This is a genomic window from Arthrobacter sp. FW306-06-A, assembly GCF_021870055.1.
Taxonomy (GTDB): domain Bacteria; phylum Actinomycetota; class Actinomycetes; order Actinomycetales; family Micrococcaceae; genus Arthrobacter.
In genome coordinates this window covers 1,536,467-1,594,137 of sequence record NZ_CP084552.1, presented here as the reverse complement: position 1 = coordinate 1,594,137, position 57,671 = coordinate 1,536,467, and the positions used below count along the sequence as shown (strand labels likewise).

General features: G+C 67.3%; 35 protein-coding genes (2 of these 35 running past the window's edge). 15 read left to right on the top strand and 20 right to left on the bottom strand.

The window, feature by feature from the left end; translation table 11 throughout:
* From LFT49_RS07275 to LFT49_RS07200, 16 genes are all read right to left on the bottom strand, one after another.
* Nucleotides 1–2,932: the 5' portion of an FtsK/SpoIIIE domain-containing protein gene (locus tag LFT49_RS07275; RefSeq protein WP_237430164.1), read on the bottom strand. It extends 1,514 nt beyond the left edge of the window; only the first 2,932 of its 4,446 coding nucleotides appear in the window; the start codon lies at nt 2,930–2,932; its stop codon lies off the left edge, out of view.
* A complete protein-coding gene (locus tag LFT49_RS07270; protein ID WP_236821667.1) occupies nt 2,929–3,633 on the bottom strand; it encodes a hypothetical protein in 705 nt (234 codons plus the stop codon). The genes LFT49_RS07275 and LFT49_RS07270 overlap by 4 nt, the downstream gene beginning before the upstream one ends.
* Nucleotides 3,634–3,736: 103 nt before the next feature.
* Nucleotides 3,737–5,515, bottom strand: coding sequence for a serine/threonine protein kinase (locus LFT49_RS07265; protein WP_237430163.1), 1,779 nt, complete (start codon nt 5,513–5,515; stop codon nt 3,737–3,739).
* Nucleotides 5,512–7,545 (bottom strand): FHA domain-containing protein, encoded by a 2,034-nt coding sequence (locus tag LFT49_RS07260; protein ID WP_237430162.1) that lies wholly within the window; start codon nt 7,543–7,545, stop codon nt 5,512–5,514. The genes LFT49_RS07265 and LFT49_RS07260 overlap by 4 nt, the downstream gene beginning before the upstream one ends.
* The gene (locus tag LFT49_RS07255) at nt 7,532–8,503 is read right to left on the bottom strand and encodes a PP2C family protein-serine/threonine phosphatase (protein ID WP_237430161.1); all 972 of its coding nucleotides are present in this window, start codon (nt 8,501–8,503) and stop codon (nt 7,532–7,534) included. The genes LFT49_RS07260 and LFT49_RS07255 overlap by 14 nt, the downstream gene beginning before the upstream one ends.
* Nucleotides 8,500–10,272, bottom strand: a complete 1,773-nt coding sequence (locus tag LFT49_RS07250; protein WP_237430160.1) for an RDD family protein — start codon at nt 10,270–10,272, stop codon at nt 8,500–8,502. The genes LFT49_RS07255 and LFT49_RS07250 overlap by 4 nt, the downstream gene beginning before the upstream one ends.
* The gene (locus tag LFT49_RS07245) at nt 10,272–12,833 is read right to left on the bottom strand and encodes a transglutaminase-like domain-containing protein (protein ID WP_236801786.1); all 2,562 of its coding nucleotides are present in this window, start codon (nt 12,831–12,833) and stop codon (nt 10,272–10,274) included. The genes LFT49_RS07250 and LFT49_RS07245 overlap by 1 nt, the downstream gene beginning before the upstream one ends.
* Complete coding sequence (locus LFT49_RS07240; protein WP_236821663.1) at nt 12,830–14,173, bottom strand: DUF58 domain-containing protein; 1,344 nt, start codon at nt 14,171–14,173, stop codon at nt 12,830–12,832. Before LFT49_RS07240 ends, LFT49_RS07245 begins: the two co-directional genes overlap by 4 nt.
* Before the next feature lie 70 nt (nt 14,174–14,243).
* Nucleotides 14,244–15,215 (bottom strand): AAA family ATPase, encoded by a 972-nt coding sequence (locus tag LFT49_RS07235; RefSeq protein WP_236801784.1) that lies wholly within the window; start codon nt 15,213–15,215, stop codon nt 14,244–14,246.
* 83 nt (nt 15,216–15,298) lie between these two features.
* Entirely contained in the window at nt 15,299–21,412 is a 6,114-nt protein-coding gene (locus LFT49_RS07230; protein WP_237430159.1) for an Ig-like domain-containing protein, read from the bottom strand.
* 157 nt (nt 21,413–21,569) lie between these two features.
* Nucleotides 21,570–22,808 carry an IS256 family transposase gene (locus LFT49_RS07225; RefSeq protein ID WP_373993376.1) on the bottom strand — a complete coding sequence of 413 codons (1,239 nt, stop codon included), beginning with the start codon at nt 22,806–22,808 and terminating at the stop codon, nt 21,570–21,572.
* A gap of 120 nt (nt 22,809–22,928) precedes the next feature.
* Nucleotides 22,929–29,099: an Ig-like domain-containing protein gene (locus LFT49_RS07220; protein WP_237430157.1), complete on the bottom strand. Its 6,171-nt coding sequence runs from the start codon at nt 29,097–29,099 to the stop codon at nt 22,929–22,931.
* 151 nt (nt 29,100–29,250) lie between these two features.
* Nucleotides 29,251–30,495, bottom strand: coding sequence for an adenylate/guanylate cyclase domain-containing protein (locus tag LFT49_RS07215; protein WP_373462197.1), 1,245 nt, complete (start codon nt 30,493–30,495; stop codon nt 29,251–29,253).
* Nucleotides 30,485–31,084 (bottom strand): PH domain-containing protein, encoded by a 600-nt coding sequence (locus LFT49_RS07210; RefSeq protein WP_236801781.1) that lies wholly within the window; start codon nt 31,082–31,084, stop codon nt 30,485–30,487. Before LFT49_RS07210 ends, LFT49_RS07215 begins: the two co-directional genes overlap by 11 nt.
* Entirely contained in the window at nt 31,077–31,985 is a 909-nt protein-coding gene (locus LFT49_RS07205) for a biotin--[acetyl-CoA-carboxylase] ligase (protein ID WP_236801780.1), read from the bottom strand. Before LFT49_RS07205 ends, LFT49_RS07210 begins: the two co-directional genes overlap by 8 nt.
* Nucleotides 31,986–32,026: 41 nt before the next feature.
* The gene (locus tag LFT49_RS07200; protein WP_236801779.1) at nt 32,027–32,914 is read right to left on the bottom strand and encodes an SDR family oxidoreductase; all 888 of its coding nucleotides are present in this window, start codon (nt 32,912–32,914) and stop codon (nt 32,027–32,029) included.
* A gap of 215 nt (nt 32,915–33,129) precedes the next feature.
* Between LFT49_RS07200 and LFT49_RS07195 the strand changes: the two genes are divergently transcribed.
* The 4 genes from LFT49_RS07195 (at nt 33,130) to LFT49_RS07180 (ending at nt 38,464) form a co-directional block, all read left to right on the top strand.
* Nucleotides 33,130–34,713, top strand: a complete 1,584-nt coding sequence (locus LFT49_RS07195; protein ID WP_236801778.1) for an acyl-CoA carboxylase subunit beta — start codon at nt 33,130–33,132, stop codon at nt 34,711–34,713.
* Nucleotides 34,710–34,964, top strand: coding sequence for an acyl-CoA carboxylase subunit epsilon (locus LFT49_RS07190; protein WP_236801777.1), 255 nt, complete (start codon nt 34,710–34,712; stop codon nt 34,962–34,964). Before LFT49_RS07195 ends, LFT49_RS07190 begins: the two co-directional genes overlap by 4 nt.
* A 63-nt stretch (nt 34,965–35,027) precedes the next feature.
* Nucleotides 35,028–36,713: a DUF885 domain-containing protein gene (locus tag LFT49_RS07185; protein WP_236801776.1), complete on the top strand. Its 1,686-nt coding sequence runs from the start codon at nt 35,028–35,030 to the stop codon at nt 36,711–36,713.
* A gap of 314 nt (nt 36,714–37,027) precedes the next feature.
* Nucleotides 37,028–38,464, top strand: a complete 1,437-nt coding sequence (locus LFT49_RS07180) for a dicarboxylate/amino acid:cation symporter (protein ID WP_237430156.1) — start codon at nt 37,028–37,030, stop codon at nt 38,462–38,464.
* An 82-nt stretch (nt 38,465–38,546) separates the two neighbouring features.
* Here LFT49_RS07180 and LFT49_RS07175 read toward each other — a convergent pair whose 3' ends face one another.
* On the bottom strand, nt 38,547–39,110 hold the full coding sequence (locus LFT49_RS07175; RefSeq protein ID WP_236801774.1) for a hypothetical protein: 564 nt from the start codon (nt 39,108–39,110) through the stop codon (nt 38,547–38,549).
* Nucleotides 39,111–39,272: 162 nt separating this feature from the next.
* On the opposite strand from LFT49_RS07175, the gene LFT49_RS07170 reads away from it, so the two are divergent.
* The 6 genes from LFT49_RS07170 to LFT49_RS07145 all read left to right on the top strand — a co-directional run bounded on the left by LFT49_RS07170 (nt 39,273) and on the right by LFT49_RS07145 (nt 46,429).
* On the top strand, nt 39,273–39,983 hold the full coding sequence (locus LFT49_RS07170; protein WP_373993373.1) for a TetR/AcrR family transcriptional regulator: 711 nt from the start codon (nt 39,273–39,275) through the stop codon (nt 39,981–39,983).
* Between the two features lie 18 nt (nt 39,984–40,001).
* Complete coding sequence (locus LFT49_RS07165) at nt 40,002–42,524, top strand: MMPL family transporter (RefSeq protein WP_236801773.1); 2,523 nt, start codon at nt 40,002–40,004, stop codon at nt 42,522–42,524.
* A 9-nt stretch (nt 42,525–42,533) separates the two neighbouring features.
* Nucleotides 42,534–43,178: a Maf family protein gene (locus tag LFT49_RS07160; RefSeq protein WP_236801772.1), complete on the top strand. Its 645-nt coding sequence runs from the start codon at nt 42,534–42,536 to the stop codon at nt 43,176–43,178.
* Between the two features lie 130 nt (nt 43,179–43,308).
* A complete protein-coding gene (locus tag LFT49_RS07155) occupies nt 43,309–45,120 on the top strand; it encodes an acetyl/propionyl/methylcrotonyl-CoA carboxylase subunit alpha (protein WP_442863678.1) in 1,812 nt (603 codons plus the stop codon).
* Between the two features lie 17 nt (nt 45,121–45,137).
* Nucleotides 45,138–45,575, top strand: coding sequence for a YybH family protein (locus LFT49_RS07150; RefSeq protein ID WP_236801771.1), 438 nt, complete (start codon nt 45,138–45,140; stop codon nt 45,573–45,575).
* A gap of 122 nt (nt 45,576–45,697) precedes the next feature.
* On the top strand, nt 45,698–46,429 hold the full coding sequence (locus tag LFT49_RS07145) for a glutamine amidotransferase (protein ID WP_236801770.1): 732 nt from the start codon (nt 45,698–45,700) through the stop codon (nt 46,427–46,429).
* Between the two features lie 152 nt (nt 46,430–46,581).
* Here LFT49_RS07145 and LFT49_RS07140 read toward each other — a convergent pair whose 3' ends face one another.
* The gene (locus LFT49_RS07140; RefSeq protein ID WP_236801769.1) at nt 46,582–47,991 is read right to left on the bottom strand and encodes an MFS transporter; all 1,410 of its coding nucleotides are present in this window, start codon (nt 47,989–47,991) and stop codon (nt 46,582–46,584) included.
* 278 nt (nt 47,992–48,269) lie between these two features.
* Between LFT49_RS07140 and LFT49_RS07135 the strand changes: the two genes are divergently transcribed.
* The 4 genes from LFT49_RS07135 (at nt 48,270) to LFT49_RS07120 (ending at nt 55,118) form a co-directional block, all read left to right on the top strand.
* A complete protein-coding gene (locus LFT49_RS07135; RefSeq protein ID WP_237430155.1) occupies nt 48,270–49,682 on the top strand; it encodes an MFS transporter in 1,413 nt (470 codons plus the stop codon).
* A gap of 1 nt (nt 49,683) precedes the next feature.
* A complete protein-coding gene (locus tag LFT49_RS07130; protein WP_237430154.1) occupies nt 49,684–51,903 on the top strand; it encodes a molybdopterin oxidoreductase family protein in 2,220 nt (739 codons plus the stop codon).
* On the top strand, nt 51,900–53,459 hold the full coding sequence (locus LFT49_RS07125) for an FAD-dependent oxidoreductase (protein WP_237430153.1): 1,560 nt from the start codon (nt 51,900–51,902) through the stop codon (nt 53,457–53,459). Before LFT49_RS07130 ends, LFT49_RS07125 begins: the two co-directional genes overlap by 4 nt.
* 201 nt (nt 53,460–53,660) lie before the next feature.
* Nucleotides 53,661–55,118 carry a benzaldehyde dehydrogenase gene (locus tag LFT49_RS07120; RefSeq protein ID WP_236801765.1) on the top strand — a complete coding sequence of 486 codons (1,458 nt, stop codon included), beginning with the start codon at nt 53,661–53,663 and terminating at the stop codon, nt 55,116–55,118.
* A 107-nt stretch (nt 55,119–55,225) separates the two neighbouring features.
* Here the strand turns inward: LFT49_RS07120 and LFT49_RS07115 are convergent, their stop codons facing one another.
* Both LFT49_RS07115 and LFT49_RS07110 read right to left on the bottom strand, forming a co-directional pair.
* The gene (locus LFT49_RS07115) at nt 55,226–55,459 is read right to left on the bottom strand and encodes a hypothetical protein (protein ID WP_236801764.1); all 234 of its coding nucleotides are present in this window, start codon (nt 55,457–55,459) and stop codon (nt 55,226–55,228) included.
* Between the two features lie 129 nt (nt 55,460–55,588).
* Nucleotides 55,589–57,004, bottom strand: a complete 1,416-nt coding sequence (locus LFT49_RS07110; protein WP_236801763.1) for an NAD(P)H-quinone dehydrogenase — start codon at nt 57,002–57,004, stop codon at nt 55,589–55,591.
* A gap of 103 nt (nt 57,005–57,107) precedes the next feature.
* Here LFT49_RS07110 and LFT49_RS07105 point away from each other — a divergent pair, with 103 nt between their 5' ends.
* Nucleotides 57,108–57,671 carry the 5' portion of a purine-nucleoside phosphorylase gene (locus LFT49_RS07105; RefSeq protein WP_236801762.1) on the top strand. Its footprint extends 255 nt past the window's final position, so only the first 564 of its 819 coding nucleotides appear in the window; it begins with the start codon at nt 57,108–57,110; the stop codon falls past the right edge of the window.

The window sequence follows — 57,671 nt, the reverse complement described above, 5'->3', positions numbered from 1 at the left end:
TGGCCAGCTCATCCAGCCACGGCTTGCGCGGCGGCTGGATGGCCAGGGTGTCCGCGGCGTGCACGATGGTGGAGGTCATCCTGGCGATGTCGTTGGGTCCGGCCGGTTCCTGGGCCACCGGCTTGTCGGGGGCCGGCGCTTCCCAGCTGGGGCCGGAACCGAAGGCCATCTCCACGATGTCGATTTGCGGCCGTTGCGGCTTGTCCGTAGTCCAGCCGCCCGCGTAGCCGGTCTGGAACCCTTGGATGCGGCCGGGGCCGGTCTTGGCGGCGCCGCGGCCTGGTATGGCGGGGTCGAAGTAGGCGGCATCCGGGACGCCCAGGATGTCGGTGGCATCATCCTCGTCCGCCATGCGAAGTGCCACGCGGAGGTTGGTGTTGGCGCGCAGGTTGTCCTTGATGACGCCGGCTGGCCGCTGCGTGGCCAGGATCAGGTGCAGGCCCAGGGAGCGGCCACGGGCAGCCACGTCCACCACGCCGTCCACGAACTCGGGAACGTCGTTGGCCAGGGCCGCGAACTCGTCCACGATGATGATCAGGTACGGCGGCGCCTCGGGATCGGCCTCCCGCTGCAGGGCCAGCAGGTCCTTGGCTTTCTTCCGGTTCAACAGCTGTTCCCGGTAGTGCAGCTCGGCGCGCAGCGACGTGAGGGCGCGGCGTACCAGGTGCGGGGACAGGTCTGTCACCAGGCCCACGGTGTGCGGAAGGTTGATGCAGTCCGCGAATGCGGCCCCGCCCTTGTAGTCCACGAACAAGAAGCTGACCCGGTCCGGGCTGTACGCCGCGGCCATGCCCATGACCCAGGACTGCAGGAATTCGGATTTGCCGGCGCCGGTGGTGCCACCCACCAGCGCGTGCGGTCCTTCGTTTTTCAGGTCCAGGTACAGCGGTTCGATGCCTTTGGACCCCACCAGGGCCCGCAGCGTGCCGTTGTCCTTGCGGTTGGCCACGGCGGTAGCGTGCACGGAGTTGTTTTCGGTCCAGCGTTCGGCCACGGACTGCGGGTTGTCCAGGAAGTCCTTGCCGATCAGCGTGGCGTAGGAAACAGCCCTGGGCAGGTCGGAGTCGTCATTCACGGGCTTGCCCACGTCCACCACGGGCGCCAGCATCCTGGCCAGCTGGGCGGCGAGTTCCGCGTCCACGCTTTCGCAGCTGACCGGGTAGGTGTGGCGGCCCAGGCGGACCTGGCCGGTGGTGGTGCCGTGGTCGCCGTCCACCACCATGAAGTCGCGGCAGGCTGCAGGAAGGGCCTGGATGTCGGTGGCCACCCACAGGACGTGGACGCCGGAATCCGGGCCACGCTCGGCCAGCCGGGTGAGGCGGCCGCGGTCCACCGGGGCGTCGTCTTCCACGATGACCAGCACGGAGGGCAGGACCGGCTCTTCCAGCTCGTGCTTGACGGGGTCGATGCCGGGCCGCAGGTCCGGCGCGGTCCGCTTGGCTGCTGCTTCACGCGCGTCGACCAGGTCCTCGAGCCTGGCCACCAGGGAGGACCCGCCGGCCGAACCGGCCGCCAGGTGGTCCCCGCCCAGCGGGCTGTGGCCGGAGCCGACGTGCGGCAGCCATTGCAGCCAGTTCCAGCGTTCCCGCGACTGGGCGGACGTGATGGCGGTGAGGACCACCTCAGCCGGGGAATGCAGGCCCACCAACTGCAGGACCATGCCGCGGGCAACGTCGTCCACCAGGCCGCGGGCCCCGGCGATGCCCAGGGCGCCGGAGGTGCGCAGCTGGGAGACCACGGGAACGCCTTCGATCTCGCTGAACTGCTTGATGCAGTCCTGGATCTCGCGGGCGTACTGGACCTCGGTGTCGTTGTTGGAGGGTTCTTCCAGCGGGATGCGCGACGGCGCCGTTCCCAGCCCAAAGCGCAGGCCCAGGAAGGACGAGTGCTCGGGCCGGTGCGTCCACAGCAGCGGCCCAAGCTTATAGATGGCATCCACGGTGTCGCTGACGGACGGCGCTTCCTGCAGCCGGACCGCCCGTTCCACCTGCTGCAGCTCGGTGAGGTCCTGCCGGAAGGCGGCCATGGAGGCACGGAACTGCTTGAGCTGCTCCTTCTGCTGCTTCCGGGTCCGCATCTTCGTGTCCACGTAGTGGCCCACGATGAACAGGGGCATCATCAGCATGAACACCATGGAGAGCACGTTCTGCGTCACCGCGAAGATGACCGCGCCCATCATCAGGGGCGCCACCAGCATGATGTAGGGGAAGGGCTGGTCCTCCGGGCGCTTGGGCCCGGCGGGAAGGACCCGCTTGGGTACCTCGAACCGGGGCACCACCCGCGGGGAGCGGTTGAAATCCACCAGGGGCGACGTCGGTGCTGCCGCATGGTTGTGCCCCAGCGGCACCACGGTGACAGTGGTGTCCCCCAGGGTCACCGTGTCGGAGGAGTTGAGGGTGGCGCGCGTGACGGGCAGGCCGTCCATGAGGAGCCCGTTGGCGGAGTTGGTGTCCACGATTTCGATGCTCTCGCCCACCGTGATCCGGGCGTGCCGCTTTGACGTGAGTGGGTCCGTCAACCGGATGTCCACGTCCCTGTCCCGGCCGATGTAGCTGGTGCCGGTGGGCAGCGAAAATTCGCGGCCGACGTCGGGCCCGGACAGCACCCGCAGGGTGGCAGCTGCCGGGCCCCGGTTCGCCCCTGGTTCGTGGAACTGTTCGCTCACCTGGGCCAGGGAGACCACAGAGCCGGGGCGCAGGCCCGATTCGAGGAGGTTGTCTTGGCGGGCCAGGATGTTTCCGCTGATGCCGGCGCCCACGAAGGCCTCATCGATCCGCAGGGACAGGTTGTCCGGCGCGGGCGTGCCCTTGCGGTCCGGGTCTGCCGCCCACAACACGGTGGCGATATCGGCCACGGTGGCCATGCCGTCCACCGTGACGGCCAGGTCCTTGGCGTCGGCGGGTTCACGGCGGAGTGTCAGCCGGATCCTCATCCTTCGTCCACGCCCCTCATCTTTTCGAGCAGGTACAGGTCATCGGGTGTCACCAGGTGGGTGGTGACGGCGTGTTCCACCAGGCGGGCACGGCGGTTGGTGGCCAGCTTGCCCCCGCCGCCGCGCAGCCCCACCACGCCCACCCGGTCCAGCTTGTCGCAGACATTGTCGAGTTTGCGGTTGAAGCGGGTCAGCGCCCATCCCAGGGTCTTGGCGGCCGCCGCCGAGGACGGGATGGTGCTGAAGCCGGTGCCTTCGCGCCGGAGCACCGGCTCGGCGAGCGCCACGATCAGCGCCTTCTGGGCGTCGGTGAAGACCACCGGGCCGATGGTGGTGTCCCCGCTGCTGGCGCCTTCGCGGGCTTCCTGCCGGAAGGAGGGCGTCTTCAGGTGCACGGCGAACTCGTACGTGGTGGGTCCGGCGGTGAAGATCACGTTGGTGTGGCTGAACACCAGCGGAATCCGGGCGCCGGGTGACAGCCAGGCCTGCATGCCGCCGGATGCGTCGGCAACGGTGGCGGAGAGCATGCTGCCCACGTTGCTGAGCCACCAGATCCCGTCGTACCTGGCCACCTGCAGGAACTGCCGGTGCAGGTACGGGTTGTCATCCACTTCAAGGTCGCCCTCGCGGCCGATGTTGAAGATGTCGTCGTCCGATGGCTCATACCATTCGCCGCAGAAGTCTATTGCTAGATCCCCCATGATCCACGCCTCCTTAAGGCAGAACTGTTCCGGTAACCGGAGTACTGGTGGTGTGCTGTTGCCGCGTGCCGATGCCGGCATGCCATGTGCCGGCGCAGTGACATCACTGGCCGGTGCAGGCGATGGAGTTCTCCTCCATGGGTGAGAATGCGCCGTCGGAGCGGACGATCATCACCTGGATGCAGGTCTGCCCGGTCGGGTTGGGCCGGATCTTGACCGGTGGCTTATCCACTGCGTGGAATTCAGCGCTGTTCCCGCCCATGGTGTACACCTTCCATTTGTAGGTGTCCCCTTCCTTGGGCTGCGGGTTGGTCCAGGTGAAGCTGGCCTCCCCGTCGCCGCCGATGGATCCCTTGAGGCCTTCGACGTCGGGCACCGTGCCGTTGTCCAAAGCGTCCGCGGGGGGCTTGGTCACCTGCTGGGTGGCCACGGTCTTGGGCGGGCCCGGGGCGGCGTTGGCCACCACGATGCCCACCACCGCCGCCAGCGCCAGGAGGGTGCCGCCGGTGATTGCCAGCAACAGGTTGCGTTTCCCGTGGTCTGCTTCCGGTGCCGCCTGCGGCTCGTCCACTTTTACGGCCCGCTGGACTGTTGCGTCCGCAGTGTAGGCGTCCTGCCCGGCGTCGGTTACCGGCGCACCGTAGTTCACCGCTCCCGGGCTGCCGCGCAGGATGGTGGACTGGGCCCACTCCCCCTGCCCGTCGCCGTCGGCTACTGGTGTTCCGGTGGAGCCCGGTGGTCCTGTCGGACTTGCCGGGATGGAAGGAACGGCCGGGGCAGGCCGCCATTGGCTGGGGGCTGCAGGGGTGAAGGACGACGGCGGGACGGCGCCTGTCCTGCGTCCCGTCGCGTCGGTTGCGGCCCCGGGATGATTGGCCCCGGCTGTGTTGGGGCGGGTGCGTGCCGGGAAGGTGGGGGCGCTGCCGGTGCCTTCCGGGTCGATGGCGGCGATGCTGCGGACGCGGGTCTCCTCGGTGCCGTCGTCCGGGTGGCCCTCGTCCTGCTGCGGCTCCTCCAGGACCTCGAAGGGCGTGACCGAGAGGTTGAGCTCGGCCTGGATGCGCTGCAGGGCCAGGGCGAAGGCGTGGGCCGACGAGTACCGGGACTGCGGTGACTTGGCCATGGCCGTGGCCAGCGCCAGTTCCAGGGACTCGGGCACGTCGGCCCGGCCCAGCCGCGGCAGGGCCGTGTTGCTGATCCGGTTGATCAGCTCGCGCTGCGAATTATCCGCCCCGGGCATAACGAAGGGCGAGCGTCCGGCCAGCAGCGTGTAGAGCGTGGCGCCCAGGGCCCAGACGTCCACCATGATGCCGTCTACGGGGCCGTCCCGGAACTGCTCCGGCGGCGACCACGGGATGGACATTCCGGAGTCATCGTCCGCGTCCCCGGCCAGGGTGCCGGAAATGCCGAAGTCGGTGAGGGCCGGGCGGTTGTAGTCCGTGACCAGGATGTTGGCGGGTTTGATGTCGCGGTGGGCGATGCCGGCGCGGTGGGCGGTTTCGACGGCGGACGCCACCTGGATGCCAACCGCCAGGACCTCGTCGACGCTGAAGCGCTGCCGCCGGTACCGGACGTCCAGGCTGGGCCGGGAGCAGTACTCCATGGCCAGGTAGGAGTGCCCGTCGTCGGTTACTTCCGCTTCAAAGATGGTGACGATGTACGGGTGCGAGGACAGCTGGGCCATCAGGTTGGCCTCGGACTCGAACCGCCGGCGGGCGCCCTCCGTCTTCAGGTCGGAGAGCAGTACCTTGACCGCCACCTTCCGGCGCGGCCTGTCCTGTTCGTACAGGTAGACGTCGGAGAAGCCGCCGGATCCCAGCAGGCTGATGTAGGTGAACCCCGGAATGCGGGGCGGCGGCGCGACGGGCCGTTTGGAACTCACGGAATCTCCTCAAAACGCAGTGAGATGTTGTCGCCCAGCTCCGCGATGTCGCCGTCGAGCAGGATGGCCATCTCGTTTTGGGCCAGCCGGCGCGGCGGCTGGCCTTCGCGGACCAGGACGGTGCCGTTGGTGGCTTTGAGGTCGCAAAGCATGACGTGCCAGCCCTCCAACCGCACCTCAACATGGGACCGTGAGATGTCACCGCCGGGACTTGCCACCTGGACCAGGCGCGGCATGACCCCGCCCTGGACCCGTGATACGGAGGGCTGGCGGCCGATGACCATTGACTGGTCCAGGTCCAGCAGTTCGCCGGTGGACAGCCGCATCCGGCCCAGCCGGGGACGTGCCACTTGAACGGCATCGGGCAGCAGTGCGGCACCGCAGGCGCTGCACTGGGCACGGGTGGGCGGGTTGGCGTGGCCTTGTGAACATACGCGGGCCAGTACCACCGGGCCGTCGCCTGCATCCCGCTGCGCGGCCGACGGGTTCGCGGCCAGGCCCGGACCTGCTCCCGGGAGGCTGCTCTTCATGACCGTCTGGCCATCGTGGTCGGGATCGAAGCCAACCTCCGGCTGGGCCTGATGTGGTCCCTGGGTTGCGCCGGCGGGTCCGCCGTCGGTTGAAGCGGGGGGCCCAGCTGCCGGTGACGGTGTCGTGCCGGGGCTTGGCGATGGGGCAGGTTCCGGGGTGGGTGTTGGCGCTGCTCCGCCGGTACGCCAGGGCACGGAATCGATGAGGCCCGTGGAAGCAGGGCGCGGCGTGGGCGGCGCTGCTCCGGTGTCCGGGCCAATTGCTGCCGGCTCGTCCGCGCGGGGATCCCCTGCGGGCCCGGAGCCGGCTGCCGGGAGTTGCGGGCTGGCATCCTCCGCCGAACCAAGGGCGGCCAGCGGTTCGGCCGCGGGCAGGGCTGGTGGTTGCTGCGGGACCACGTGGCCGGAGTCGGCGTCGGGTTCCTCGCGCACCGCTGCGTCCTCAATGTTCCGCATGACAGTGCGGTCCCAGAGGTGGTCGTAGGAGCTGGTGAGTTCCTCCGCCGGAGCGGCGTCGCCTGGGTCCGTTTCCAACCCGTTGGGCCCCGCCGGTCCGTCGCTAACCGGTCCCAAAGTGGCAGGTGCTCCCAGCAGTTCATCATCAGCGTCAATGATGGCGCCCGGAGCGATGGTGGCGTCTGGGTCAAGGCCGTCTGGTTCAAGAGCCTCGCGTTCAAGAGCCTCGGCGGCGAATGCCTGGGGCCGGTTCGCTTCTTCCGCGCGTTCCCCATCCAGGTCGTCGTTCAAGTCAGCGTCAGCGTCCAATTCGTCGTTCAAGTCAGGGGCAGGGTCCTCGGGCTGGTCCATGTCCAGGTCCTCGTCAATGACCCCCACCACTGTCTCGTTACCATGGATGGCGTCGGCGATACCGTTCACTTCGCCCATGCCGTCCACTTCCCCGGCAGCGTTCACTGCGAATGGCCCGTCGGGAGCGGTGGAACTCTGGGCTGCGTCCTTACCGTTCGCAGCCGCCGGGCCTTTCCCGTCCGCCGCGCCATCCACGGCGGCGGGGCCATCGACGGCAGCCGGACCAGAGGGTGCCCCAAAGGTCAGGGACCGCAGCAGCACCACGCCCTCGCCCAGCGGCAGTTCGGGGCCCGCAGCGTTCTGTGGACCACCGTTGCCTTCGGTGCCACCGTCCGCAATGCCGACCCTGCACGTGCCGGGAACCACGAACTTGCGTTCGTTCCAGGTGGTCACGTCCCTGCCGTCAAGGTCCACGGCTCCGCCGGGCTGTTCGATGGTGAGGTCGACGGCGCCGCGCAGGAACACCCGCAGCGATCCGTTGAAATCGAGGATGGCGAAGGACGGAATGCGAGTAAGGGACCCGCCGGAGCTGCTGGTCACGGCAGCGAGGACCTCGTGCGGTTCGGGCCGGCCGGCCAGGAGTTCCCACAGTGCACCGGCCAGTTCAGCGGGCGCCTCCGGTCCCAGCAGGACTGCGGTGCGGGACCGGACGATGCCCAACCAGCAGCCGGGAATGTAGCTAGCGCCGGTCATCGCCCGGCTCTCCCTCGAGCGAAGTGCCGTCAGTCAGCGCGGTCCTTGCTTCCAATGCCGTGCCGTCCACCAGCGGTTCGGGCAACGATTCTGTCACAGCCTCGGAGGACTGCGGGCGCGGCAGCGTCACTTCGTCCCCGTCAGCGGTGGTGTGGCGGGGCGCCGTGGTGCCCGCGCCGTCGTCGTTCGCCACGTTGCGGGCGTCCACCACGATGGCGGTGACGTTGTCACGGCCGCCGTTGCGCAGGGCCGCCTGGATCAGGGCGTCCACGGCGTCCTGCGGGTCTGGCACGGTGCTGAGGATCCGGAGGATGTCATCGTCTGCCAGTTCGCCGGTCAGGCCGTCGGAACAGACCAGCACGCGGTCGCCTTCCTCGACGGGGAGGAGCCAGTAGTCCGCCTCCGTCTCATCCCCGGTGCCCAAGGCCCGCGTCACCACATGCCGGCGCGGGTGGACGGTGGCTTCCTGGGGGGTGATTTCACCGGCGTCCACCAGTTCCTGGACTTCCGAGTGGTCCACGCTGATCTGCTCGAAGCGTCCCAGGCTGAGCCGGTAGGTGCGGGAGTCGCCGATGTTCATCACCAGCCAGTACGGCATGCCCATCTGTTCCACAATGACCGCGCCCGTCAGCGTGGTACCGGCGCGGGCACCGGCGGCTTCACGGATGGAGGCGTCGGCGCGGACCAGGTGCTGCTGGAGGACGGACGCAGTGATGTTCCGCTCCCCCGTGGTGACCTGGGGCATCTCGGCCAGGGCACGCACGCACAGGCCGCTGGCAATCTCGCCGGCTTCGTGGCCGCCCATGCCGTCGGCCACGGCGAAGACTGGATCGGCGGCTATGTACGAATCCTCATTCAGCTCCCGGCGGAGCCCCCTGTCCGTCCCGTAGCCGCAGGAGAGGCTAAGGCCCGGCCCCGGCTGGATGGTGGAGGAAACACTGGCGGGGTGCTGGTTCATGCCTGTCCTAGGTAAAAGGTACGGTCTCCAAAATTCACGCTGGATCCCGGGGTAACAAAGGTGGGGACGCCCGGCACCAGCGGGGTGCGCAGCCCGTCCGGGGTGGTGACGGCGCTTCCGTTGGTTGAGTGCCGGTCCGTCACCCAGATGCCTGCGCCGTCGGTGAGCAGGTGCAGGTGCGTCTTCGAAATGGAGCGGCCGGGATCGTCCACGGCCAGCAGCTGGGCATGCTGTTCCCCGACCTGTCCCACGGGGTTGCGGCCCACTAGGACGCTGCGGTCCAGCTGGAAGTCCCTGCCGTCGTCGAGGCGGATGCGCAGGACTGCGGCCTGGGCCGGCCGATTGGTGCCGGGGCGCACCTGGGTGCGTTCGACGTCGTCGTCCACATGCGGTGGGGGCATCCGGTGACCGGAGGCAGCGCCGGCAGGCACAAAGGACTGCGCGCTAGCCTGCTCGAAGCCTACCGGCGAAACCTGGGCACCAGCAGCAGGGGCGCTATCGGCGGGCGTGCCACCGGCCGGCGTCGCGAAGGATGCCGGCGAGGTGTACGGCATGGTCTGGGACGGCATGGTCTGGGATGGCAGTGCGGCCGACGGCGCAGGTGCTTGGGGTGCCTGGGCTGCAACTGCCGGGGGCGCCGCGGCCTGGGTCACGTCAGGCTGGGGCGCGACGGGCGCCGGCGCGGAGTGTGCCGGCGTGAAGGATGCCGGTGGCTGGGATGAAGCTGTTGGGGACGCCGATACCCCGGACGCCGATGGCCGGGATCCTGCCGCGTGCGGCGCTTTAGCTCCGGCCACCGGGGACAGCACCTGCTGGACGGGCGGAAGGTCCAAGGGCGCGAAGCTGTAGGGCCCCTGGATGCCACCCGTGGTGATGGGGTCCCGGCCCGCTTTGACGTCGAAAACCAAGGTCTTGGCCGCGGTGTCATTCCAGCCGCGCAGCCCGCCGTTTTTGTCCCATGTGCAGGAAACAACCACCAGCACAGCCCAGACGGCAGCCACCAGGACCAGCGGCCCCAGAATGAACAACGCAACGTCAAACCACTTGAACACCACCACCAGCACCGCCGCGAGCAAGGCCAGCAGGACGCCGGCTCCGGTAATGAGACCGCGCAGGAACACAGCTCCGGCGCCGGGCGCGTAGCCGTCCTGGTCCGCGCTGCGGATGCCCATCAGCAGGTTGCCGGGCGTCTTGCCGCTGCGGCCCTCCAGCCCGAGGACGACAAACAGGTAGGCCAGGGTCAGGCCAAGGCCGATGCCGCCGAAAAGCACCAGGGACGACGTGTCGTAGACAATGAAGCCGCCGCTCCTGGTCCGCGTGATGCCGGCAAAGCCAATGGCGAACGTCACCACCAGCACCGCCACCCCGGGCAGCCAGTCAATGACGGCAGCACCAAGCCGCTTGCCCGCCGTAGCCGGAACAAGCTGAAGGTTTACTGCCATTCCCGTTCCTCCCCCTGGAGCGGTTTCCACCTTCGTGGAACCTCCGGTCCTGCCCGGCCCGGAGCCCGTGCGTACAGGGCCCGTCAATGCGCTGCCCGCCGGCTGACCTGCCGGGGGCCTTTCTACTACCGGGATAGTACCGGGAATCCCCGGCGCATGCTCGGGGCGCGCCTCCCTGGCAGCACTGGGGCCGTGATCGGGAAGCGGGTCCGGAGTGCGGGTGCGGCGCGCCGCCCGGTTGGGCAGCGGCGCGCCGCAGGCAGTGCAGAAGGTGGCCCCCGCACGGATCTGCTGCTGGCAGCGGGGGCAGCGTTCGGCGTCGGGCATCACTGCTGGCTTGGTCCTTGCTGGGTGGGTTCTTGCTCCCGGGGCGGCGGCGCATCAGCATTGCCGGACGTTCGGCGGCGGCGTGCGGCAAGGATCCCAGGGACCGTCGGCAATGCCAATCGGCCGCCGCGCAGCTTGAGGCTCCTGCCGGAGTTCATGGCCGTCCGGGCGTCGGCGAGCAGCGAGCGCGGCGAAAACCGCGCCTGCTGCCGGCGCCAGAAGCCCATCCCGGATGTCATCTCCTTGAGCGACCCGTCAACGATCGTCCAGTACTCCCGGACCTGCTCCTCCGTCGGTTCCCCGGCCCCGAAGATTGACGCGTCCGCACGGCGGGCCAGCATGGTGGTGGTCCCCGAGGTTGCGGGGAAAGCCTCGGCGAGGACAGCGGCGCTTTCGCGCCGTGTCGAACGGGTGTCGACGGCGGCACCCAGGTCCGTCGCCAGGCTCACCACCTCGTTCCAACCTCCGCCCACACGCTGGGCGGGGTGGCCGTCACGGAAACGCGACTTCCGCCGTCGTGCCTTCAGCAAAGCGATCAGCAACAGCGGCAGTGCCAGGATGACCAGCGGAATGGCGGCGACGCCCAGGGCGCCCAGGAGCGCGCCCCAGAACAGCCACGGATTGTTCTTCTTCTGGTCCGCGTCCAGCGCGTCCGGTGAGGAGTCCGGCGGCAGGTCCGCCGGCTCCTGCGGCGGGGGCGGCGGCTGCAGCACCTGCGGCTTGGGCTTGGACTTGCTTTCGGGGTCCGGCGGGATGGGGATGTTGTCCTTGGGCGGGGTGGGATCGAAGCTGACCCAGCCCACCCGCTCGAACGCCACTTCCACCCAGGCGTGGACGTCCTTGCCGGTGATCTTTACCTCGCCCGCACCGTTTTCGGGGCTGGTCGGCTCCGGGTAGAAGCCCATCACAACGCGGGACGGGATGCCAAGGTGCCGCAGCATCAGGGACATGGCCACCGCGTACTGTTCGTCGTCGCCGAGCATCTGCTTGGCGGTCAGCAGGCTGCGGATGCGGGCGGAGCCGTGGCCCGAGACGCTGGGCAGCTGCCCCTCGCTCACCAGGCCGTTGCTGAAGGCGCCGGTCTTCTGGAAATGCGCCTCGATCTGGCGCACCCGGTCGATCGCCGTCGGGGCATCGGCAGACAGGTCGTTGGCCTGTGAGCCTACTACCGGCGGTACCTCCAGGGGGTCCGGGAGGGAGACCTTGGCGAAGTCGTACTGGGTCAGCTGCCCGTGCTCAAGCTTGACGGGATCGGAGACCTGGACAGTGTAGGAGTCGCCCTTGGACAGCCCGCTGGTGGAGACGGCGGTGTCGGATCCCGGGTTGAAGTAGAGGCCGGCAGCCGCGGCGGAGCCGGACTGGTCAAAGCTGATGCCGGTGGTCTTGCGGCCGCCGGGCACGAAAAAGCCCTGGTAGTCCTCGATGCTGATGCTGATCGAGTAGTCGTTGGTGGGCACTACCCCGGACGTGTCGGCGAGCGTATTGATGGACTTGGCGTCGCCCACCTTGCTGAAGTTGCCCGAGCCGTTGGGGTCCATGTTGTAGTTGGTGCCGTTGAAGGCATCCAGGGCTCCCAGGCGCACCCGGCCATCGCGCGGGAGGCCCTTGACTACGAACAGGGTGTCGTCCTTCTTGTCCTTCACGTAGGTCCGGAAACTGGCGAGCGGGGTGATGTAGTCCTTGGGATCGAACGGCGGCACCACCACGTTGCGGAGAACTTTCCGGTCCTCGCCGGCGCTGACCAGCGGGACAGCCACCGCGGTAATTCCCACGCTGACGGCGATGACGCCGGCGGCCATGCCCAGCCGGCGGATCCTGGCCCGCCGCGCAGTGGAACTTTCATTTTGCGGGTTGTTCACCGCCACCCGCTTGGTGCTGTTCCGGCGCAGGGCGTCCCGGCGGAAGGTTGCCCAGGCGATTCCGAGGACGGTCAGGCCGATTCCGCGTTCCAGGGTCAAGAACGCGGCGTTGGTGCTGAAGGCGATGCCCGTGACGAACAGGACCAGTACCGGCAGGAGGGGCAGGTAGGGGCTGCGGAGCCGCCAGGTCAGGAGCGCGGCCAGGAGGGCTGTGATGAACGAGCTCAGGAACGGGACGATGAGCACGCCGCCCGCCGTGCCCACCGGTACGCCCACGGTGAGCATGTCCTTCCAGGCGAAGACGACGCCCAGCAGCAGGGTGCGCAGCGAGTCCAGGGTGGGGACGAAGCCGGCGATGGCGGCGTCCGGCACGGCCAGCCAGGTGCCGAGCACCAGGTACGCTGCCAGCGCCAGGGCAGTGGTAATCAGCAGGCCCAGGCGCAGGTGGGCGTTCGCCGCCCCAATCGCCAGGCCCAGGATGATGCCCCCGAAACCCGACAGCAGGTAATAGGGGTCGCCGCCGAAGCTCAGGCCGAAGCCAAGCAGGCCCAGGCCCAGCAGGACCACCAGGGCGCCGGCGTCGAGCAGGAAGTGCCACAGCGGCTGCCCGTCAGCGAAAGCCGACTCATGGGCGGCAGTTTTCCGGCGGGTACGGGTGGGCGGGATGGACGTCTGTGGGGAACGGCCCGGTGCGGTGCTCATGCGGCCGCCTTTCTCAGCACGATGGCAAGGTCGGCCAGGTCGCCGAGCGTCAGGACAGTAAGGTCTGCGATGTTGGCCCGGGTGGGGGCCGCCCCGGCTTCCACCCGTACGGCCAGGCTTCGCACGCCGGGCGGTACCGAGGCGGCGGCGGAACGGAGCTGGGTCGCCGTGACGTTGCTGCCCACCACGAAGAAGACCACGGAGGCGTTGGGGACGGTGTCGGCCAGGGTCCGGGCGAGGTCGACGGCGGTGCGGCGCATCGGAGTGCCGACGATCCGTGTCATGTCGTCCAGCATGTTGCGGCCGGTTTCGCAGCGCAGGGGCCCCTTTTGGGTCAGGACATCCAGTTCCCGCTGCTCGCGGATGGCCTGGCGGCCGATGGAGGCAGCCACCGAGATGGCCATCTCGAACTCGGTTTCGGAGGCGTATTCCTCGGTGTTGATGGACAGCGAAATGGCCAGGTGGGCACGTCGCGTTTCCTCGAACTGGCGCACCATCAGCTTGTTGGTGCGGGCGGTGGTCTTCCAGTGGATGTGCCGGCGGTCGTCCCCCGGCACATAGTCGCGCAGTGCGTGGAAGGAAACGTCGGCGCTGGAGAGGTCTGTGGTGGGCATGCCTTCGAGGTCGCGGATGAAGCCTGCGGCCGAGCCTGCCAAGGCGACGGTACGTGGGTGGACGAAGAGGTCTTCCGGCTCGGTCCAGAGGACCTGGCGGCGCAGCAGGTGCAGTGGGTCTGCGCGGACGGAGCGGACCGGTCCCACCACGATGACGGCGCGCCGGGCGGTGGGGATGGTGAACAGGTCCTCGTGGACTTGCCCGGGCTTCATCCGCGGCAGGTGGAACACCGCGGTGGTGCTGCCCACGGGCAGTTCCAGCGCGGCCGGCAGCAGTGGCCGCGCGGAAGTGTTGGAGACGGCAATGCTGCCCACGGCACTGTCCCCCACCGCGACCCGCGTGCGGGCCAGGTCCAGGACCACCCCGTAGGAGGACCGGCCCAGGATGAAGGCCACCGCGATCACGAACATGGCGAAGGCAGCAATGGAGGCCGCAGTGGCTTCCTGCCAGCCGAATGCCTGGCCCGTGGTCCAGAGCAGGATGGCGGCGGCCAGGACGGACCAGCCCAGGATGCTGACTACGGAAAGCACCGGCCAGGCATACTTCAGCCAGGTGTCGCGGACGGCCCGCCAGGCTGGTGTCAGGGCCTGGAGGGCTGTGCTGCTGGCTTCGGACCATACCGCTGCAGGGTGCAGGCGGGTGGGGCGGCCGTTCCGGTGGAAGAGCTGTTGGAATCGCTCCGTGAGCCGGGTCAACGGGGTGCCGCTGGACGTGCCGTCGGACATAAGGGTGTGCCTTCGTTGTTGCGCTGGGATGGAGTGGTGGCGGCTGTAGCGCCGGGCTGCAGCCAGCCGGTCAGGCGTTGGTGCGCTGCTGCGGTGCGGCGACGTCGGCCAGGATCCTGGTCAGCACGGCCTCTGCGGTGGCACCGGAGAACTCGGCTTCGGGGTCCATCACGAACCGGTGGGTCCACACCACGGGGGCCAGTTCCTTGATGTCATCCGGCAGCACGAAGTTGCGTCCCTGCGAGGCGGCCCACACCTTGGCGGCCCGCACCATGGCAAGGGCGCCGCGCACGGAGACGCCGAGCCTGGTTTCGGGAGCGTTGCGGGTTTCCTCGCACAGGCGGGAGATGTACTCCAGCACCGCTGTGTCGATGTGTGCCGTTGCCGCGAGGTCCGCCATGTCCGCCACCGCCTGGGTGGTGATGACGGCGGACAGGTCCTTGGACCGGTCCTTCAGGTTGCTGCCGCCCAGGAGGCGGACGGTGGACGCGTGGTCCGGGTAACCGATGGATGTCTTGATCAGGAAGCGGTCCAGCTGGGCTTCGGGCAGGCGGTACGTGCCGGCTTGCTCGATGGGGTTTTGGGTGGCCATGACCATGAACGGGCGGCCCGCGGAGTAGGTGACGCCATCCACAGTGACCCGGGACTCCTCCATGACCTCGAGGAGAGCCGACTGGGTCTTGGGCGAGGCGCGGTTGATTTCATCGGCCAGCACGATGTTGTTGAAGATCGGGCCCTTGTGGAACTCGAACTTCTGCGTCTTCTGGTCGTAGATGGTCACGCCCGTGACGTCCGAGGGAAGGAGGTCAGGGGTGAACTGGATGCGGTTGTTGGAACCCTGCACGGTGGCGGCGAGGGCCCGGGCCAGGGAGGTCTTGCCCGTGCCCGGCGCATCCTCGAACAGGACGTGGCCCTCGGCCAGCATCGCGGTGAAGGTCAGCCGGATGACGTGTTCCTTGCCCAGCACCGCCTGCCCCACATTGGCAACCAGCTTTTGGAATGTGTCGGCAAACCACTCGGCCTGCTCGATGGTCATGGTCATAGGGTGCGCTTCCTTTATTGGTTCAGGTGTTGGTGGAGCCCGGTTTTTCGAGTGCCACTGATGCGAGATGATGCTGGAAATTGCTAGCGGTTTGGCATGCCGTTTGGCGGGTTGCAGCCAACGTTGGAGGTGTCGCAGCGGAGCCAGTTGCCCTTGGCCATCCCGTCGCTGAGGTGATACCAGATGCCGCTGGGGTTATTCGAGGTCTTGTACCAGACCTGGTAGCGGTCGGCCCGGGAGTAGGCGCCGGCATCAAGCCAAATGCCCTCGCCGTTGCATTGGGACGGGTTGCCCGCCACGAAGCTGTCCGTTCCCTTCCTGGGCTCGGTACAGCTTCGGGTCGGGCTGGCCGTGACGTTCCAGTCCGTTGGCGGAGGCGGGGTGTTGTCCGGGCCGGACGTCGAGGTGACCGGTCCGCCGATTGCGCCGGCCGTGACGGTGAATGCGCGGACCCGCAGTTTGTGGCTCTGGTTCCAGCCGCCGGCTCCGGCGTCGAACTTGTTCGCCTTGCCAACGTTCTGCCAGCCGCCGCCATCCATGCTCACCTCGTAGTAGCTGAGCGGCCTGCCGTTCGTCGCGGGATCATTCCAGGTCCAGTGCACCTGGCCATCACCCTTGGCCGATGTGGTGCCGTTCACGTTCGGGGCGTTGGCAGGACCGTAGGGGTTGCCAGTACCGATTGCCTTCGCGTCACCGGACATGTTGTTCTTCGTGGACGTGGCAATGATGGTCACGGTGATGTCGCGGCCGTTGGTCATCCCACCGATGGTTCCACCGCCTGCCCTAATGGCCCCGGTCTTGCCGTCGGCATTGTAGGAGTATGCGATTTCTGACGCGGTGGACCCGTTGCGCTGCGCCTCCGTCAGGGGCGTGAACGTCACATCGAGCTGACCGCTGGTCCCGTTCTCCTTGACAGTCCCAGCGTTCACAGTGCCGGGCTTTCCTGCTGCCCGGATCGCGGCGGACTGCGCACTGGTGGCGCTCGTCCCGGCCTTGTTGGTGGCAGACACAGTGAAGGTGTAGTTGGTTTCGGAGTTGTCCACGGTCACGTTCTGCGACGTCCCCGTAACCTGCTGGCTTGAGATTGCAGCTCCGCCCCGAAGCGTGGTCAGGGTGTAGGCCGAAATGGCATCACCGTTGTTATTGGGCGCCGACCAAACCACCCTCAGTTGGCTCTGGGAACCCACAGGCGTGGCCTGTGCCACGCCTGGCGCAGCCGGTGTTGCCGGCACTCCCGCGGGAACTTCCGCCGCCGAATAAGGGCTCCACTCGGACGGATCCTTGGCGTCGTTCCTGGCCAGGACCCTCACCTTGTAGGACACGCCGTTCTGCAGGCCCTTCCACACGTAGTTGACCGACGTCAGCCCCTGGATCTGGGCGTTCTGGCCAGCAGGCGCCGGCGAGATTTCCAGGTCGTAGGACTTCACGGGCGATCCCTTGCTGGCCGGAGCGGCCCAGGCGACCGTCAGCTGCTTGTCGCCGAACTTCAGCGCCGGCGCGAGAGGGGTATCCGGCTTCACATCGGGGCGGACATCGGCCGAGGCCGGGGACCGCTCAGACTCACCGAACTCGTTGGTGGCCGTCACCTGGAAGTGGTAGGTGGTGTTGTTGGTCAGGCCGTTCAGGGTGCAGGTGTTGGCCGGGCAGTCCTGCCGGAAGCCGCCCTCCCCGTACACGGTGTACTTGGTGATGGCTGAACCGCGGTCTGCGGGCGCGGACCAGTTGAGGAGTGCGGTTTGGTCACCCACGCTCTGGGCCTGCGGAGTGGTGGGCGAGGCCGGCTTGTCCTTGACCGTAAGCCGGACCCGGGCCGTAGCGTGCCGGGAGCTGTCCTGCGTCTTGTCCTCCACTGTGTACGCCACCACCAGGGTTCCGGTGAAGCCAGGTGCAGGGGTCACGGTGATCGAGTCACCGTTGACGCCCACGTTGCCACTGCCGGTTTCCGTGTTGGCTGCGATGATCTTCAGCGGAGTTTCCGGGAATGGGTTGGCGTCGTTCGCCAGGACGTTGATGGTCACGGGCTTTCCTGCGGCAGCGTTTGGTTCGACGTCGTCGTTGGCCACCGGCTTGGGCCGGTTCGAAGCGGTCACCGAAAGCTGGAAGGTGGCAGTCGCTTCAAGCCCGCGCGGATCCGTCGCCTTGACCTGCACAGCCGCCCGGGTCCCGGTTGCCGTGGAGTCTGCCGCCGAAACCTTCAGCGTGTTGCCTTCGATCCGGGCGTTGAAGCCCCCGGGAGAGTCCCCCACCATCTCATACTTCATCTTCTCGACGTCGTCCTGGTCGGGATCGGAGGTAAGCTTTCCGAGGTCGGTGCTGGCCGAGTCACCCTTGGGAACGTCCACGGTGGCGCCCAGCAGGTCCGGCGGGTTGTTCTTGTTGGGGTCCGGCAGGACCTTGGTGCGGATGCTGAGGGTCGACTTGAGACCGGCCGGATCATCGGGTCCTGTACCGTCGGTCACCTCGAAGGTGAGTGATCCAGGGCCGACATAGTCAGCTCCCGCGGAGTATTTAAGGCCTGCACCGTCCCGGATGATGGGATCGCCGCCGTCGGCCCCAATGAGCTTGATCCGGTCCGCCTGGGTCAGCCGGGGCGAGCGGCCTTCGCGTACCTTGACCCATTCCTTCAGGTCGACGTCGACGGACTGCCCGGCGACCACTTCGATGACCTCGTCCTTGGCCAGGGTGGGAACTTGCTGGCCCAGGCCCGGGACCCAGATGATCGCGGTGGACTGCTGCCCATCCACGTCTTCGACGGTGTATGGAATGAGCTGGGGCTGTTCGGTGAGGTCCACCAGAACGTTGCCGTTGCCCCCGGGACGTGCGGTGGTGGCCTCGGTGCTGATCTTCAGGTTTTCGCCCACGCCGTCCGGGTCCTCATCGTTCTTGAGGACGGGGACGTCCACGGCCGTCTTGCCCATGGCCTGGGCCGAGGTGACCCTGTCGTCGCGCGCGATCGGGGCCTTCAGGGGCACATCATTGTCAACCACCAGGCGGATGGTGGCCTGGGCGGTGGCGTCGCGGTCGTCGGCAACTGTGTAGCGGACGTTGACGGTACCGGCCTCGTTGGGTGCCAGGAGGATGATGCGGCCACTGTTCTTGCTGACGGTGGCCTGCAGAGCGGGGTCGGCCTCGATGCCGTCTGTGAGGATGCGGATGCGGTCGCCGTCGGGATCGGTGTCGTTGGCAATGGCGTCCACCGCGATCTGCCGGCCCGGCCGGACCCGGACTTCGTCATCAACCGGGGTTGGCTTCTGGTTGATCTCACCACGCGGTGCAATGCCCACCGTCACGGTGCCCGTATTTGCCACACCCTGGCGGTCCACCACCTTGTAGCGGAAAGTGTCGGTCCCGGCGCCGTCGCCCGCGGCAGTGAAGTCGATGAAGTTGCTGCCCACGGTGGCGGTGCCCATGGCAGGGGTGCTGTCGATGCCGGTCAACTGCACGGAGTCACCGTCGGGGTCGATGCCGTCGAGGGGCACGGGGATCCGGACGGTGCCGGCGGCCACCACGCGGGCGGTCAGGTTGCGCGGCTGGGGCCTGGAGTTCTCGGCGCCTTCGAGCGGCAGGATGTGGATGGTGACGGCTGCGGCGCTCTTCTGGCCCTGGGGGTCCACGGCGTTGTAGATGGCACGCACGGTCTTGGGCTGGGCGCCCGCGATGAAGCGGAGCGTGTTCTCCGAGACGAAGCTCTTTCCGTCGGCGGGGTCAACGGACTGCGGCAGGACCGGGTCCACGCTCAGTTCCTGGCCCTGCGGGTGGGTGTCGTTGTCCAGGACCGGGATGGTGACCACGTCGTTGACGCGGACATTCACTTCGTCCGGTTTGGGCTGCGGGGCCTCCACGACGGCCGGCGCAGGGACGGGTACCACGGAGACACTCCCGGTGGCGGACTTCTTGCCGTTGGACATGGTGTATTCGAACAGGATGGGGTCCTTGGTCCCCAGGATGTCGGTAATCCGCAGGACGCTGTGGTTGATCACGCTGACTGAAACTGTCGCGTTCTCCGGAAGCTTCACGGACTGCAGCACCAGCACCCCGCCGGAGGGGTCGGAGTCGTTGGCCAAGGGGTCCAGCAGCACGCTTCCGCCGGTGGGCATCAGTGCCACGTCATGGACTGCCACGGGGTCCCCGCCGTCGTTGCCGGATTCGACGTCGACGCGAATGAGGCCCTGGCTGCTTTGCGGCCCGTTGCTGGCGATATACGTGAGGTAGACCGGCCCGGGGGTGCTGCTGCGGAACGTGAAGGTGCCGCCGTCGGTGACGGGGCCCAGTTCGGCCGGGCCGTTGGCTTCCACCTGCGCCAGGCGGAGGGCGCCGCCGTTGGGGTCCACGTCGTTCTTGAGTGGCGAGATGACCAAGTCCTGGCCTACGACGGCGGTGACGTGGTCGGCGTTGACCACGGGCGCCAGGGCGCCGGGCGGCTGGACGTTGACCACCACCTTGCCGGTGACGGTGGCGCGGCCGTCCCAGATGGTGACCTGGACGTTCTTCTTGCCGGCGGTTGCCCCGGAGTCCTGGAAGGTGAGCAGGCCGTCGCGCCGGACCTTGACCTGGTCCTGTTCGTTGCCGGCTTTCGCGTCCAGCAGCACCAGGTCGTCGCCGTCGGGGTCGATCCAGTCGGTGAGGATGTTCTGGCTGACGGTCTTGCCCTGTTCCACCAGCATGGTGGTGTCCTCGCCGCGCTTGAACTTCGGCGGCTTGTTTTCGTCGGGTCCCACGACGCTGAGCGTGACCTGGCCGGTTGCGGACAGGCCGCGCCCGTCGGAGGCACTGTAGTTGAAGGTCTCCGTCCCCGGCTTGGCGTCCGCGGGGACGGTAATCTGGAAGGCCGTGCCGCCGTAGATGCTTTCCAGGCTGCCCGACTTGGGTCCGGAGTCCGCCGCCACGGCGGCCGTCAGGACGTCGCCGTCGGGGTCGGAGTCGTTGTCCAGGACGCTGAGAATGGTGGTGCGGCCGGGGCGTACGCCCACGGCGTCAGGCTTGGTTTCCGGCGGCCGGTTGGGTTTGGTCCGGTCCGGCAGCACGTTGATGGTGTTGTTGTCCGCGGATTCCTGGTCCTGGTCTTCGGACTGATTCTTGGGCGGGATGACGTCGTCCCAGTTGTTGACCAGCTGCATGTTCTGGTTCACCAGCCACACATTGCCCGAATTCACATCATTGAGGACCACCAGATCCCGGTTCACCCGGAAAACATACGACGGCGACGCACTCGCCTTAGGCACGTCCACCTTCTTATCGTCCCCATCATTGACGCAATCCCGGACATACTTATTCGCCCCCGACCACGCCGCATGCACACAACCACCCAACTGCACCGGAGCAGCCGGAACACCCTCACCATCGAAGGTCACCGTCCTCGCAGTCCCCCCACCCAACGGCTGCTCCAACAACGCCGACCGCGTCGCCACCGCCACAACATCACTGCCCGGCCCGGCCTGCTGCAGCCTCGCCTCCCGCGCATTCTCCAACGCCAACTTCTTACCACCAGGCAAAAACAGGTTCCCCGCCGCAGCATCCAACACCACCGGCCGGTCCCCCACCACCGTCATCTGCAAATCCCCCGCACCCTTAAGACCATCCCAGGCACTGGACTCCGACGACGTCACCGCCCCACTGGCATCCACCCCCGTCACCGTCACCACCCCGGTCTTCGGATCCGCAGAATAAATCCGGTCATCGGCACCCACCGCCGACACAATCCCCTCCGAACCCACCATCACCGGCTCGGACGCTTCCTTATCAAAACCATTCACCGTGGACGGCGACACCGCCCACACCTTCCCCGACGCAGCATCCGTCACCGAAATCGTCCGCGCACCAAAACTCACATCGGCCGCCCCCGGCAACTGCTTATCCCCACCAAGACGCATATTCGCCGGCGACACCTGATTCAACGTCGAACCAGTCTCATCATCAACAAACACCTCACCGGCATGCTGCAACACATCAAACGTCGTCGACGCCGGCGTCACCGCCCCATCCAACACCCGCGACGGATAATTCAACCGCCCCACAGCATTCTTCGACTTCGACACCACCCACACGCCACCGTCATTCAACTCCACCTCAGTGGTCTTAAACCCCGGATACAACACAGCACCCGTCACCACAACAGCCACCACAGCACCAAACGCAGTACCGGTGGCCAGTTTTTTGTGTCGCTTCTTCAGCCCAAGCTTCCCCAGCAGAGTTGTCACAGCGTTACTTTTCCCTCAGATTATGTAGCCGAATGGCGGCCTGTTCGCAGGACAGGCAGCAGGCTTGCTTTCCCCCGGGACAGAGTACCGAACCCGCGCAAAACCCGCGATGGGGACATCGGGACTGTCCGATTTTCGGTGGATCCACGGTTGGCATTTAGTTGATTCTTCCGTCGAAGCTGATGGCGAAGGCGTTGAGCGCCGGCTTCCATCGTGTGGCCCATCGTGCCCTGCCTTTGCCCGTGGGGTCTAGTGCCCGGGTGGCGAGGTAGAGGCATTTCAGGGCCGCCTGCTCTGTGGGGAAGTGGCCCCGGGCCCTGACCGCGCGCCGGTAGCGGGCGTTGAGGGATTCGATGGCGTTGGTGCTGCAGATGACCCGCCGGATTTCGACGTCGTAGTCCAGGAATGGCACGAACTCGCTCCAGGCGTTCTCCCACAGCCGGATGATCGCCGGGTACTGCTTGCCCCATTTGCCGGAGAACTCGACGAAGCGTTCCTTCGCCGCGGCCTCGGAGGGTGCTGTGTAGACCGGGCGGAGGTCCCTGGACATTTCGTCCCAGTATTGCCGGGCGGCATACCGGAAGGTGTTGCGGACCAGGTGCACGATGCAGGTTTGGACCACCGCCAGGGCCCAGACGGTAGTGATGGCCTCGGGCAGGCCCTTGAGCCCGTCACAGACCGTGATGCAGACGTCCTCGACACCGCGGTTCTTGATTTCGGTCAGCACAGAGAGCCAGAACTTGGCCCCTTCGCCGCCGTCCCCGGCCCATAGCCCGAGGATGTCGCGTTCACCGTTGAGGGTGACGCCGATCGCGACGTAGACCGGCCGGTTGGTGACCTGCCCGTCTCTGACCTTGACGTGGATCGCGTCGATGAACATCACCGGGTAGACCCGGTCCAGGGGCCGGTTCTGCCACTCGGTCATCTCCCCGATGACCTTCTCCGTGATCCGCGAGATGGTGTCCTTGGAGACCCTGGCGCCAAACACCTCGGCGAAGTGCGCCGCGATCTCCCCGGTCGTGAGCCCTTTCGCGCTCAGTGACAACACAATCTCGTCAACACCGGTCAGCCGGCGCTGCCGCTTTTTCACGATCTGCGGATCGAACGTGGAGCCGGTGTCGCGCGGCACGTCGATCTCCACGGGCCCGATCTCGGTCAGCACGGTTTTCGTGCGGGTGCCGTTGCGGGAGTTCCCGCTCCCGCGCCCGGACACGTCGTGTTTTTCGTAGCCGAGGTGTTCGTCCATTTCCGCTTCCAGAGCGGTCTCCAGGACGTTCTTCGTCAACCGGTTCAACAGCCCGTCAGGCCCGACGAGGTCGATGCCCTGCTCCCTCGCCTGGGCCAGGAACTGCTGCGCTAACTCTTGCTGATCCAAATCAGTCGCCATGGGATCCATGGTTCCGCTCATGATCAGTCCTCCCCGCCAGGCAACACCCGGCGTGTCAGGCCAACCGCGGATCCACCGTTATTCCGACAGTCCCGGGACATCTGCCCGGGCCGCCACCGGGCATGGGGCCTAGCAATGCGGTGCCCCAAGCGCGGCGGGATCGGCCAGCGTGGTGTGTCCGGCGATGACGTAGCGGCCAACGTTGCGTGCCGAACCGGATTCCACCCGCCACCAACGGACGATGCCGTTGCCGGACCAGTTGTCGCTTTGGTCGATGTAGCACGCCACCATGATGCGGTCCTGGTCAGCCTTGTAGAACCACGGCGGGCTGTCGGCGTTGACGCCGTCACAGTCGAAGTAGGGACTTGGCCGGTAGTTGGACCCGCCCAGCGTGAACGTGCAGCTCCGGACGAAGTTGGGGTCGGAGGTCTTGATCCTGGTTTCCCAGAGCCCCTGTTTGCCCGCGTTGGCGCTGGCCGTGGCCACTGCGCTGCCGGTACCCATGGAGTTGAAGGTCTGGACTGCGATGGTGACGGTGTCGCCGAAGTTGGCCGTGTTGACCGTCCTGCTGCCGGAGGCGGCCACGTTCTCCCACCCGCCGTTGTTGATCCTGATCTTGGTCTGCGCCACATCATTGGTGCTGGTGGACGGTGAGGACCAGTTGAGGGTTGCCGACTTCTGGTTGACGGCCCCGTCCTGTCCGGAAGCCGAGGGCGTGCCCGGGGATCCGTAGGGCGTGGTGGTGGCGGGTGCGCTGCTGTCCGAGCTCGGTGCCACCGTGGAGTTGGCGATCACGGTGATGCTGACGGCGGTTCCATTGCTGAAACCGCTGATGATCTGCCCTGGCGTAATGGGCCCGCGGGCGCCATTGCTGGCGTTGTAGGTGTAACTGACCTCGTTCTCGGCAGAGCCGTTGCGTTCCGCCGCGGTCAGTTTGCGGAAGTCCACGGTCACCGCACGTCCTGCTCCCCCGGTATTCGCCGGCGTGGCGGTCACTCCGGAGACAGTGGAGAGCTTGCCGGTGGCGCGACGGGGCGCCGACTGCGGACTGACTGCGCCCTTGCCGGCCTTGTTCTCCGCCTGCACGGTGAAGGTATAGGCGGCCTCGGAGTTGTTGGCGGTGAAGTTGGCGGTACGGACGTTGCCTGGCACGGCCTGCGTCTGGTCCGCGGCGTTTCCGCCACTCATGGTGACGTAGTAGGTGCTGATGGGGTCGCCATTGGTGTTGGGTTCGGCCCAGGTGGCCCGCAGCTGGTTCTGGGTGCCCACGGAGGATGCGACGGCGGACGACGGTGCGGCAGGTGCGGCGGGCAGGCCGGCCGGGTTGTCTTCTGCGGAGTAGGTCCCCCAGTCGGACGGGCCGAGTTCGTTGACAGCCTGCGCGCGCACTTTGTACTTCACACCGTTGGTGAGGCCGGTCCAGGTGTAGTTCAGCCCGGCTACCTCGTTCTTGACGGCAACCCCACTGGCCGGCGGCGGTGAAATCTCCAGGTTGTAGTGCTTCACCGGCGAGCCCTCTGTCTTGGCAGCGGGCCAGGTGATGGCCATGGTCTTGTCTCCGGCCTTGACCGTGGGCGCCTCCGGCGGGGACGGCTTTTCGTCAGGCCGGATTTCGTTGGACTGCGGGGAAGCAGCGGAATCCCCCACCTCGTTGGTGGCCAGCACCGTGAACACGTACTTCACGTTGTTGGTGAGTCCGCTCAACGTGCAGGTGGTGGTGGGGCACTTCTGTTCGAAACCGTTGTTCGAGCGGACCGTGTACCCGGTGATGGGGGCGCCGTTGTCCGAGGGCGGCGCCCACTTGAGCACGGCGGTGCGGCTGCGGACGTCAGTGGCGCTGGGCGCCGAAGGCGCATCGGGCTTGCCGCGGACGGTGAGCCGCAGGCGCCCGTCGACCTGGCGTGACAGGTCGCCCGTTTTGTCCCCCACGGTGTAGCGGACCACCATGACGCCCTTGTCCCCGTCAGCCGGGGTAACGGTGATGCTGTCGCCTGCCACCGCCGGCTGTCCGGCCGCGGCTCCGGTCTCCACGGTGGCGCCAATGATCCGCAGGGGTGTGTCCGGGAACGGATTGAAGTCGTTGGCCAGGACGTTGACCTGTTCCGTCTTCCCCGCGTTGGCTTTGTCCACCACGTCATCGTTGGCCACGGGCAGGGGCCGGTTGGAGGCGACGTGGCGGGCGGTGATGGTGGCGCCCACGGCGGGTGACCTGCCGTCGGTGACCTTCACCTGGATATTTCCAGTGACGCCGATCCCAAGGGAACCGTCGGCAGTGATGGCGAGCGTGGCGCCGTCGACCTTTGCCTTGAACCCGGCCGGAAGCGTCCCGTCCAGTTCGAAGCGGAGGTTGTCCTTGTCCCGTTCATCCACATCCTTGGCCAGCCCGGCCAGGTCAACCGTTGCCTGTTCGGCTTTCGGAACGTCCACCGAAGTGCCGCTGAAGGTGGGCGGGTGGTTGGCGTTGGGGTCCGGGATCACCTTGGTCATGATTACCAGCGTGGCTTTCAGGCCATCGCCATCGTCCGGTCCGGAGCCGTCCGTCACCTCGAACGTGATGGAGCCGGGGCCCACATAATCGGCTTTCGCGGTGTAACGCAGGGCCTTGCCGTCGGACTGGATGACGCCCTCCGGCGATCCGCCCTGGACCCGCACCGAATCAGCCACGGTGACCCTGGCGGTGCGGCCGTTGCGGACCCGGACGTATTCGGCGAGGTCCAGGGTGATGTCCTTGCCGGACATGACTTCGACCGGCTCCGTTTTGGCCAGGGTGGGGTACTGCGCACCCTGGCCGGGGATCCACATGAGGGCCGTGGAGGTGAGGCCGTCCACGTCGGTCACGGTGTAGGGGATCAGCTGGTCCTCCGCGGTCAGCGTCACCACGAGGTTGCCGGAGCCGCCCACGCGGGCATTGGGGTTGCCGTCGGGCAGGCTGATATTAAGGTCTGCGGCCACGCCGTCGGCATCGGAGTCGTTCTTCAGGACGGGTACATCCACTGCGGTCTTGCCAAGGGTTTCGGCCACCGTGACCCGGTCATCCTTGGCCACGGGCCGTTTGAGCTCCGCGTCCGGGCTGGTCCGGATGCGGATCACCGCACTGGCGGAGGCCTTCTTGTCGTCCTGGATGCGGTAGCTGATGCTTTCGTTGCCGGCGGCCGCGGGAGCGGTGAAAAGCACCTTGGCGCCGTCCGTTGCCTCGACCTGAAGTTCGGGTGCGGCCTCGAAACCGTCGGAAACCAGGCTGAGGGGATCGCCGTCGGGGTCTGAATCATTGGCCAGGGCCTCCACGGCCACTTTGCGGCCGGGCCGGACGTCGACGGCGTCGTCCACGGCAATGGGTCTCTGGTTGTTGGCTTCCAGCGGGGCGATGCCGACAATGACGGTGCCGGTGTTCTCGGCACCGATCCGGTCGCGGACCCGGTAGGTGAAGCTGTCGGTGCCCGCAGCATCGCCCGCGGCGGTGAATTCCAGGTAGCCGTCCCGCACCACGGCTGTTCCCATGGCCGGTGCCTTGTCGATGCCGATGAGCTGGACGGAGTCGCCGTCGGCGTCGATGCCGTCCAGGGGCACGGGTACTTTGACCGTCATTCCTGCCACGACGCGGGCGGTCAGGTTGCGCGGCTCGGGCCGGGTGTTCCGGTCATCGTCGCGGGCGCGGATGCGGATGGTGACCTGCTGGGAGTCCACCTGCCCGGATGCGTTCTGCACCTTGTAGATGGCATAGACGGTTTTTGCCTCGGGCCCGGCGATGAACCGTAGCTGGTCGCCCGCCACGAACATGCGCCCGTCGGCAGCGTCAGGCTGCTGGGCAAGATCGGGCAGCAGGGTGAGCTTGGAGCCGTTGGGGTCGGAATCGTTGGCCAGGACAGGGATGGTGACGACGTCGTTGATCCGGACCGTGGCCTCGTCCGGCTTTGCCTGGGGTGCCTGGAGCTTGGCCGGGGCAGGGACCATCAGCACGGCAATCTCGCCGATGGCGGAGGAGCGGCCGTTGGACACGGTGTACCGCACGGTCAATTGGCCTTCGGCGCGGATGTCGGTGATCCTCACCACGGAGTGGTCAAGCACCGCGACGCTCACCGGCAGTCCAGCGTCGGCGGTCACGGATTGCACCACCAGGACCCCGCCCGACGGGTCGAAGTCGTTGCCAAGGACGTCTACCAGGACGTCGCCGCCGGTGGGCAGCAGTGCGGTATCGCGGACGGCAACGGGCGCTCCCTCGTCGGTGCCCGGCACCACATCCACGCGCACCAATTGCTGTGCGCTGGCGGGACCGTTGGTCGCCAGGTAGCTGACGTAGTGCGCCCCGAGGGTGCGGGAGTTGAAGGTGAAGGTCTGCTGGTCCGGGTTGAGGGTGGCAGTGGATTCAGCGTCGGGGCTGGCCTGCGCCAGCCGCAGGGTCCCACCCTGGGGGTCCGAATCGTTCTTCAGCGGCGTGATGACGGTGTCGCTGCCTGCTACTGCCACCACGTGGTCGGCGTTGGCGATGGGCGGCAGGGCGCCGGGGCTCCTGACATCCACAGTGATCTTCCCCTCCGCTGTGGATTGTCCGTCCGAGACCGAAACGGTCAGGACCTTCCGGCCGGGACCGGAGCCGGAATCCTGGAAGGTGAGCTGGCCGTCGGGGCGGATGCGGGCCTGGTCCAGGGGGTCGCTGCTGGACACGGAGACGGCGAACAGGTCGTCGCCGTCAGGGTCCATCCAGTCCGGAAGGATATTTTGCGTGACGGCCTTGCCCGATTGGACCACCAGCGTGGTGTTCCGGTTCGGTTTCTGCCGCGGCGCCGTGTTGGTGCCGGGCGGGACAATGTTGAGGGTGATGTCCGCCGACGCGGAAAGGCCCCGGCCGTCGTCCACCGTGTACTTGAAGGTCTCGCTGCCTGTTTTGTCAGCGGGTACGGCGATCTGCAGGCCTGTCGAGCCGTAGATGGGCGACACGGCACCCGCCTTCACCCCTTCCGGGGTGCGGACGGTGAGGACGTCGCCGTCGGGGTCGGAGTCGTTGTCCAGCACCGGCAGGATGGTTGTCTTGCCGGCACGGATGCCGAATTGGTCCGGTTTGGCCACCGGGGCATTGTTGGGTTTGGTGCGGTCCGGCAGGACCGTCTGCTGGACTTCGTCGGCGGAGTCCTTGTCCGCGTCATCGGAGGTTTCCTTGGGCGGGATGACGTCGTCCCAGTTGTTGACCAGCTGCATGTTCTGGTTCACCAGCCACACATTGCCCGAATTCACATCATTGAGGACCACCAGATCCCGGTTCACCCGGAAAACATACGACGGCGACGCACTCGCCTTAGGCACGTCCACCTTCTTATCGTCCCCATCATTGACGCAATCCCGGACATACTTATTCGCCCCCGACCACGCCGCATGCACACAACCACCCAACTGCACCGGAGCAGCCGGAACACCCTCACCATCGAAGGTCACCGTCCTCGCAGTCCCCCCACCCAACGGCTGCTCCAACAACGCCGACCGCGTCGCCACCGCCACAACATCACTGCCCGGCCCGGCCTGCTGCAGCCTCGCCTCCCGCGCATTCTCCAACGCCAACTTCTTACCACCAGGCAAAAACAGGTTCCCCGCCGCAGCATCCAACACCACCGGCCGGTCCCCCACCACCGTCATCTGCAAATCCCCCGCACCCTTAAGACCATCCCAGGCACTGGACTCCGACGACGTCACCGCCCCACTGGCATCCACCCCCGTCACCGTCACCACCCCGGTCTTCGGATCCGCAGAATAAATCCGGTCATCGGCACCCACCGCCGACACAATCCCCTCCGAACCCACCATCACCGGCTCGGACGCTTCCTTATCAAAACCATTCACCGTGGACGGCGACACCGCCCACACCTTCCCCGACGCAGCATCCGTCACCGAAATCGTCCGCGCACCAAAACTCACATCGGCCGCCCCCGGCAACTGCTTATCCCCACCAAGACGCATATTCGCCGGCGACACCTGATTCAACGTCGAACCAGTCTCATCATCAACAAACACCTCACCGGCATGCTGCAACACATCAAACGTCGTCGACGCCGGCGTCACCGCCCCATCCAACACCCGCGACGGATAATTCAACCGCCCCACAGCATTCTTCGACTTCGACACCACCCACACGCCACCGTCATTCAACTCCACCTCAGTGGTCTTAAACCCCGGATACAACACAGCACCCGTCACCACAACAGCCACCACAGCACCAAACGCAGTACCAGGGAACCACCGGGGGCGCGAAAACCGGCGCTTGGGCAGGCCGGCAGCAGTGCTTTGGGCGCGCGTTTGTCCGCGGCGTTTCATTCGTAGAATCTCCCCCAGATTTCTGGCTCACAGCCGGACCCGGCTTCCATGGACGCCGGGCAGCACAACAGTACCGCTAATTCACCAACAAGTGGATAAACAGTGACAAGGACGCCGGAACCAAGACGCCGCGCCCCGGATTCACCAGGGCTTAGTCCAACACCAAGCCCTTGCCGCGGCCGCGCGTGAGGCGTACCGGGTTGATCTCGCCGAACCCGCGGACGTTTTCGGGGTCCTGCGGGATCAGGACGAAGCGCTCATCGTGCTCCAGGGCAGAGGCGGTCATGGAGTCCACCAGGACGGTGCCGGGATCGGCGAGGGTAGTCAAGCGTGCTGCGAGGTTGACGGTGGGACCATAAATGTCACCGAGGCGGGACAGGATCCTGCCCCACACCATGGCCACCCGGGCTTCCGGGAGAATCTCATCCTCGGTGAAGGCCTCGGCGAGCGCCAGGGAAATCTCGGCGCCGGCCGCAGGGGTTTCGGCGATATAGAGGACTTCATCGCCCACTGTCTTGACCAGCCGTCCGCCGCCCACGGAGATGATCTCGGCGCACTTGTTTTCAAAGCGCTGGACCAGCCGTGCGAGTGTCTTTTCGTTCATCCGGCGGGACAGGCTGGTGTAAGAAACCAGGTCCGCGAAACCCACGGCGCGGGCCAGGGGCAGCGGCGCGTCATCCTCGTCGCCTTCCCGGCCTTCTTCGCTCGCCTGTAAGCCTGCTTCAGCCCGGAGGGCGAGACGCTGGACGGCGGCGTTGAGCTGTCGGCGCCAGGAGTACACCAGGACTTCCTCGAGCGGGTCAACCAACGCGGGGAGCTCATTGACCAGCCGTTTTCGGGCCACGGCATCCGTGACGCCCTGCTCGTGGACCATGTCCTCAACCAGGGCCTCGATCTGCCAGACCACCATGCGGTCGGTCATCTGCCCGATCGAGCGGGTGATCGAGATGGCCGCTTCCTCGGTCAGCTTGCCGGTGCGGACCAGGTCCACCACGGTGGACAGGGCCGCTTGGTCGCGCTCGGTGAAGGCAACGTCCTCGTCGCCGAGATTCGGGAAGCCCAGGGCGCGCCAGAGTTTGCGGGCCGAGAGGAGTGAAAGGCCGGCGCCGGCCGCAACTTCACGACGGCGCAGCTTGCGTTCCCCGCCCAGGAGGCGGGCCTCGAGGGCCTTCATGGCAAGGCGCTCGGCGGACATCGCGCCGGTGGGCGGGTGCCGGTCGACGGCGGGCATCACGGGGTCGGAAAAGGTTTCGGACCCCGACGGGTCGGCGGAGGAGTCCGCGCCGGTATCAGAAGCGGCAGGCCGAAAAGCGGCGGATCCAAAAGGGGCAGGATCAAAGCCGGCGGTGCCGGGTGCGATGCTGTCGACGCGTTCCTGCTGGTCCTCATCGGTCATCCCGTCCACCTTCTCTCATATCCTCCGGAAACGCACCGGCGGGGTAATACGTGGCGCCGCCCGGCTGGGCCCCGCTTTCATCCGGCAATTCCCCGATGGCATCGAGGATAAAGTCACGGAACCTTGCAACCTCGGGCACGTCACGAAAGGTCACCACGCCCTGGTACCCGGTTTCCAAGGATATATTCCCGGAGCGCACCAATCGCTGCAGCACCGATTCGTGGACCGTCAGGTTACGGACCGATGCGAGGTTCACCTGCTGGTCCCTCCGGTTCAGCAGGCCGTACCGGGCCACCATCCGCTGGCTGGTCAGGGTGTAGCGGGTGCCCTGCCAGCGGAGCAGGCGCGGCAGGCAGTAGCCCAGCCATACCGCTGCAGCCGCGAGGACGCAGGCGGTGACGAGCCACGGCGTCCATTGCCGGCCGATCGCTGGCGCCAGGCGTGCCGCGCCGCCGCGGATGATCCAGGCGCTTGCGTAGGCAGCCAGCGCCGGGGCCAGCACGAAGGCCACCGCAGCCCCGGCCAGCCTCCTCGGCTGCGGACGGGTTGTGACGATGACCTGCTCCCCGGGAACGAGGGTTTTACGCATAACCGCCTTGGTTGGGCGCGTCCGGCGCTGTCCAGGGCCGCAGGTGCACCACGTCTCCCGCCGTCACCACGTGCTCGCGCCCGTCGCGGTCCACCACCAGCAGCGAGCCGTAGTCGTCCAGCCGGGAGGCGTGTCCAATAATTTCGTGGTCGCCGGGAAGCTGGGCGCGCACCTGCTTGCCCAGCGTGACCATGACGGCCTCCACCCTTTTGTGCAACGAGGGCCCACCCGCCATGCCCGCTGTGGGGTCGCCGTCGGCATTGCAGAAACTGCGGTAAAGGACCGCAAAGTGGGACAGGTAGCTCTTCAGCAGGGCTGTGCGGTCTGTGGTGCCGGCACCTTCGAGGGCCACGGAGGTGGCGGTGGGAACGGGAAGTTCGCTTTCGCGCAGGGTGACGTTCAGGCCGGTGCCCAGGATGACGGGGGGCACGTTGCCGTCCGCCATCGGTCCGAGCTGTGCCAGGATGCCGGCGATCTTCCTGCCGCGCACCAGGACGTCGTTGGGCCATTTGAGCTCGGCCGGGATGCCGGCGGTTTCCAAAAGTGTCTCCCGCAGCGCGAGGGCCGCGATCAAAGAGAGCCAGGAGTAGCTCTGGGTAGGCAGCGGCCGTCCGTCCGCGTTGACCGGGCGCAGGACTATCGAGACGGACACCGAACTCAGCGGCGGAGCTTCCCAGTGCCGGTCCAGCCGGCCCCTGGCGGCAGTCTGGTACTCGGCGGTGAGGACGGAGAGGTCCGGCCAGGCCGCGGGATCCACCGTGGCACCGCGCAGGAGGTCAGCATTGGTGGAACCGGTGGAGTCCACCACATCGATCCGGGGTATCCCCGTGGCGGACAGGAAGCGCTGGTCGGCCAGGTCCCCTCGGTTCAGGGGGGTGCCCGGTGCGTGTGCGTCGTCCATACCTAAATCCTACCGAGCGGAACACCGCGCCGGTGGCGCCGCTACAGGAAGATGTCGGGAACCAGCTGGTCCTCGGGCGCCCCCAGGCTGTAGGGGCGGAAGTCCGCCACGCCGGCAGCAGCCAGGACCTGCTCGTCCGTGTAGAAGTTGCCCGACGGCGGCGTGCCGGCACCGAGGTTGGCGCCGGTGAGGACCGCATGGGCGGCGTCGGCCATGATCTGCGGGCCCCGCGCGGCCAGGACCATGCTTTCGCCGTGGGGCATGTTGCGGATGGCAGCGGTGTCGATCAGGGTGCAGGGCCACAGGGAGTTGACCCGGATCCCGTCCGCCTTCAACTCCTCGGCGAGGCCCAGGGTGGTCAGGCTCATCCCGTATTTGGCCATGGTGTAGGCGAGGTGTTTGCCCGCCCAGGAGGGGTGCAGGTTCAGCGGCGGGGAGAGCGTGAGGATGTGCCCCTGCTCCGAGGCCCGCAGCGCCGGCAGGGCCAGTTTTGACAGCAGGAAGGTGCCGCGGACGTTGATGTCCTGCATCAGGTCGTACTTCTTCATGTCGACGGCGTCCGTAGTGGACAGGTCGATGGCTGACGCATTGTTGATGACGACGTCGATGCCGCCAAACCGCTCCATCGCGGCATCCACCGCGCCGGCCACGTCGTCATCCCTGCGCACGTCACCCACCAGTGGCAGAGCCTGGCCACCCGCGGCCACCAGTTCCTCGGCAGCGGTGTAGACCGTACCCTCCAGCTTGGGATGCGGCTCCCCCGTCTTGGCCAGGAGCACGATGTTGGCGCCGTCGCGCGCCGCCCTTTTGGCTATGGCGAGCCCGATCCCGCGGCTGCCGCCGGAAATCAGGATGGTCCGTCCGGCCAGGGAACCTGCCGCCCGGTAGGGGCTGTCGGGAGCATGCAAAGCATCGTCGCTTGGGGTCATGGCACCACTGTAGCCCAACTAAGTTACCGGTGAGTAACATTGATGGGAGGCGGCTGGAACGGCAGAAAATTGTAGGTTCCCTACAGCCGTGGGCGTCCAAAGCGTCACTAGACTTGCCAGCAGGGTTCGTCTTTTGTGTGGATGCTACTTAAAGCGCCGCGCAGCCCGACGTACCAGCCAACGGAATTGACCTGCTACAGAGCCGGAGACACTTGATGAGCCACGATCTGACAACGACCGCGGGGAAGATTGCCGATTTCCGCGACCGCCAGGCGCGCGCCGAACAGCCCTCCGGCCCCGAAGCCATCGAAAAGCAGCACGCGCGGGGCAAGAACACCGCCCGTGAGCGCATTGCCCTCCTGCTGGACGAGGACTCATTTGTCGAGTTCGACGCCCTGGCTGTCCACCGCTCCACCGCCTTCGGCATGGAGAAGAAGAAGCCGCTGGGCGACGGCCTGGTCTCCGGCTACGGCACCGTGGATGGACGGCTGGTTGCCGTCTACAGCCAGGACTTCACCGTCTACGGCGGATCACTCAGCCAGGTCAACGGCGAAAAGATCGTCAAGGTCCAGGAGTTCGCGCTCCGGAACGGTTGCCCCGTCGTCGGCATCCTGGACGGCGGCGGCGCCCGCATCCAGGAAGGCGTTGCCTCGCTGGCCATGTTCGCCGACATCTTCCGCAACAACGTCCATGCCAGCGGCGTGGTGCCGCAGATCTCGCTCATCATGGGCCCCTCCGCCGGCGGCGCGGCCTATTCCCCCGCCCTCACCGACTATGTGGTGATGGTGGACAAGACCTCGCACATGTTCATCACCGGCCCGGACGTCATCAAGACTGTCACCGGCGAGGACGTGGACATGGAAACCCTGGGTGGAGCGCGGCAGCACAATGCCACCACCGGAACCTCCACCTACCTGGCCTCGGACGAAACCGACGCCATCGAGTTCGTGCGCGAACTGCTGGACTTCCTGCCCTCCAACAACCTGTCCGAGGCGCCCGTGCTGGGACACCAGCAGGAGTTGGAAATTGACGACGACGACCTCGCCTTGGATGCGCTGGTCCCGGATTCTGCCAACCAGCCCTACGACATGCGCGCCGTGGTGGAACAGATCGTCGACGACGGGCACTTCCTCGAGATGCAGGCCTTGTACGCCCCCAACGTGATGATCGGCTACGGCCGGGTGGAGGGGCACACCGTTGGCATCGTGGCCAACCAGCCGCTGCAGTTCGCCGGCACCCTGGACATCGCCGCCTCCGAAAAGGCCGCCCGCTTTGTCCGCCACTGCGACGCCTTCAACATCCCGATCATCACCCTGGTGGACGTTCCCGGGTTCCTTCCCGGCAAGGACCAGGAGTTCCAGGGCATTATCCGCCGCGGGGCCAAGCTCCTCTACGCCTACGCCGAGGCCACCGTCCCCAAGCTCACCGTCATCACCCGCAAGGCCTACGGCGGCGCCTACATTGTCATGGGTTCCAAGAAGCTTGGCGCGGACCTGAACCTGGCCTGGCCCACGGCGCAGATCGGCGTCATGGGTGCGCAGGGCGCGGTGAACATCCTGTACCGGCGCGATCTGGCAGCCGTCGCCCAGGACGGCGGCGATGTTGAGGCCCGCCGGGCCGAAGTGATCCGCCAGTACGAGGAAGAACTCCTCAACCCCTACCAGGCTGCCGAACTCGGCTACGTGGATGCGGTCATCGCCCCCTCGGACACCCGCATCCAGATCATCAAGGGATTGCGTGCCCTGCGCGACAAACGGGCCAGCCTCCCCGCCAAGAAGCACGGGAACATCCCGCTGTGACGCCCACTGAAAGCCCTGCGGGCGCAGGCCCAGCCGACACCCATGATGCCCAAGCCGCTCCCCTGCTCTCTGTTGTCAAAGGACAGCCGAACGCCGAGGAACTGGCCGCGCTGACCGCCGTCGTGCTCTCCCTGGGTGGCGAGAGCCCTGCTCCCCGCAAGAGCCCCAGCGTGCGCCACTGGGTGCGCCGGCAGCAGCTCCGCCTCGCCCCCACGCCCGGGCCGGGCGCCTGGAAGCGCAGCCAGGGCTGACAGGAGCGCCGACCCCGGCGGGGCATGCTGACGTTGCCCACCTTGCCCCGTTAGGCTCTGGGTGTGACTACAGACACCTCTTCCGCCGCGCGCCCGCATACCCGGATCGACGCCGTCGCGGACAACTACACAGACACCCTCATCAGGCTCAACCCGACGTTTGCCACCACCCTTGGCCTGCCCGGACATGAGACGGAGTACCAGGACTTCTCCCCCGCCGGCATCGCAGGTTTCGCAGAGGCGGCACGTGATGCCCTGGCCGCGTTGGAAGGCCTGGAGCCTGAGGACGACGTGGACGCCGTCACCTTGGACGCCATGCGGGAGCGGCTGGGCCTGCAGCTCCTTATCCACGCCTCCGGGTGGGAGTACGCGGAGCTGAACAACATCGCCTCCCCGGCCCAGGACATCAGGGCCATTTTCGACCTCATGCCCACCGACACCGAGCAGGACTGGGAACACATTGCCGGGCGCGCGCACAACGTGCCTGCGGCCATCAGCGGCTACACCGAATCCCTGCGCCTGGCCAAGGACGCCGGCAGGGTGGCAGCTGCACGCCAGGTGCGGATCGTCATCGAGCAGGTGGCGAAGTACGCCGCGGCAGACGGCTTCTTCGCCAAGCTGGCGGCGCAGGCCTCCACCTCTGCCGGGCCATTGCCCGCAGCCCTGCAGGACAAGCTCGACGCCGGCGCTGACGCCGCCCGGCGTGCCTACACCGGACTGGCGGAATTCCTGCGCACCGAACTGCTCCCCGCTGCTCCCGAGAAGGACGCCGTAGGCAGGGGCCGCTACGCCCTGGCTTCCCGTTCGTTCCTGGGCGCCGAGGTGGACCTGGAGGAAACCTACGCGTGGGGCGTGCAGGAACTGGACCGCCTCATCGCCGAGCAGGAACAGGTTGCGGCAACCATCAAGGCAGGCGCCACCATCTCCGAAGCCAAGGAAATCCTCAACAACGATCCCGCCCGCCAACTGAAAGGCACCGAGGCACTGCGGGAATGGATGCAGGGCCTCTCCGACAAAGCCGTGGCCGAACTCGCCGGCGTGCACTTCGACATCCCGGACGTCATGAAGAAGCTCGAGTGCAGGATCGCCCCCACCGACGAAGGCGGCATCTACTACACCGGCCCCTCCGACGACTTCAGCCGCCCCGGCCGCATGTGGTGGTCCGTCCCCGCCGGCGAGGACACGTTCACCACCTGGGCTGAAACCACCACCGTGTACCACGAGGGCGTCCCCGGCCACCACCTCCAGGTGGCCACTGCCACCTACCGCCGCGAACTGCTGAACAAGTGGCGTCGCAACGTCTGCTGGACCTCCGGCCACGGCGAAGGCTGGGCCCTCTACGCCGAAAAGCTCATGCAGGAACTCGGTTACCTGAAAGACCCGGGCGACCACATGGGCATGCTGGACATGCAGCGCATGCGTGCAGCCCGGGTGGTCTTCGACATCGGCGTGCACCTCGAACTGGAAATCCCCGAACGCTGGGGCTCCGGCACCTGGACCGCCGACAAGGGCTACGACTTCCTCAAGGAAAACCTCCCCATCAGCGAGGGCCAACTGAACTTCGAGTTCACCCGCTACCTCGGCTGGCCTGGCCAGGCCCCCTCCTACAAAGTGGGCCAGCGCCTCTGGGAACAGATCCGCACCGAACTGGAATCACGGCCCGGGTTCGACCTCAAGGAGTTCCACACCAAGGCCCTCAACATCGGCTCCGTTGGACTCGATACCCTTCGCCGGGCGCTGCTGTCCTAGCTCGCCCCTCCAGGGGCGGAAGGGCGACATCCTCTGCGCGCTGCTCGTTCCTCACGCCTGGGCCCACGCCGGCAGGGTTCCCTGGCCGAGTTTGCGAGGTTAGGGAGCCGGTGGGGAGCAAGCTGCCGGAAGGCAGCGGGCCTTTTGCCCGCGGAACCAGCGAGATGTTAAGCACACCGGCGCTGGGAATAAGTAACAAATGCCACTGTCTGCCTTACGTTCTCGCGGTTTTTCCAGATCTCGGCGCAAATCATGCACGTAACATTTCTCAATGTTGGTTCGACGTGGTATTGGATGGGGTCTAGCTTGTTCTGGTGAGCACTCAGACAAGCACCCCATCTCCCGCAGGGAAGACCGGATTCCAGCTGCCCAAATGGGCGGGCTCGTTCGGCTTCCAGATTATCGCCGCCCTTATCGTGGGCCTCGGCCTCGGACTGCTGGCCAAATACACCGGCAGCACCAAGGCCAACCCCAACGCGCTCGGCGCCACACTGCAGACCATCGGCTCAAGCTACGTGTCCCTGCTGCAGACCGCCGTCGTTCCGCTGATCTTCACCGCCGTGGTCAGCTCCATCTCCAACCTGCGCCAGGTATCGAACGCGGCCAGGCTGGCATGGAACACGCTGCTGTGGTTCGCCATCACGTCCCTGATCGCAGTGCTGATCGGCATGGGCCTGGGCGTCCTGCTGCAGCCCGGAGCCAACACCGGCATCAGCGGGGACGCCAAGTACACCGGCAAGTCCGGTGACTGGTGGGCCTTCCTCGTGGGCCTCTTCCCCAAGAACTTCCTGGGCCTGGGTGCCAGCTCCACCGTCGGCGATTCCGGCGCCGTCACCACCTCCGTCAGCTTCAACGTCCTGCAGATCCTGGTCATCGCCATCGCCGTGGGCGTCGCCGCCCTCAAGGTGGGCAAGGCTGCAGAGCCCTTCCTGAAGCTGAATGCCTCGGCCCTCGCCGTCATCCAGAAAGTCCTTTGGTGGATCATCCGCATCGCACCGCTGGGCACCATCGGCCTGATCGGCAACGCCGTCGCCGTCTATGGCTGGGACACCATCGGCTCGCTCGGCAAGTTCACCGTGGCCATCTACGCAGGCCTGGTCCTGGTGCTGTTCGTGGTCTACCCCATCCTGATCCGCAGCCACGGCCTGTCCATCAGGCAGTACTTCTCCGGCGTATGGCCCGCCGTCCAGCTGGCCTTCGTATCCCGCTCCTCCGTGGGAACCCTGCCGCTCACCCAGCGCGTGACCGAGCGCAGCCTGGGCGTCCCCCGCGCCTACGCTTCCTTCGCCGTGCCGCTGGGCGCCACCACCAAGATGGATGGCTGCGCGGCCATCTACCCTGCCGTGTCGGCCATCTTCGTGGCCCAGTTCTTCGGCATCCACCTGGACTTCAGCCAGTACCTGCTGATCGCCCTGGTCTCGGTCCTCGGATCCGCGGCAACCGCCGGCACCACCGGCGCCGTGGTGATGCTCACCCTCACGCTCTCCACGCTGGGACTGCCGCTGGCCGGCGTCGGACTCCTGCTCGCCATCGACCCGATCCTGGACATGGGCCGCACCGCTGTGAACGTTGCAGGCCAGGCGCTGGTCCCCACCATCGTGGCCAAGCGACAGGGCATCCTGGATGAGTCGCTGTACAACGCGCCCCGCAACGGCACGCCGTTTGTGGACGACAGCGACGCCGTGGCCACCGCGACCGACGGCACCACTGCTGACACCGCACCCCGCGAACTGCAGGATGCAAAGGCGTAACGGGCACCAGATATAGAAGAGCGTCCCCGGGAGATTACCCGGGGACGCTCTTTTTGGGTTAAGGACTCCGCAGCACGCTGGGTTAGCGGCCGCCGCCCCCGATTACTCCGCTCTGGACAGCCTTGGTCACCGCGTCCGCCTCGGCCTGTGTCAGCTTCCCGTCCGTGACCGCCTTGTCCAGCCGGCTCTTGAGCTCAGCGGCATGCTCGGACTGCTCCTCGCTGCGGATCTCCTGGAGGGCCGCTGTCACCTTCGCCTCATCAATGCCCAGCGATGTGGCAAGGGACTTGGCGAGCGCAGCCTCGCGGGCAGCCGCATCCGGCTTTTGCCCCTCAGCCGGCGGCGTGCTGGGCTTGTTGGCCTCGCGGAAGGTTTTCAGGGCTTCCTTCACCTTGGCTTCGTCCACGCCGAGCTTCGCTGCCAGCGTGGAGGCCTGCTCCAAGCCGTGACCGCCGCGGCCGCCGTGCCTGCCCATCCCGTCCTGGGCAGCGCCGGTGCTTCCGTCGGCCGAAGCGCTGGAACTCGAGCTGGGCGTGGGAGTGGGCGTCGTAGTGGTGGCAGAGGCCATCCCGGCAACGCCGATTCCGGCACCGAGCGCCAGCGCTGCCGCTGACAGGCCCAGGGTCATCTTCTTCGTGCGTTTCATCTTTTGTCTCCTGATTCGCCGTCGCGTGACGGCTGCTGGTGGTACACCTCTTGGCGAGACACACCAAGCTTCACTGGGAAGGATCAGGAGCGGCTGTTCGGAACCTTTCGTTCTCCTGTGAATCCGGTTGGACCCCCAGCCCTCGGGAGTCTCACAACTTGCATGCAGTGCAAAGTTGCACGTAGTGTAAGGGCTGTGGCAATACCCCTTTCTTCGCCAGGCGCTGAGCCGGCTACCCCATCGCGCCGGGAGCTCAACAAGGCAGCCACGCGCCAGGCCATCACGGACGCCGCGCTGGGACTTCTTCGTTCCAAGGGCCCCGGCAACTTTACGGTGGAGGACATCGCCGACGCCGCGGGCATTTCACGCCGCACCTTCTTCAACTACTTCAGCAGCACCGACGCCGCCCTGGCGTCCATCGTCCACGGCTTCCTGGACAAGGCCATACAGATTCTGCGCCTCCGCCCGGCAGAGGAACCCATGCTCGAGTCGGCGCAGGCCGCACTGGTGGCCCTGGCCGACCCCAAGGCCATAGCACCGCTGGCGGAACTGTTCACGCTGACGCAGCAAAGCCCGCTGATGTCCTACCCCGAACTCGAGGCATGGGACTACTGCCGGACCCAGGTCTTCACGGTCGCCCGGGAACGCCTCGCCGGTACCCCCGGCGGACAGGACGAGCTGTACGTCCACGCCTTGGCCGGCTCCATCATCTCCTGCGGCAAGGCAGCCATGGAGGTCTGGTTCAGCCGCCGCGGCCCGGACTTATCCCCCGCTTCGCTGGACGAGCTCCGCCAGCTGCTCATCGACTCCATGGCCCTGCTGGGCGCAGGCTTCAACACCTCTGCTTTCCCATCCGCAACCCGTTCCTCCTGATCAGATCGGCTCTCCCGCATGGCACTCCTCCTCTACCGCCTCGGCAAGTTCTCCTACCGCCGGCGCTGGCTTGTCATCTCGCTTTGGCTTGCCGTGCTGGTGGCCGTGGGCGGTTCGGCCGCGGCCTTCCACGGCACCCTGTCCAACAACTTCCAGATTCCCGGAACCGAAACCCAGCGGATCGCGGACAAGCTCAAGCAGGAGCTGCCCTCGGCGTCCGGCGGCAGCGCCACCATCGTCTTCGAAGCGCCCGACGGAGGCTTCACAGCGGAGAGCCGGGCGGCCGTAATGGACGCACTGAAGAAGCTCCAGACCCTCCCCGAAGTCCGCGGCACGGTGGATCCGTTCGCTACCCAGGCCCAGGTGGACCAGGCCGGCAAGGCCATCACCGACGGCGAACAGCAGCTGGCCGCCGGCCAGGCCCAGCTTGACGCCTCCCGGACACAGCTGGAGGCCGGCAAGGCGCAGCTTGCGGCCGCCGAGCAGCAGCTCACCGCGGCGGGAGCGCCGGCAGCACTGATTGAGGCCCAGCTGGGCCAGCAGAAGGCGGCGCTGGCGGCCGGGCAGGCCAAGCTCGACGCCGGCACCCAGGAACTGGAGGCCAATAAGGCCAAGCTGGAACTCGGCAAGCGCCAGGCCCAGGCAGCCTCCGCGATCCGCTTCGTTTCCGAGGACAACAAGGCGGCCGTGGCCCAGGTGCAGTTCAACACGTCCATCAACGGACTGGCCCCAACGGTCCGCAAGCAGGTGCAGCAGATCGCCCACGAAACCTCCTCGGCCGGCGTGACGGCATTCGCGAGCAAGGAGATCACCGAGGACATCTCGGCCCTCTTCGGTACCGCGGAAATCGTCGGCATCGCAGTGGCCGCATTGGTCCTCATCCTCATGCTGGGAACGCTGATTGCCGCCGGGCTTCCGCTGTTGATGGCCATCATGGGCGTCGGCGTGGGTGTCGGCATTACGTTCGCGCTCTCGGGCCTGTTCGACATGAGCTCCATCTCCCCCATGCTGGCCCTCATGCTGGGCCTCGCCGTGGGCATCGACTACTCCCTGTTCATCGTCAACCGGCACCGGACCCAGCTCCTGGCTGGCATGGACCCTGAAGAGTCCGTGGCCCGGGCCAACGGCACATCCGGCAACGCGGTGGTCTTCGCCGGCCTCACGGTGATCATCGCCCTCGCAGCCCTGGTGGTTCCCGGCCTGCCGTTCCTCACCGTCATGGGCCTTTCGGCAGCCGGAACCGTGGCCGTTGCGGTCCTGGTCGCCATCACCCTGACCCCCGCCATGCTGTCCCTGATCGGCCGGCGCATCATCTCCAAGCGGGCCTGGGCCAAGTCGGAGGCCCACAACGCTGAACCGGGCCACGAAGCCAGCGACCTTGCGCTCGACCGCGAACGCAGCACCCACGGTTGGGGCGGCTTGGTCACCAAGCACCCGTGGGTGGCGCTTATTGCCGGCGTCCTCCTGCTGGGCACCCTCGCCCTGCCGGCTACCCAGCTGCAGCTGGCCCTGCCCGACGGCGGCTCCGAACCCGTGGAGTCCGAGGCCTACCAGGCCTACGACCTGACCGCGCGCAGCTTCGGCGAAGGCGTCACCGGACCCATCGTGGCGGTGGGCGAGTTCCCCGCAAACCTGGACGCAACCCAGGCGCAGAAGCTGCAGTACGACATCGCGGACAAGCTCCGCGCCGTGGACAACGTGGTGGCCGCCGTGCCGGTGGCGCTCAGCGAAGACCGCCGCACCGCCGTGTTCCAGGTCATCCCCAAGGAGGGCCCGGCCAGCGCCAGTACGGTCAAGGTGGTTTCCGAATTGCGCGGGCTCAACGGCGACATCAAGGCCGACTACGACGTCGCCATGGGACTGACCGGGCAGACCGCCGGCAACGTGGACGTCTCCACGAAGCTTGGTGACGCCCTGCCGCCTTACCTGGCGATCGTCGTCGGGCTTTCCCTGGTCCTGCTGCTGCTGGTGTTCCGCTCCATCGTGGTTCCGCTGCTGGCCACGGGCGGCTTCCTGCTGTCCCTGTCCGCCGCCTTCGGCGCCGTGGTGGCGGTGTACCAGTGGGGCTGGCTGGGGAACGTCTTCGACGTGGCCAACCCGGGTGCCGTGCTGAGCTTCCTGCCCATCATCCTGATTGGCGTGCTGTTTGGCCTGGCCATGGACTACCAGGTGTTCATAGCTTCCGGGATGCGCGAGGCCTACATGCACGGATCATCCGCCAAGGAGGCAGTCCGTGTGGGCTTCCGGCACGCGGCAGCTGTGGTTACAGCCGCGGCGATCATCATGGTGAGCGTGTTCTCCGGCTTCATCTTCAGCCACCTCACTATGGTCCGGCCGCTGGGCTTTGCCATGGCCTTCGGCGTCCTGTTCGACGCCTTCGTGGTCCGCATGACCATCGTGCCGGCCGTGATGTACCTGCTGGGCGCCAGGTCCTGGTGGCTGCCCCGCTGGCTGGACCGGATCCTGCCGGACGTGGACGTGGAGGGCGCCAAGCTCAACCGCGGCCAGGCTGCACCGGTTGCCGGCGAGCTGGTCCACTAGGCTGAAGCCGTGCTCCATCTGATCCTCGCCTCCCAGTCCCCCGCCCGCACCAAGCTCCTGGCCGAGGCCGGTATCCGGCACACCGTGCTGGTGTCCGACGTCGACGAAGCCGCCGTCCAGGAACGGTACGGCGTCACCGACCCGCATGACACCGCGCTGCTGCTGGCCCGGGCCAAGGCCGAGGCCGTCGCGTCGCTGCCGGAGGCGGAAGGTGCGCTGGTCCTTGGCTGCGACTCCGTCTTCGAGTTCGACGGCGAGGCTCACGGCAAGCCCTACACCGCCGACGTCGCACGCGAACGGATGCTGCGGATGAGCGGCAGGGCCGGCGTGCTGCACACGGGCCACTGGCTGGTGGACTGCAGGGACACGGACGACGACGGCAGCGGCGGCCGCGGCTCGGGCGCCACGCTCGGGGCGGTCGCCTCCGCCGAAGTTTCCTTCCTGGACATGGAACCGGCAGAGATCGACGCCTACATCGCCACCGGTGAACCGCTGCACTGCGCGGGTTCCTTCACTATCGACGGCCTGGGCGGGGCCTTTATCCGGAAGGTCGACGGCGACCCGCACGCCGTCGTCGGCCTTTCCGTCTCCACCCTGCGCGGACTGCTCGCTGCCGCCAATGTGCGGATCACGGACCTCTGGCCGCCGCGCTAAGACCGGCGGTTTTCGGACCCCCTTGTAGCTTCCCTACAAAGGAAGGCTGCTTTACACGCGGATTCCGCAAGTAATATCGGCGGAACCTCCAAAACCGCGCTAGGCTCCCTGAAGGAAAGAAGGAGACGCCTTGTCAGCAAATTTGGAGCAGTCCGCAGGAACCACGCAGCCGAGCCTCACAAAGGTGCTGATCGCCAACCGCGGCGAAATCGCCGTGCGCATCATCCGGGCGGCCCGGGACGAGGGCCTCGCCTCCGTCGCCGTCTACGCTGACCCGGACCGCGATGCCCTGCATGTCCGGCTCGCTGACGAGGCCTACGCCCTGGGCGGCACCACCGCCGCCGAGTCCTACCTGGTGATGGACAAGATCATCGAGGCTGCCCGCCAGTCCGGCGCCGACGCCATCCACCCCGGCTACGGCTTCCTGGCCGAAAACGCCCAGTTCGCCGCCCGGGTGATCGAGGCCGGCATCACCTGGATCGGCCCCTCCCCCGAGGCGATCTCCGCCCTGGGCGACAAAGTCCAGGCCCGGCACATCGCCGAAAAGGTCGGCGCACCGCTGGTGCCCGGCACGGCCGATCCCGTTGAGTCCGCGCAGGAGGTCCTGGACTTCGTTGACCAGCACGGCCTGCCCGTGGCCATCAAGGCCGCCTTCGGCGGCGGCGGGCGCGGCATCAAGGTGGCCCGTACCCGGGAAGAAATCCCCGAACTGTACGAGTCCGCCGTCCGCGAGGCCACGGCAGCCTTCGGGCGCGGCGAATGCTTCATCGAGCGCTTCCTGGACGCCCCGCGCCACGTGGAGACCCAGTGCCTGGCCGATTCCCACGGCAACGTCGTGGTGGTGTCCACCCGCGACTGCTCGCTCCAGCGGCGCAACCAGAAACTCGTGGAGGAGGCCCCGGCCCCGTTCCTCACTGAGGACCAGAACCGCAAGCTGTACGAATCCTCCAAGGCCATCCTGAAAGAGGCCGGCTACCTGGGCGCAGGCACCTGCGAATTCCTGGTTGGCCAGGATGGAACCATTTCCTTCCTTGAGGTCAACACCCGCCTCCAGGTGGAGCACTGCGTCTCCGAGGAAGTGACCGGCATCGACCTGGTCCGCGAGCAGTTCCGGCTGGCCCGCGGCGAGGAACTGGGCTACGGCGACCCCGAGGTGCGCGGCCACTCCATCGAATTCCGCATCACCGGCGAGGATCCGGGCCGGAACTTCCTGCCCGCCCCCGGCACCCTCCGCGTCCTGAAAAACCCCACCGGCCCCGGTGTCCGCGTGGACTCCGGCGTGGAGCAGGGCGACGTAATCAGCGGAAACTTCGACTCCATGCTGTCCAAGCTCATCATCACCGGCGCCAGCCGCCCGCAGGCCCTGCAGCGTGCCCGCCGCGCCCTGGAGGAGATGGTGGTGGAGGGCATCCCCACCGTCATCCCGTTCGACCTCGCCGTCGTCTCGGACCCTGCGTTCGCACCCGCCGAAGGCCCCTTCAAGGTCCACACCCGGTGGATCGAAACCGAATTCAGCAACAACCTGCCCGCATGGACCCCTGAGGGGACCGTTGACGGCGAAGGCTCCGGCGAAGACCGCCAGCGCGTGGTGGTGGAGGTAGGCGGCAAGCGCCTTGAGGTGGTCCTTCCCGCGTCCCTGGGCACGCCGGGAACGGCAGCGGCTGCGACGGGCAAGCCGGGCAAGTCCAAGAAGCGCTCCCGCTCTGCAGGTCCCGCCGCCGCCACCGGCAATGCGCTGACCTCCCCCATGCAGGGAACCATTGTGAAGGTGGCTGTGACGCACGGCGACGTGGTGTCCGAAGGCGACCTGGTGGTGGTCCTCGAGGCCATGAAGATGGAGCAGCCGCTCACCGCACACCGTTCCGGCACCATCACGGGCCTGACCGCAACGGCCGGCGAGACGGTGTCCGCGGGCGCCATCATCGCCACCATCGAGGACTAGAAGGCGGCCCGGCAGCCATGCTCGCACCAAGTTTCCAGGAAGAAGTGGACCGCTACCACCAAGCGGTTCCCGAGATCACCCGCGGCAATGCGGCTCCAATCAAGGAACTGTACTCCCGGCTGGATGACGTCACGCTGGCAAACCCGTTCGGCGGGATCGCCCGCGGCTGGGCCCAGGTGGAAGCCCGGTTGGACCAGGCGGCACGCCAGTTCCGCGACGGCGAGATGCTGGGCTTCGACACCGTGACCTCCTACACGGCGCGCGACACTGCCTACCTGGTGGAGACAGAGCATTTCCGGGCACGGCTGGACGGGGCTGCAGCCACGGAGGAGTTCGCCCTGCGCGTGACCAGCATCTTCCGGCGCGAGGAGGGCTACTGGAAGCTGCTGCACCGCCACGCGGACCCGGCGGCCCGGCCCCAGTCCCGCCGGTCGCTGACGCAACCGCCGGCCTGAGCCCGCATCTAACCTGGGCCGGCACATAGCCTGAACGCAAACAGCCCGACCCGGCGGGTGCAGTCCTGGTGCCGGCAGGCGTGGTGCTGGCAGGTGCAGCCGCCAGGATGCAGACTTTACTCATGCTGCCTTTCCTGCTCCTGGCCTCCCGTGCGGAGGATGCCGCCGCGGAGGATGAGTACGCCGCCTACCTGAGGTACGGCGGACTTGAAGAACGGGAACTGGTCCGCGTCCGGCTCGAAGCCGCTCCCCTGCCCTCGCTGGACCTTTCAAAGTACTCCGGCGTGATCGTCGGCGGCAGCCCCTTCACCTCCAGCGACCCGCCGGAGCACAAGAGCCCTGTCCAGCACCGCGTGGAGCAGGAGTTGGCAGCGCTCCTGGACCAGCTGGTGGACCTTGACTTCCCGTTCCTCGGCGCCTGCTACGGAGTCGGCACGCTCGGGAGCCACCAGGGCGCCGTGATCGACCGGACCTACGGCGAGCCGCTGGGCGCGGTGCAGGTGGAACTGACCGAGGAGGGACTGCAGGACCCCATCCTGCAGGGAATGCCCCAAACCTTCACAGCCTTCACCGGACACAAGGAAGCCGTCAGCTCGCTGCCCCCGCACGCTGTGCTGCTGGCGCGGGCGGCCTCCTGCCCCGTCCACATGTTCCGCGTCAAGACCAACCTTTACGCCACCCAGTTCCACCCGGAGCTGGACACCGACGGGCTGGTGACCCGGATCGACATCTACCGGCATGCCGGCTACTTCCCGCCGGAGTCCGCGGAGGAACTCATGGCGGCGGCACGGCAATTCACCGTCACCGAGCCCATGGCCGTGCTGAAGAACTTCGTGGCCCGCTACGCCCGCTGAGCCCCAACCTCCCAAGCCGCGGCAGCCCGCCGTCGTGCGTTCCTGCCCGGTTACCTCCGGCACTTAAGGGAGATGCCCGGCACCAACCCCGTTATTGCGGGGGCGGGGCCGGGCATCTCAGCCACTAACCGGGCCGGACTGCACCCAGGGCGTCAGGCCACGTTGTTCTCGTAGTCCACGTCCCGGGTTTCGCGGGTGAGGAACAGCGCGATCAAGGTGAGCACCGCCATCGAGGTCAGGTAGACCCCGACCAGGACCGGGCTGCCCTTGGCAGCTTCCCAGAGGGCCACCGCGATGAACGGCGCCACTGCTGCACCCAGGATGCTGGAGAAGTTGTAGCTGATGGCGGAGCCCGTGTACCGCACGTTGGTGGGGAACAGTTCTGGCAGCAGCGCCCCCATCGGGCCGAAGGTGAGGCCCATGAGCGAGAACCCGAGGATCAGCAGGCCCATGGTGCCCAAGAAGCCGCCGCTGAACAGCGGAACGAACAGCAGGCCGAAGACGAAGATCCCGGCGGTGACGGCGAGGAGCATCTTGCGGCGGCCGAACTTTTCCGCCAGCGGTCCGGAGACAAGGGTGAAGATGCCGAAGAAGACGACGCCGGCAATCAGCATCCAGAGGAAGTCGTTGCGGCTGTAGCCAAGGCCGGGGACGAACGCGGCGGCGGCGGCTTCGCTCATCGGCTTCCCGGCCTTTTCGGCTGCGGCCTTGGCGCCTTCCAGGGTTGGCTTGGTGCCGTATGTGAGCGTGAACGTGGTCATCAGGTAGAAGAGCACGTAGGTGGCCAGCATGATGAAGGTACCCAGGATCAGCTGGCGCCAGCTGGTCTTGAAGACGCGGCCCAGCGGCAGCTTGGCGACCTCGTTGGACTCCAGGACCTTGGTGAAGGCCGGGGTTTCGATCAGCTTGAGCCGGACGTACAGGCCGATGATGACCATGACGGCGCTGAGCAGGAATGGAACGCGCCAGCCCCATGCCGCGAAGGCCTCCGGCGCCAGGGTGTAGCTTGCCACCAGGAAGATGACGTTGGCGATGATGAAGCCGATCGGGGCGCCGAGCTGCGGGAAGGTGCCGTAGATGGCGCGCTTGTTGGCGGGAGCATTTTCGGTGGCCAGCAGCGCGGCCCCGCTCCATTCGCCGCCGAGCGCCAGGCCTTGGGCGAAGCGCATGACCACCAGCAGGGCCGGCGCCAGGAACTCCCAGCCCGGAACCAGCGCGGTGGGAAGGCAGCCGATGAGGAACGTGGCGATACCCATGGTCAGCAGCGAAGCCACCAGCGTGCCCTTGCGGCCAAACTTGTCACCGAAGTGCCCGAAGATGATGGAGCCGAGGGGGCGGGCGATGAAGGCCACGCCAAACACGGCAAAGGAGCTCAGCAGCTGTGTGGTTTCGTTCGCGCTGGGGAAAAAGAGCTTCGGGAAGACGAGGACGGCGGCGGTGGCGTAGACGTAGAAGTCGTAAAACTCCACTGTGGTGCCGATCAGGCTGGCCACGATGACGCGGCCGCGGGAGTTCACCGGCTGGTGTGCACCTGGCAGCGCGGTGGTATCGGTGGATGACATAGGTAAGCGCTTTCGTGAGACCGGCCGGGCACAGGCAGGACTGCCACCCGGCTCGAATAGTTAGAGTTCGATCTTACTTGCCTCCGTCCAGTCAATGGACGAAACGTCCAGCATCCGGACTGGTGTTGTCTGTCTCACAACGCGGCTGTTCCCCGGCGCCTCACGCCGCCTGACTGTGCCGGATAGGCAAAAGTCACAGCGCGTTAACACACATCGACTGTCCACGAAACGAGCCATCCCTAGGTTTGAGGAAACCCCATCCCCGAAGGAGGTAAACCGTGACTGTTGACCGCACTGTCGAAACCGGCGTACAGCCCGGCCCTGCCCGCGCCACAGACTCACCTGCCCTTGAATTCCGCCCCGGCCGCTGGATCGCCAACTGGGATGCGGAGAACAAGGAGCAGTGGGAAACCGCGGGCCGCGCCATCGCACGCCGGAACCTGAACTGGTCCATATTCGCCGAGTTCCTGGGTTTCGTGGTCTGGCAGCTCTGGTCCATCGTGGTGGTCCAGCTTCCCGCCGCCGGCTTCACCTTCTCCACGTCGGAGATCTTTTGGCTCATCTCCATGCCCAGCCTGGTGGGCGCCACGCTCCGCATTCCCTACACGTTCATGGTCCCCCGCTTCGGGGGCCGGAACTGGACCATTGTGTCCGCCCTGCTGCTCCTGATCCCCTCCACCGGGCTGGCCCTCTGCGTCTCCAACCCGGAGACCCCATTCGGCGTCATGCTCCTTGTGGCGGCCCTGGCCGGCTTCGGCGGCGGAAACTTTGCCAGCTCCATGGCCAACATCACCTTCTTCTACCCGGCCCGGGAAAAGGGCTGGGCGCTGGGCCTGAACGCCGCGGGCGGAAACCTCGGTGCCGCCGTCGCACAGCTTGCCGTTCCCATTGTGATCACCCTGCTGGCCGCCGGCACCGTGAACCTTCCCATGGCCGGCTGGATGTGGGTTCCCTTCATCCTGCTGGCAGCCTTTGGGGCCTTCAAACACATGAACAACCTCACCAGCGCCAAGGGCGACGTGGCCGGATCGGTGGCGGCGCTCAAGGAACCGCACCTGTGGATCATGGCGCTGCTGTACATCGGGACGTTTGGTTCCTTCATCGGTTTCGCCGGCGTGTTCCCCAAGCTGATCAAGGACTACTTCCCCGGGTTCTCCACCATCGGCGTGGGAACCGTGGCCCTCTCGCTCGCCTTCCTGGGCCCCCTGGTGGGCTCGCTGGCCCGCCCCTACGGCGGACGCATGGCGGACCGCATGGGCGGAGCCCGGATGACCGTTTCGGCCTTCGCCGCCATGGCCGTAATCACGCTGACCATGGTCTGGACGCTGCCGCTGAAGAACTTCCTGCTCTTCCTGGTCCTGTTCCTGATGCTGTTCACTGCCAGCGGCTTCGGCAACGGCGCCACCTACCGGATGATTCCGGTCATCTTCGCCACCTCCAGCCGGGCCGCGCGCAAGGGCGCAAGCTCCGTGGCCACGCAGCGGCTGGCGTCCTCTGCCCTCGGCCTGATCTCCGCTATCGGGGCCTACGGCGGCTTCGTCATCCCCCAGGTCCTGAACGCCTCCAGCAGCGCCAGCGGTTCCTACACCCCCGCCTTCTACGGGTTCGTCGGCGCGTATGTCCTGATGCTGGTGGTCTGCTGGGCCTGCTACATCCGCAAGGCAGGCCGGAACGCGATGGGACACATCTAGCATGCCCGCAAGCGCCGACACGCACTGCCCCTACTGCGCCCTGCAGTGCGCCATGACGCTCACGCCCACCGCGGGCCTGGCACCGGCTGCCCAGCCGGGGCCGGGCCCCGCGCCGGCACCCCGTTCCACGCCCGGGCCTGCATCCAACCCGGCACCTGCCCTGGAGGTTGCCGGCCGGGACTTCCCCACCAACCGCGGCGGCCTGTGCCGCAAGGGCTGGACCTCGCCGTCGCTGCTGAACCACGCGGGCAGGATCACTGAGCCCCTGCTGAAGGGTCCCGACGGCGTGCACCGCCCCATCGGCTGGGACCAGGCCCTGGACCTCGCGGCCCGGGCAGTGAAGGACGCCTGCGCCCGGTACGGTGCGGACGCCGTGGGCGTGTTCGGCGGCGGCGGACTCACCAACGAGAAGGCCTACATGCTGGGCAAGTTCGCCCGGCTGGCCCTCGGCACGTCCCGCATCGACTACAACGGCAGGTTCTGCATGTCCTCCGCGGCGGCTGCCGGGATGCGGGCCTTCGGCGTGGACCGCGGCCTGCCCTTCCCGGTCGAGGCGCTGGACACCGCCAGCACCATCCTGCTGCTCGGTTCGAACGTTGCCGAGACCATGCCGCCGTTCGTGCAGCACCTCAAGGGCGCCCGCGACGCCGGCGGATTGGTCGTGGTGGATCCGCGCCGTTCCGCCACCGCAGCCTTCACGGCAGATGGCGGCGGACTCCACCTCCAGCCGCTGCCCGGCACAGACCTCACCCTGCTGCTCGGCCTCTCCCACGTGGTCATCCACGAGAACCTCGTGGACAGCGCCTACGTCCAAGAGCGCACTTCCGGCTACAGCGCGGTGGTCCGCAGCGTCAACGCCTTCTGGCCCGAACGCGTCCAGTCGATCACCGGCGTCCCGGCGGAGCTGATCCGGCAGACGGCCCGCATGCTTGCGACCGGAGCCCGGGCGGGCGGGAGCTACATCCTCACGGGCCGCGGAGTGGAGCAGCATGTCGACGGCACCGACACAGCCACCGCCGCCATCAACCTCAGCCTCCTGCTGGGCCTGCCCGGGTCCGCCCGCAGCGGCTACGGCACCCTCACCGGCCAGGGCAATGGCCAGGGCGGCCGCGAACACGGCCAGAAGGCGGACCAGCTTCCGGGCTACCGCAAAATCACCGACCCTGCCGCCCGCGCGCACGTCGCCGCCGTCTGGGGTGTCCCCGAGGACCTGATCCCCGGCCCCGGCCTGCCGGCCGTGCAGCTGCTGAAGTCATTGGGAAAGCCCGACGGCGTCCGGTGCCTTTTCGTCCATGCCTCCAACATTGCGGTGGCGGCACCCGATGCGAATGCCGCCACTGCGGGGCTGCGCAGCCTGGACTTCCTGGTGGTCTGCGACTTCTTCCTGTCCGAAACCGCCGCGGAAGCGGACCTGGTCCTGCCCGTGCTGCAGTGGGCCGAAGAGGACGGCACCCTGACCAACCTGGAAGGACGCGTGCTGCGCCGCCGCCGCGCCGTCTCCCCGCCCGCCGGCGCCCGCAGCGAACTGTGGATCATGGCCCGCCTGGCTGAGCGGCTGGACGCACCCTCCACCTACAGCGAGGACCCGGAGACGGTCTTCGAGGAGCTGCGGCTCGCCTCCGCCGGTGGCCTCGCTGATTATTCAGGCATCGACTACGCCATGCTGGACCGCGGCGAGCCCGCCTACTGGCCGTACCCGGCCGGCAGTTCCGGAACGCCGCGGCTGTTCACGGACCGCTTTGCGCACCCCGACGGCAAGGCGCAGCTGGTCCCGGTGGCGCCGCGCCGCCGTCGTACGCCTGCTGTCAGCCCCGGCCCCGCTGCAAAGGAAATGACCCTCATCACCGGCCGGCTCCTGGAGCACTACCAGTCAGGTGCCCAGACCCGGCGCGTGGCGGAGCTCCTCGCCGCCCAGCCCGAGGCGAAAGTGCAGCTCCACCCCGCGGCAGCGGAAGCGATGGCCATCGCCGAGGGATCATTGGTCTCCGTGGCCAACAGCCGCGGCGAGGTGGTGTGCCGGGCGGAGCTGAGCACGGCAATCCGCCCCGAGACGGTTTTCCTGCCCTTCCATTTTCCGGGTTCCGAAAGCGCCAACCGGCTGACCGAAGCGGCCACCGATCCCGTCTCCGGAATGCCCGAATTCAAGTTCAACACCGTGTGGGTCCGGCCGGTGGCCGCACCCGATTCCGCCCGCATGCTGCAAACGACGGAGGCCTCATGAGCGAGCAGATTGTCATCGTGGGATTCGGCCCCGTGGCCGCCAGGCTGGTGGATGAGCTGCTGCCCGCCGTGCGCGGAGGCCGGATCCGGCTCACCGTGGTGGGCGCGGAAGCCGATGCCGCCTACAACCGCGTGCTCGTGGCGGATCTCGGGGTCGGCCGGACCACTGCAGACGCCCTGGCACTCGCTGACGCGGCCGGGCTGGCCGAGGAGGGCGTAGACGTCCGCCTGGGCATGCGGGTGAAGCGCGTGGACCGGGCGCGGCAGCAGGTCCTGCTCTCGGACGGGTTCATGGTCCACTACGACCGGCTGGTCTTCGCCACCGGGTCCCGCCCGGTGATCCCCAACCTCACCGGCATCAACCCGGATCCCGCTACCCCGGTCCTTCCCGCGGGCGTTACGGCGCTGCGGGACCTGAGCGACGCCGCTGTGCTGCGGAAGGCGGTGGACGGCGGCAAGCGGGTGGTGGTGCTGGGCGGCGGGGTGCTGGGGCTGGAAACGGCGTTGGCAGCGGCGGAGGAGGGCGCCACCGTGACGGTGGTCCACAACGGCCCGCACCCGCTGGGCAGGAGCATCGACCGCGGCGGCGGAGCGGTCCTTGCCGCGGGGCTGCGGCGGTGCGGCGTACGGGTGGCCGCCAACGCACGTTCCACGGGGGTGGAGCACAACGGGCCCGACGGCGGCTTCTCGGCTTTGCTGCTCGATGACGGGTCCGGGATTGACGGCGACCTCCTGGTCATTTCGTGCGGTGTCCGTCCCCGGACCGAACTGGCCGAAGGATGCGGGCTGTCCACCGGTACCGGCATCCTGGTGGACCACCGGTTGCGGGCGCACCACGAACCGCACATTTTTGCCATCGGCGACTGCGCCGAGGTCCGCTGCCCGGACCCGGGCTGCGCGGGGTGCCGCAATGCCAAGGGTCCGTCGGGGCTGGTGGGGCCGGGCTGGCGGCAGGCAGAGTGGCTGGCCGGCTACCTCACCCTGCTGGCCGAAGGGGCAGCCGCGGAAGCCGAGCTGCTGCCCGCCCTGCCGCCGGAGCAGCCCGGCGTGGTGGTCTTGAAGGCCCGTGGAATGAACATGGCCGTGGCCGGCGACAACTCCGCCGATCCCTGGGACGAGGAGATTCTCACGGCCGGGGCAGCCACCGGCCGGCCCCGCCTGCAGGTCTCGCAGTGGGCAGATCCGGAGCACGGCCGGTACGTCAAAATGACCACGCGTGGGGGCGTCCTGGAAGGACTGGTGGCAGTGGGCATGCCGAGGACGGCTGCCGAGCTGGTGGGGCTCTTTGAACGTGGGGCTGAACTGCCCGCGGACCGGTCGCTGCTCCTCCGCCTGGACGGTCCGGACCAGCTGCCGGGCGCCAGCCCGGTGGATCCCGCCGGAACCGTGTGCCGGTGTGCCGGCGTGAGCGGGGCTGCCATTACGGCTGCGGTCTCCGATGGCTGTGCCACTGTTGCGGAGGTTTCGAAGGCCACCCGCGCGGGCACCGGCTGCGGCGGCTGCCACGAGGACATCAAGGGCCTTATCGAACGGCACTTCTCCCCAGCCTTGCCCTAACCTCGCAAGCTCGGTCAGGGAACCCGGCGGCCGTGGCCCCACCCAGCCTTGCCCTAACCTCGCAAGCTCGGTCAGGGAACCATAGTTGACGGCGCATGAACATGGCGGCGAAGGTAAAGGCACCACCATTGATTGGGCGGTGTTCCGGCATCCGCCCGTCCGTGACATTGAGTCGCGGCAGTTCACGACGAAAGGACACTGATGTCCCTCCTCGATTCCGCCCCCTGGGACGGCAACATATACCTCAACGGCTGGCGCAAGGGCGGCGGCGGAACCGGAACCAGCGTTGAACCGGCCACCGGCGCCCAGCTGGGCAACTACGGGGTCGCCTCCGTCGAGGACGTCCGGGAAGCTGCCACCGCGGCTGCGAAGGCCCAAAAGGACTGGGCCGCGCGCAACCCGGAGGAGCGCGCCGCCGTGCTGCGCCGCGCCGGCCAGCTCTGGGAGGAGCACGCCGCGGAGGTCCAGGACTGGATCGTCCGGGAATCCGGCGGCATTGCGCCCAAGGCAGGGCTGGAAACCCACATTGCCGCGAACGAATGCTACGACGCCTCGGCGCTGCCCTCGCTGCCGGCCGGGGATGTGCTCACCTCCAACGAGAACCGCTGGTCCTTTGCCAGGCGCCGCCCCGTGGGCGTCGTCTCCGTGATCGCGCCGTTCAACTTCCCACTGATCCTCTCCATCCGCGCCGTCGCCCCTGCCCTGGCGCTGGGGAACGCCGTGCTGCTCAAACCGGATCCCCGGACCGCTGTCTGCGGCGGCGTCACCCTCATGCGGATCTTCGAGGAGGCCGGCCTCCCGCCGGGGCTGCTGTCGCTGCTGCCCGGCGGCGCGGACATCGGTGCGGCCGTGGTGGAGGCGCCGGAAGTTCGCGTCATCGCCTTTACGGGTTCGACGGCGGCCGGGCGGAAGATCGGCGAGACCGCCGGACGCCTGCTCAAGCGTGCCCACCTGGAGCTTGGCGGCAACAACGCACTGATCGTGCTGCCGGGTGCGGACCTGGCCAAGGCCGCGTCAGCCGCCGCGTTCGGATCGTTCATGCACCAGGGCCAGATCTGCATGGCCGCGGGCCGTCATATCGTGCACGAGGACATCTACGACGACTACGTTGCCGCGCTGTCGGAAAAGGCCGCCCACCTTCCGGTCGGTGACCCAAAGAGCGGCACCGTGGCGCTGGGACCGGTCATCGATGAGCGGCAGCTGCACCGCGTGGACGGCATCGTCCAGGAGGCAGTGAAGGGCGGCGCCCGCGTGGCGGCCGGCGGTACCCACGATGGACGCTTCTACCAGCCCACCGTACTGGTGGACCTCAAGCAGGACAGTCCGGCCTGGAAGGATGAAATCTTCGGTCCCGTGGCCCCGGTAACCAGCTTCTCCACCGTGGAGGAGGCAGTGGCCCTGGCCAACGACAGCGAATACGGCCTGTCCATCGGCATCCTGGGCGATGTCGGCATGGCCATGACCATTGCCGACCAGCTGGACTCCGGCAAGGTCCACATCAATGAGCAGACCGTGTCGGACGAAGCCAATTCGCCATTCGGCGGCATGAAGGATTCGGGCAACGGCTCACGGATCGGCGGCCACCACGCCAACATGGAGTCCTTCACCGAAATCCAGTGGCTCACCATGCGCCCGGACATCGCCCCGTATCCGTTTTAAGCTGGCGCTGCCGGTTCACCGGAAGCGCCTCAGACCGTGGCCAGGAAAGCCGCTGCCGGTCCTGCAAACGGAAGCAGGACCGGCAGCGGGCAACTGAGCCGTTCCCCTTATTCGACTTCCCCGGCGGCCACGGCCTCCGCGTACTTGGTGAGGTCCGGGCCCGGCTGGAAGTCCACGAACTGGCCCTTCAGCTTCTCGAACAGGAATTCGTACACCTTGTCCTTACCGGATCCGGACAGCGATGAAGCCGCCTCCCGGACCGCTTCCTGCAGTGCCCGGTCGGCATCCAGCAGGATCTTTTCCCGCGCCTGCTCGTTCCACTTGATGCCCTGCAGTTCCATGGGCCCCTCCTTGCGTCGACGGCTGGTACAGGAACGGCCGGGAACTTCATGGAAATTCCCGGCCGCGCCTGGTTCGAGTCTAGGCAGGTGGCGCCGGAGGGGTCCAGCCCCGCCCGTGGCCGGGAAGATTTACATGTGGACGTGCAGTCGGCGGGCTGCCTCGGAGATGGACCCGGTCAGCGACGGGTACACCGTGAAGGTGCTGGCGACGTCGTCCACGTGCAGTTTCTGCTTCACCGCAATGGAAATGGGGAAGATCAGTTCGGACGCGTTGGGTCCCACCACCACACCGCCGATCACGGTGCCCGAGCCCTTCCGCGCGAAGATCTTCACGAACCCGTCCTTGGCGTTGCGCATCTTGGCGCGGGCGTTGCTTCGCAGGGAGAGCTTGATGATGTCGGCCTGGTACTTGCCGGATTCGATCTCCGCCTCGGACACGCCAACGTTCGCGATTTCGGGCGAGGTGAAGATGTTGGACGCTACCTGGTGGAGCTTGAGCGGGGTGACGCCGTCGCCCATGAAGTGCGCCACCGCGATGCGCCCCTGCATGGCGGCCACCGAGGCCAGCGGCAGGACACCGGTGCAGTCACCGGCGGCGTAGATGTTGGGGGCCGTGGTGCGGGACACGCCGTCCACCTTGATGTGGCCGCTGTCGCTGACCGCCACCCCGGCCTCCTCCAGGCCGATGCCGGCGGTGTTTGGGATGGAGCCCAGGCACAGCAGGCAGTGGCTGCCGGTCACCTTGGTGCCGTCCGAGAGCGTGACCACCACGCCGTCGTCCGTGCGCTCGACGGTCTGGGCACGGGAGCGGGACAGGACCCGGACGCCGCGGCGTTCAAACACTTCCTCAAGGACCACTGCGGCGTCCACGTCCGAGCCCGGCAGCACGCGGTCGCGGCTGGAGACCAGGGTGACTTTGGAGCCGAGGCCGTTGTAGGCGGACGCGAATTCGGCGCCGGTTACGCCGGAGCCCACCACGATGAGCTCTTCGGGCAGTTCATCCAGGTTGTAGATCTGGGTCCAGCTCAGGATCCGTTCCCCGTCCGGGCGGGCCGTTTCCAGTTCGCGCGGGTGCGCGCCCACAGCCAGCAGGACGGTGTCCGCTTCGATCGTCTCGGTGCCATCAACGGTGAGGACCTCGATGGTGTGGCTGTCCAGGAGGCGGCCGGAACCGGCGATGATGCGGACGCCCTGCTTTTCGAGGCCGTCGCGGATGTCCTGCGACTGGGTGCGGGCCAGGTTAAGGAGGCGGTCGTTGATGTGCTTGAGGTCGGCGCGCATCACGGGCACAAAGTCGCCGCCGTCGACGTCGAACTTCACGCCCAGCTCGCCGGCCTCGGCAACGCGCGTCATCAGGTCCGCCGTGGCAATGAGGGTCTTGGACGGAACCACGTCCGTCAGCACGGCGGAGCCGCCCAGGCCCGCGCGCTCAACGATGGTGACCGTCGCTCCAAGCGAGGCGGCCACCATGGCAGCTTCGTATCCGCCGGGACCACCTCCCAGGATTGCGATCCGGGGGGAACTGAAATCTGGGTGCGTAGTCACAGTCATCCATTCTCGCCCATTTACCGCCTGACCACCAAGAAATCAGGGCATGCTGCGGGCCGCAGTGACAGGGGTAACAGGGGCGGCAGGATAACTTGTACTGGTGAGTACAACAGACTTCCTGAACACGGACCCGTTCGCCGCCGCCCGCGCCGCCGCTGACTACATCGCCGAGGAGACCGGCGTGGACCGCCACGACACCGCACTGGTCCTCGGCTCCGGCTGGGGCGAGGCCGCCGACCTGATCGGCGAGACCACCGCCACCCTGTCCGCCGAGGAAGTCCCCGGCTTTCACTCCCCTGCCGTCGAGGGCCACGTGGGCACCATCCGCTCCGTGCTGACCAAGGGCGGCAAGCGCGCCCTGGTCCTGGGCGCCCGCACCCACTATTACGAAGGCAAGGGCGTCCGCGCCGTGGTGCATGGCGTCCGCACCGCGGCAGCCGCCGGGTGCGGCACCCTGGTCCTCACCAACGGCTGTGGCGGGCTCAACGAGGCCTGGGCCCCCGGCACGCCGGTCCTGATCCGGGACCACATCAACCTCACCGCGGCCTCACCGCTGGAAGGGGCCACATTCGTGGACCTGACGGACCTCTACTCACCAAGGATCCGCGGACTTGCCCGCGAAGTGGATCCCACCTTGGACGAAGGCATCTACGCGCAGTTCCCC

What these genes read in the sequence shown, in the direction of transcription:
- LFT49_RS07270 (WP_236821667.1), bottom strand. Translation starts at nt 3,633, where the DNA reads ATGGGGGATCTAGCAATAGACTTCTGCGGCGAATGGTATGAGCCATCG.
- LFT49_RS07260 (WP_237430162.1), bottom strand. Translation starts at nt 7,545, where the DNA reads ATGACCGGCGCTAGCTACATTCCCGGCTGCTGGTTGGGCATCGTCCGG.
- LFT49_RS07255 (WP_237430161.1), bottom strand. Translation starts at nt 8,503, where the DNA reads ATGAACCAGCACCCCGCCAGTGTTTCCTCCACCATCCAGCCGGGGCCG.
- LFT49_RS07250 (WP_237430160.1), bottom strand. Translation starts at nt 10,272, where the DNA reads ATGCCCGACGCCGAACGCTGCCCCCGCTGCCAGCAGCAGATCCGTGCG.
- LFT49_RS07245 (WP_236801786.1), bottom strand. Translation starts at nt 12,833, where the DNA reads ATGAGCACCGCACCGGGCCGTTCCCCACAGACGTCCATCCCGCCCACC.
- LFT49_RS07240 (WP_236821663.1), bottom strand. Translation starts at nt 14,173, where the DNA reads ATGTCCGACGGCACGTCCAGCGGCACCCCGTTGACCCGGCTCACGGAG.
- LFT49_RS07235 (WP_236801784.1), bottom strand. Translation starts at nt 15,215, where the DNA reads ATGACCATGACCATCGAGCAGGCCGAGTGGTTTGCCGACACATTCCAA.
- LFT49_RS07225 (WP_373993376.1), bottom strand. Translation starts at nt 22,808, where the DNA reads ATGGATCCCATGGCGACTGATTTGGATCAGCAAGAGTTAGCGCAGCAG.
- LFT49_RS07220 (WP_237430157.1), bottom strand. Translation starts at nt 29,099, where the DNA reads ATGAAACGCCGCGGACAAACGCGCGCCCAAAGCACTGCTGCCGGCCTG.
- LFT49_RS07215 (WP_373462197.1), bottom strand. Translation starts at nt 30,495, where the DNA reads ATGACCGATGAGGACCAGCAGGAACGCGTCGACAGCATCGCACCCGGC.
- LFT49_RS07210 (WP_236801781.1), bottom strand. Translation starts at nt 31,084, where the DNA reads ATGCGTAAAACCCTCGTTCCCGGGGAGCAGGTCATCGTCACAACCCGT.
- LFT49_RS07205 (WP_236801780.1), bottom strand. Translation starts at nt 31,985, where the DNA reads ATGGACGACGCACACGCACCGGGCACCCCCCTGAACCGAGGGGACCTG.
- LFT49_RS07200 (WP_236801779.1), bottom strand. Translation starts at nt 32,914, where the DNA reads ATGACCCCAAGCGACGATGCTTTGCATGCTCCCGACAGCCCCTACCGG.
- LFT49_RS07195 (WP_236801778.1), top strand. Translation starts at nt 33,130, where the DNA reads ATGAGCCACGATCTGACAACGACCGCGGGGAAGATTGCCGATTTCCGC.
- LFT49_RS07175 (WP_236801774.1), bottom strand. Translation starts at nt 39,110, where the DNA reads ATGAAACGCACGAAGAAGATGACCCTGGGCCTGTCAGCGGCAGCGCTG.
- LFT49_RS07170 (WP_373993373.1), top strand. Translation starts at nt 39,273, where the DNA reads ATGCAGTGCAAAGTTGCACGTAGTGTAAGGGCTGTGGCAATACCCCTT.
- LFT49_RS07165 (WP_236801773.1), top strand. Translation starts at nt 40,002, where the DNA reads ATGGCACTCCTCCTCTACCGCCTCGGCAAGTTCTCCTACCGCCGGCGC.
- LFT49_RS07150 (WP_236801771.1), top strand. Translation starts at nt 45,138, where the DNA reads ATGCTCGCACCAAGTTTCCAGGAAGAAGTGGACCGCTACCACCAAGCG.
- LFT49_RS07145 (WP_236801770.1), top strand. Translation starts at nt 45,698, where the DNA reads ATGCTGCCTTTCCTGCTCCTGGCCTCCCGTGCGGAGGATGCCGCCGCG.
- LFT49_RS07140 (WP_236801769.1), bottom strand. Translation starts at nt 47,991, where the DNA reads ATGTCATCCACCGATACCACCGCGCTGCCAGGTGCACACCAGCCGGTG.
- LFT49_RS07130 (WP_237430154.1), top strand. Translation starts at nt 49,684, where the DNA reads ATGCCCGCAAGCGCCGACACGCACTGCCCCTACTGCGCCCTGCAGTGC.
- LFT49_RS07125 (WP_237430153.1), top strand. Translation starts at nt 51,900, where the DNA reads ATGAGCGAGCAGATTGTCATCGTGGGATTCGGCCCCGTGGCCGCCAGG.
- LFT49_RS07120 (WP_236801765.1), top strand. Translation starts at nt 53,661, where the DNA reads ATGTCCCTCCTCGATTCCGCCCCCTGGGACGGCAACATATACCTCAAC.
- LFT49_RS07115 (WP_236801764.1), bottom strand. Translation starts at nt 55,459, where the DNA reads ATGGAACTGCAGGGCATCAAGTGGAACGAGCAGGCGCGGGAAAAGATC.